Origin of the sequence: Butyrivibrio sp. CB08 (assembly GCF_003625485.1) — a bacterium.
GTDB lineage: Bacteria > Bacillota > Clostridia > Lachnospirales > Lachnospiraceae > Butyrivibrio.
The window spans coordinates 346,029-403,699 of sequence record NZ_RAIR01000001.1; the positions used below are offsets into that span (position 1 = coordinate 346,029).

Genomic DNA, 57,671 nt, shown 5'->3' on the forward strand with positions numbered 1-57,671 from the left:
CCTTTGAAAAAGATGGAAAAATCTTCCAGAGAGAAGTATTTGAAGAGCATTATAATCCATTTCCATATGAACTTATTGAAAAGCAACTAAGAAAAATGGGCTATGGTCCTATAAGGCTTCGATCATTGCCATGCTGTAATCCAGAGCCTGATTTTGAAAAGATTGAATGGTATCACCTAATTGCACGGAAGCAATAATGGAACATAGTAAGAATGTAGGGTGTGTTTAGATTATCTTTAAAAATATAGTGCCACGGGGGTAATTAAGAATGGAAAAATGTAAGAGAAAATCGGTTGATCCAGTATATTCGATGTGCGTTCAGCCTTCTTTCATTATTGGAACGAACAATGAAGACGGATCTTACAATTTTGCACCGATTACTTGGGTTAGTGCCACGCAAGGAGAAGATGAAGGGTATTTCCTTGTTATAAGCATGTTTGGAACAAAAATGACAAAGCTGAATGTAATCAGAACGGGCGTGTTCAGCGCCAATCTTGTAAGCAAAGACATGCTTTCACTTATGGACTATTTTGGCTCAAAGCATGCGAAAGACGGAAAAAAGGATGATATTTCCTATGGTGTCAGTCGAGGAGAAGTTCTTGATGTACCCACACTGGACGCGAGCAGGTGGGTATATGAGTGTGAAGTCGTAAGAAGCGTAGAAACGGGCGATTCAACCACTTTCTTTTGCCGTATTCGAAATATTCAGATGGATGAGAGACTTTCTCCGAAAGATATATTCGATATTGATTTATCAGTGCTTGATCCGGTTATATATTCGGGTAAGTATCACAGCATTGATAAAGTGCTCGGAAGTATCGGTGATTTCTGTAAATCTGATAGAACATAATATCGGAATTTAATGGAGCCTTCGTAAATGACCAGGTATAGTATATTGAAGAAACGGAACTTTATGGTGGTTTCAAAACTGGGTTCATTTTAGTGGCTATCGTTAAAAAGTAAAACTTGCTCAAAGCCAGTATTTATCATGCTTTCGAGCTGTTTTTGCCATGTCGAGACAGTAGTCCTGCTTACTAGGACCGAAGGGACGACGGAAGCAGGCTAACGCTGTCCATGCGATAGCTGTCTGCGACTGGCGAGCACGAAGTGCGATGACAGAGCAGAAACAGCGAACCGCTGAGACGGTATGTTTATTATCCAAACTCAGAAGTGCTACGCAGCATATAGAAATAGAAATTACCACAGAGGAACTTAGGAAGCACTTAAGCATTTTAAGATGATATAGTAGCAGATTTATTTTCCAGAATAATGTACGTTTAAGCTTCGGTGAAAGTGCCGGAGCTTTTTCTTTGAAATAGTGTTGACAAAAAGTATGTAACATATTACATTATTTTATATAGGTAATATGTTACATACTTAAGGAGGCTCACATGAATTACGATGAAGCGATGAATATCAAAAAGGTAACGTTTGGAGATATGCCTCCACAGCCTTTTTTACTTGGACTACTTAGCGCATTTGATAACAGATATCAGGCTGCGGCCGATGCATATTTCAAGGAAATTACCTGGAAACAGTTTTTTGCCATAATCTGTATTAACCTGTGCAAGGAGCCTCCGACACTGAATGAACTGTCAGATATAATGGGCAGTTCACATCAAAATGTAAAGCAGATACTGATGAAGCTTGAGAAAAAGGGCTTTGTGATGGCTGCTCCTGATGAGAAAGACAAGCGAAAGCAGCGCATCTTTGTTACGGAAAAATGCAGGACTTTTTTGGAACAGAATGACAATAACGGTCAACAGAGCCAGTACGTAATCGGCCGTATTTTTGACGGAATCGATGAAAAGAGCTTGCAAACCACCATACGAACTATCATGAAAATGGAAAGGAATTTAAGCGAACTATGAAAACACTGATAATATACACATCACAGACCGGATTTACCAAAAGATATGCCGAGTGGCTTGCGGAGAAAATGAGCGGAGATCTGCTTAATCTCAAAGATGCTCAGAAAAAGAACATGGATTTCTTTGAGAACTACGATGCAATCTGCTACGGAGGTTGGGCAATGGCAGGAAGTCTTGTGAAGGCAAAGTGGTTCCTTGAAAAGGCTACTAACTGGAAGAATAAGCGCCTAGCTGTGTTTTGTGTAGGTGGCAGCCCTAACGATAACCCGGATGTAGATATCTTTCTTCAGAATGTAATTACAGAAGAGCAGAGGAAATACATAAAGGTATTCTACTGCCAGGGCGGGTTTAACTATGAAAAGATGAAGATGCCATCTCGTATTGCTATGAAGATGTTTGTGTCAGCCTTAAAAAACAAGAAGGATGTCACTGAGAAAGAGAAGGTAATGGCTGAGAAGATGGCTTCATCCTATGACATCTCTGATATCAAATACATAGAGCCTATCGTTATGTATCTTGGAGGAAAAGACAATGAAAAAGCTGTTTAAGACATTTCTTATGATAGTAATCATATTTGCATTGGTAATCATCTTTACATTTGCAGTGGTTAGTATTCGGATGACAGGACAGGTAAAGGGTTTTGACAAAACAAATATTGATCTTTCACAGGTTGCCGATGGCGTATATACCGGCCATAGTGAAACGGATCTTGTCAAAGTGGAAGTCCGAGTAACTGTAGCGGAAGGGATGATCAGAGATATTGAAATTCTTAAGCATGAGTGTGGCAAGGGGCGGCCTGCTAATGAGATTGTCAATGATATGATAGAGAAGAATGATATCGAAGTTGATGCGGTTTCCGGTGCAACCATGTCAAGCGAAGTAATCAAAGCCGCGGTCAGGGATGCGTTAAGATCAGATCATTAATCTTTCCAGTAAAGCCGATTATAAGGAGAAAGAGAGATTTATGCCAGGTAGGAGTCTCTTTTTTGTTTATTACAATATAATCAGGATTCCGTGATAGGAGAAACAACATGAAAAAAAGAGTATTAGAAAAGAGCTGGGGCGGACGCGGCGAGCATGGCTTCAGGTACTTTGACTATGAGCGCAAGGGCAAGAACCTTATCATCTACATAACGGTTAAGGACTACGATGACTGGGGAGGTAAGTCTGTCCTGCAGGCTGATAAAGTCAAGCACATGGCCTTCCCCATAGATGGCAGGAAGATCACCAGGGAGTTTGTCTATGAGTGTATCCTTACCGCGGGAAAAGAGCTAAAGGAGGAATATCTTTTACCGGAATCCCCAGATGAACTAAAAATATAAAAAGCTCCAACAGAAAAGAAAGTGCTATAATAAACATCAGTGGCAAAGGCGCCAGATATATGGACGCCTTTGCCTTTTTTATTTCTAGGAGGAAGAAATTATGAAAAACCGCATTATACAGGTAGCTGCGGTAGTACCCAAAATAAAAGTTGGAGATGTGAATTACAACGCAGAGCAGATCATAGCTGCAACCAGAGATCAACGTGACGCAGGACTCATCGTTTTCCCTGAACTATCCATAACAGGCTATACCTGCGCTGACCTCTTCTTAAGTGATCTCCTGCTTGAGAGTGCAGTAAAAGCGCTAACACGCATAGCAAATGAAACCAAAGATAACAACAACACAGCCGTAGTCGGCGTCCCAATCTGTTACGATAACAATATTTACAACTGCGCTGCAGTTCTCTCGCAGGGCCGAGTTGCAGCCCTCATCCCCAAAACCTATATTCCAAATTACTCAGAATTCTACGAGGGTAGGTGGTTTGCTTCGGGCAGGAATATCAAAAACAAAACCATCATTCTTAAAGGCAACGAGATTCCCTTTGGTGTAGACATCATCGCAGAGGACCCCGTTACCGAAGCCCTCCTCGGCGTTGAGATCTGTGAGGATCTGTGGATCCCAGATAAGCCAAGTGCCCACGCCGTGATGGCGGGAGCAAACATCATTGCCAATCTCTCAGCCTCAGATGAGCTCATTGGCAAGCAGGAGTATAGAAGGCAGCTTGTTTCACAGCAGAGCGGCGGATGTTATTGCGGCTATATCTATGTGTCCTCAGGAACTGGGGAGAGCAGCACGGATATGGTCTTTTCAGGCCATGCCCTTATAGCCCAGAGCGGAAGCATATTAAGTGAGTCAATATTCCCGGATTACCCTCACGTATCAACAGCCTTCATTGACATCGCAAAACTCATGCATGACAGAAGGAGACAGAACACCTTCGAAAACGCAGACAGCGAAACATACAGGAAAGTGAACATCTCCATTCCGCCAATAGGCAAAAGAGATCCTGACATAGCAGAACTATCAAACATCCTAAAAACCTATGCCTACCCGGTGGACAGAAATCCCTTTGTCCCATCAGACGACAGCACCAGAAATGAGAGGTGCAAGAGAATCCTGCAGATCCAGGCAAACGGCCTTTCCACAAGAGTTAAGGCAACTGGCATCAGAAACCTTGTTATTGGTATATCCGGAGGACTTGATTCCACCCTTGCTCTTATCGTGTGCCACGAGGCAAAAAAGATTATTCCGGATATCAAGATAATTGCCTACACCATGCCAAATACAGGTAATACATCAGAACTGACCTATAATAACGCCCACCATCTCATGAAGCTCATAGCTGATGAGATCCATGAGGTTCCAATCGGTGAGGGAGTTAAGCACCACTTAACCCAGCTTGACCATTCAGAAGAATACCAGGGCGAAGGTGATGTGACCTACGAGAATGCCCAGGCCAGGATGAGAACCTACATTCTCATGGATGCTGCCAATATGAAAAATGGCCTTGTGGTAGGAACTGGAGACCTCTCAGAGCTTGCCCTTGGCTGGTGCACCTACAACGGAGACCACATGTCCATGTACGCAGTAAATGCCTCAGTACCCAAAACTCTCGTTAAGTTCATTTGCAGCAGCTACGCCCATATGTGTGGAAACGAGGAACTTAAGAATGCCCTTATCTCAATCTGCAACACGCCAATTACGCCTGAGCTTACGCCAAACAGCAACGGCCAGATAGCTCAGATGACTGAGGAGAAGATAGGCAAGTACGACCTCAATGACTTCATGCTTTTCTACACATTGAGGTATGGCTTTGAACCCTCACGAACTGTGGCACTTATGCTAAAAGCCTACCCAGAACTCACTTACGACGCAGCAATAGAAGCTGCAAGAAACTTCTTCAAACGCTTCTTTACCCAGCAGTTTAAGCGTAGCTGCCTGCCAGATGGCCCAAAGGTCGGATCAGTTTCTTTATCCCCAAGAGGAGACTGGCGCATGCCAAGTGATGCCTCAGTGGCCCTATGGCTTGAGGATCTTCAGTGAAAATTTAGCAAAAATATTTATAGAATCTGTCAAAGGCTCATAAATCTTTGTAAAAAAATGACAATTGCCAGACTATTACCTTGTCCGTATACTTGTATACAAACAAAGGCGTTTTGATTCACTTAGTGTTTCAGAGCGCCTTTTCTCTTTTTCATTACTTTTTCATTTCTATAACTCTACAAGATGCAATGAAACAAGGGCGTTTCGGTTTGATACCGGAGCGCCCTTCGTTGCGTCGAAGAAAGGTAAACACCATGGCAATGATAAAACTGGAAAATGTGAATAAGTACTTTGGTGACCTTCACGTTCTTAAGGATGTGAACTTGGAGGTTGAAGAGGGAGAAAAGCTGGTCATTATCGGACCGTCCGGTTCTGGAAAATCCACTACAGTTCGCTGCATGAACTTTTTGGAAACACCAAGCAGTGGGCATGTATATATCGATGGCACAGAGCTTACCCCAAAGAATAAGACCAAAGTGGTAAGGGACCTTACATCAATGGTATTCCAGCAGTTTAACCTTTACCCGCATATGACAGTTCTTAAGAACCTTACACTTGCTCCCATGAAGCTTCATCACAAATCCAAGAAGGAAGCTGAAGAGCTGGCTTATCATTACCTTGACATAGTTGGGCTAAGGGACAAAGCAGATGTTTATCCCACAACTCTTTCAGGTGGACAGCAGCAGAGAATAGCAATTGCCAGGGCTTTATGTACACAGAGCAAGATCATTTTATTCGATGAGCCCACATCAGCTCTTGATCCTGAGACCATTCAGGAAGTACTGGATGTAATGATCAAACTTGCAAAAGAAAATATCACCATGGTTGTAGTAACCCATGAGATGGGATTTGCCAGAGAGGTAGCAGACAGGATCGTCTTCATGGCAGATGGCCAGATAATTGAATCCGGAACGCCGGAGCACTTTTTTACAAATCCTGAGAGTGACAGAGTCAAACAGTTTCTTGGGAAGATCATCAGATAGACGTCACGTACAAACATGGATTTGTACTGGCTATAGATTATCAAGAGGAGGACAAGATTATGAAAAAACGTGTATTAAGCGCAGTGGTAGCGGGGATGATGAGTGTGATGCTCATGGCGTGCGGAAGCACTCCTGAGGTTTCAGAAGCTCCAGAGGCTGCTACAGAAGCGTCTGAGGAACCTGCGGAGGTTGCAGGAGCGGCAAAAGAGGAAGCCAGCTACCCTGAAGATGTGCAGGCAGTTATAGACAGAGGAGTTTTAAGAGTCGGTGTTAAAAATGCAGTTATCGGCTTTGGCTATGAGGATCCACTTACCGGCGAGTACAGTGGTCTTGAGATCGAACTTGCAAAAGCCCTTGCTGACAAGCTTGGAGTAGACATTGAGTTTACTGCAGTTACAGCTGCTACAAGAACAGAGCTGCTTGATTCTGGAGATATTGATTGTGTACTTGCAACCTTCACTATCACAGATGAGAGAAAAGAGAGCTGGGATTTCACAACGCCTTACTATACAGATTATGTAAGCGTCCTTGTTGAGGATTCTACAGGGATCAAGGGCCTTGGCGATCTTGTTGATGCTACAGTTGGAGTTTCATCCGGTTCAACTTCAGCTAAATCACTTGTAAAGGCTATGATCGAAGCTGGTGTTATTAGCGGCGACGGCTTTGATGAGGAGAGTTTTGATCCAGCGACATGGACAGATGGTGTTAAGTTCCAGCAGTACGACGACTATCCAACCATTTCAACTGCCCTCAGCGCAGGAGAAGTTGATGCATTCTGTGTGGATAAGTCAATCCTTGCCATCTACAAGACAGAAGGCAGATCATACATCGATGCAGAGTTTGCACCTCAGGAATATGGTATTGCAACAACCAAGGGATCAGGAATGTCAGCTGTAGCAGAAGAAATTGTTTCAGGTGGTCTTTCTGATGGAACCATTGCAAAACTCATTACTGAGAACGGACTTGACTAATTGATACGGAGGATGGGTGATGTCTGGATTATTTTCACCAAGGGCTTGGAACAAAATATGGATATATAAAGGAACCTTTCTGGTGGGCCTTTTGAATACCATGAAAACAGCGGTTGTAGCTCTTTTGATCGCGCTTACTCTGGGTATCATATTTGGACTTATGGCAACCAGCGGCAAGAAATTATTAAAGGCCATAAGCAGGGTCTACGTTGAGATAATCCAGAACACCCCAATCCTTTTACAGATGTGCTTTTTGTATTATGCTCTGGCTTTTTCGGGACATAGCCCGGGAATCATCGTCACAGGATTTTTAGCCCTTGGCATATATACGGGAGCGTACATGGCAGAGGTCATAAGGACTGGTATTGAATCTGTTCCCAAGGGACAGTTCGAGGCAGCAGCTGCGCAGGGCTTTGGATATGTAGGACAGATGTATTACATCATAATTCCCCAGAGCATCAAGGTCATTCTGCCACCTATGACCAACGTCATTGTAAACATGATAAAAAATACCTCATGCCTCTACATCGTTGGAGGAGCGGATCTTTTGTCACTGACCTACAGCTTTGTCACAGGCGAAAACACCGGTGGATCCTATGCTCCGGCGTATATAGTCTGCGGAATTATATTCTTTCTTATTTGTTTCCCACTTTCTTCCTTTGCATCAATGTGGGAGACCTCTCTGAAAAAGAGAGAACAGAAGGTATTCCAAAATAACGCTCTTAAGGAGGCATGATATGAGTACACTGGGCGCAAGCCTTTCGATGCTGAAAAATCCAGCTATCATAAATTTCATATTTCAGGGAGTGTTATTTACGCTGATCATTTCAGTTGTGGCAGTTCTGTTTAGCATACTGATCGGAACGATCCTGGCGCTGCTTCGTAACTACTGCACCGGAAAAAGAGTCAGGGTATTTAAATACCTTTCGGTGGCATATATTGAGATATTCAGAAATACACCGCTTCTGTTCTGGATCTTTATCTGTCTGGTGTTTTGTCCGGTTCCAGGCTTTGTAGACCAGCCTATGTTTGGACTTTCTTCAGTAAACAATAAGCTCCTGTTCAAGGCAGCAGTTGCGCTGATCCTTTATACATCAGGAGTAATTGCGGAGATCGTAAGGGGAGGACTTAACTCAGTTCCCTCAGGACAGATAGAAGCCGGTCATTCTCAGGGCTTTAGAATGGTTCAGATCATGTGGTACATAGTGCTTCCACAGACCTTTAAGGCTATCGTACCAACTCTTTTAAGTCAGGTCATAACTACCATCAAAGACAGCTCATTCCTGGCCAATGTGGCGATCATTGAGCTCATGGCCAGAACCAAGCAGATTCTTTCTGCAGCCAACAGATATAACGGGACAAACTCTATAAATGTATCAGACGTTTTCGTTTTGTTTGGCGTTGCGGCGCTTATTTACTTCATCATCAATTTTTCTTTATCCATGACAGTAAGGAGTATGCAAAAGGAAGGAGTCTTAAATGGATAAGTATGTAATCACAATTTCAAGGCAGTTCGGAGCTCTTGGCAGAACCATAGCCCAGAACATGTCTGAAACTTTAGGAATAGAGTTTTACGACAGAGACATCGTAGAGCATACAGCTTTGAGGATGGGCCTTCCCATCTCCGAGATCAGCAAGGAAGAGGAGAGGGCAGATGGATTTTGGGCGGAAAAGAGATATCCCCTGGGGATGGGGCCTGTCAGCATGCAGGATGAACTTTTCCAGGTTCAGACAAATATAATTAGGGACTTCGCATCAAAGGAGTCCTGCATAATCGTCGGCAGATGCGCTGATTATTGCCTTAAGGATATGGACAGAGTACTTAACGTTTATGTCTATGCTCCCTTTGAAAAGAGAATTGAAAACTGTACTTCAATTCTTGGAATGGATGAAAAGACAGCCAGGAAGATGGCTTTGGAAGTAGATAAAGCCAGAGACAGCTACAGAAAGAAATATTGCAGGAAGATGTCAGGAAACTTTGAAAACATGGACATATGCATCGATTCCGGACGATTTGGAGCAGATGTGACTGCTGATATTCTCTGCGATATAGCAAGGAGAGTATTTGGATAATTGAAAAAATCTAATGCTATTCACTTTCCCCGCATTGGAATGCGGATAATTAAATCGGCGCTTGGAGTGCTAATCTGCTTTTTGATCTATTTTTTAAGAGGAAAACAAGGGACTCCATTTTACTCTGCACTGGCGGTTTTGTGGTGTATTCAGAATCAGACCAAGAACACGCTTGGTAACGCTCTTCAGCGAACCATAGGAACCTTTATTGGTGCAGTGTATGGACTCATTTATATACTTGTAAAACTGAGCCTCCCCAGTATCGGAGACAGCTTTTTACATTACGCCATAATCTCTTTTACCCTGATCCCAATAATCTACACCACCGTCGTGATCCGTCAGAAGAAGGCGTCATACTTTTCCTGCGTGGTGTTTCTAAGTATAGTGGTCAATCATCTTATGGATGAGAGCCCGTATTTATTCGTTCTAAACAGATCTTTTGACACTCTCATTGGGATATTTGTCGGACTGATCCTTAACTCCATCAGTATTCATGGAAAACTGGATAAAGAGACTTTGTTCGTGGCAAATCTGGACAGATCAATGGACGGCTTTGAAGGGGGACTCACCCCATATAGCCAGGTGTCCATAAAGAATATGCTGGAGGATGGCATCAACTTAACCTTCATGACCATGAGAACTCCCGCGGGGTTCCTTGAAGGTATGACTGACGTAAGACCAAAGCTTCCCATCATCGCCATGAACGGAGCGATCCTATATGATATCGCAGAAAACAGATACCCAATGGTCTACGTGATCTCAGCAAGCCACGCCAGCCAGGTAGAGGAGTTTATCCTTCGAAGAAGCTTCAACGTATTTACCACAGTGATCCTTGAGGATGTGCTTATCATCTACTACAGAAAGCTTAAGAACAGGGCTGAAAAAGATATCTACGAAAGGATGCACAAGTCCCCCTACAGGAATTATCTGAATAAAGAAAGACCCCATGAGCACCCTGTTGTCTACATGATGTGCATCGATGAGACAGAGAAAATAGAAGCTCTGAAAAGAGATATCGAGCAAAGCGAAATTGCCAGCGAACTTAAGCTTATTTCGTATCCGTCAGATGAGTACCAGGGATTTTCATATCTTAAGATATACAGCAAAAATGCGTCGGTCCAGAACATGGTGGACTACCTGAAAAATATGACAGGAACAAACACTCAGATATCACTTAGCGACAACAACAATTCGGGTGCAGACTACTATTTTCCTGAGTGTAACCAGCTGGTTAGAAAAATGCATCACCTGTTTACCTGGGGACAGAATAAGGGAAGGAGGAATGAGTATGGTAACCTACACAGACATATTCAGCAAAAAAGAGCGGGTTGAAGACATGGAATTATACGCAGGAGCAGGAGATGTCAACGAGCAGCTTGCCCGCTACGGTGTAAAGTTCGGAATCTACAAGAACAATGAATTTAAAGAACAGCTCTTTCCATTTGATGTTATTCCAAGGGTGATAGACAGCAAGGAGTTTGATTATCTGGAAAAGGGGCTCAAACAGAGAGTTGTTGCCCTTAATCATTTCATTGATGATATCTACGGCGATAAGCGAATTGTTAAGGATGGTGTGGTTCCTGAGGAATTCATCTACGCTGGCAGCGGATATCTGCCCCAGTGCGAAGGAATCAAGCCCCCAAAGGGAATTTATTCTCATATCTCCGGTATTGACCTTGTTCAGGGCAAGGATGGGAACTGGTATATCCTGGAGGACAACTTAAGGATCCCATCAGGAGCTTCTTATCCCATGATAGCCAGGAAGATTTCAAGGCGAAGCGCTCCGGATCTCTTTACAGGCAAGCATATAGAGGATAACAGAAATTATGCGGATCTTCTGCGCCGTACTATGGATCATGTAAATGTTGGCGGACATACTGTGATCCTAACTCCAGGAAGATATAATGCAGCATATTTTGAACATTCTTACCTTGCTGAGAAAACAGGAGCTCATCTGGTTTCTGGAAGTGAACTCATCGTAGAAAACGACCATCTGTATTTCATTGATTACTCAGGAAGAAAAGAGAAGGTTGGCGCAGTCTACAGGCGTATCTCTGATGAGTACCTTGACCCGATGAACTTTAACAGGGAATCCGTCATCGGTATTCCTCATATCTTTGATATCTACAGAAAAGGAAATGTTGCCCTGATAAATGCCCCGGGAAATGGCGTTGCTGATGACAAAGGAATCTACTACTTTGTTCCAAAGATGATCAGCTATTATCTGGGCGAGGAGCCAATCCTTAGTAATGCCCCAACGTATCTTCCATACTATGAGGAGGATATGAAGTATGTCATGGAGCATTTCGACGACCTTGTGCTTAAAGACGTTGCTGAGGCTGGAGGTTATGGCGTTGTATTTGGAAGCAAAATGACCATGGAAGAAAAGGCCAGATTCAAAGAAATGCTTCAGAAGGAGCCAAGGCGTTTTATAGCTCAGGAGGTTATAGATTTTCTGGATATCGACATCATGGAAAAGGGACAGCTTCTTCCCAGAAAAGCAGACCTTAGAGCTTTTGTACTTATGGCAGATGAACCCATGGTATGGAAAAGCGGACTTACCAGATTTTCCAGAAACCCGGATTCATTCATCGTCAATTCTTCACAGGGAGGAGGTTTCAAGGATACATGGGTATTATCTCAGTAGAAAACACAGACAGACTATATTGGCTTGGCAGATATACGGAGAGAGTTTACTCCACCATCAAGATCTTTGAGTCAAGGTTTGACACAATGATCGATGTTGATGATCTGGAGTATAAGGCATTTTGCAAAAGTCAGGATATCCCAAATGTTTATGAGTCCAAGGAAGACTTTAGCAGGAAGTACTGTTTTTCCCTTGAGGATGAAAACTCCATCTTTTCAAATCTCATGAGAGCCTATGACAATGCCATCGTCCTTAGGGAAGAGATTGGAAGTGATACGCTGTCATACATTCAGCTTGCAGTGTATGCAATGAACCAGGCAGCTATTTCAAAGGCTCCACTTATCGGCCTTCAGAAAGTGACTGACAATCTGGTGGCCTTCTGGGGGATGGCAGATGATGACATCGATGAGTCCCAGATAAGGAACATGATAAAAGTCGGAAAGCTTGTTGAGAGGATCGATCTTTATGCAAGACTCAAGGAACCTCCTGAGAAGATAAGAAGAGAAGCAAGAAGGCTGACTAACAGAATTGACAAGAGCACCATGAGGTACAGTCCCAAAACCATGGCGTATGTAAACTATCTGGTGCAGCTTGATGATGTTCCCTATGACGCACTGATCGATTCTGTTGAAAAACTGGTAGGTGATTCAATGTGAAAACGCTCAAATTTGGGTATCACATGAAGCTGACATTTAGTGGAGCAGTTAACAACCATCGTTTTTCCCTGAAATGTATTCCACACGATACAGATATGCAGCGTATTGAAAAGATGTCGGTATCTGTTTACCCGGATCACATAACAAGTGAAAATACGGATTCCTATGGCAACATCACTCTCTTTGGTTACACCAATGAGTTTCACAACAGCTTTGGCTTTGATGTGACTGGAATTGCCAGAACAGGTCTTTCTGAATATGAAAGCTCCCATGAGATACACAGAGTGGGACTTTATAGATATCAGACCCCTATAACAAGGCCAGGGACCAGTATCTTAGAGTATTACAAACAACTTAAACTCTCAGATTTAAGAGACGCCAAGGAAAAAGCCCTGCACATTATGGATGGACTTAATGGTTCATTTAAATATGGTCAGGGCTATACCAGTATGGAAACCACTGCTGAAGAGGCTTTTGCAGGTGGTACTGGTGTATGTCAGGACTACGCGCATATCATGCTGTCTCTGTGTAGAATGGACAAGATACCCTGCAGATATGTCACAGGGATGATGATGGGTGAAGGCAGATCCCACGCATGGGTGGAAGTATGGCATGACAAAAAGTGGCTTGGCTTTGATCCCACCAATAAAAAGATAGTTGGTGATGAATATATCAAGATCTCAAATGGCAGAGACTATGCGGACTGCCTTGTAAACCAGGGGATCTTTACTGGGAATGTTACCCAGAACCAGGAAATAAACGTAATCGTAGAAGAGGAAACAGATGAGTGAACTGATTGAATCCATAGAGGATGTGGTCCGTATACCACTTCCTGTAGATGAAGAATATGCAATAAAGAGACACAGAATGAGCGCGGGTGATGGCAAAAAGCGCATATGCATTGTCACTGGTATTCATGGAGATGAACTGGAAGGGCAGTATGTAAGCTTTGAGATAGCAAGACGCATAAGACAGTCAGCTAGTGATCTAAGAGGCATCGTTGATATATACCCAGCCATGAACCCCTTTGGAATAGACTCAATAACAAGAGGCATTCCCGCTTTTGATCTTGATATGAACAGGATCTTTCCGGGCAATCTTGAGGGAGACATGAATGAGTTCATGGCATCAAAGATAGTTGAGGAGCTTGAGGGGGCAGATCTTGTAATAGATATCCATGCCAGCAATATCTTTCTTACTGAAATTCCCCAGATAAGGATAAATGAATTACATGCAAAAGAGCTTGTCCCAATAGCCACTAAAGCCAACATGGATCTCATATGGGTCCATGGAGCCAGCACAGTTCTTGAGTCAACCCTTGCCTACTCCCTTAACAGCAGACAGACCAACACTCTGGTGGTTGAGATGGGAGTCGGAATGAGGATTACCCGTTCCTTTGGGCAGCAGCTTTCTGATGGAATCTTTTCCCTTATGAAAGAGCTTGGCATATGGACAGGAGAGAGTAGAGAGGTCAAAAAGCCTATCGTGGCTTATGATGCAGATGGTGAGGATGTCTGTTATCTTAACGCACCATGCTCTGGGATCTACATGAAGGAAAGAGAACATGGCAGCAGGGTAAAAGCTGGCGAGCTGGTAGGGAGGATCATCAACCCACTTAGCGGAGATGTGATGGCAGAAATACTTGCTCCGGAGGATGGACTTCTTTTCACAGTAAGAGAGTACCCTGTGGTAGAGGATGGCTCCCTTATGGGAAGAATACTAAGAGAAAAAGTTTTGACGGAGAACAACTTATGAAAGAGGAACTTATCTATTCCTTCAAAGGTTTATACAGGGATGATTTCAGAGTAAAGGGCTATGAGTTTGGCTCTGGAGAAAAAACAGTATGCGTCATGGGGAGCCTTAGAGGTAATGAGTATCAGCAGATATATGCCTGTAGCCTACTGGTAACTGAGCTTAGAAAGCTTGAAGAAAAGGGGATGATCACAGATGGCCATTCCATAATGGTAGTTCCCTGTGGAAATCCCTATTCAGTTAATATTAAAAAGAGATTCTGGAGTATTGATAATACTGATATTAATCGAATGTTTCCTGGCTACGACAAGGGTGAGACTACCCAGAGAATTGCTGGAGGGATATTTGACAGAATCAAGGATTACAAATATGGAATTCAGTTTGCTTCCTTCTACATGCCTGGACATTTCGTTCCCCAGGTCAGGATGATGAAGACCGGCAATGAGAATATAGAGCTGGCAAAAAAGTTTGGTCTTCCCTTTGTAGTACTTCATAAACCAAGACCCTTTGATACCGCCACTTTAAATTACAACTGGCAGATATGGGAGACTGAAGCCTTTTCAATCTACACATCCAGCACAGAAAAGATTGATAAGATAAGTGCAAGGCTCGGTGTGAATGCGGTTTTATCTTTCCTTGAAAAAGAGAAGATAATCAAATATCAGGGATTTACAGGTTATACAGCCAAAGTGGTTGAGAGTGAGAAGTTTATTAGTGTAAGGGCCAATGAAGCGGGCTTTCTTGAGACCCTGGCCAGGGCAGGGGATAACGTCATTAAGGGGCAGGTCATGGCCAGGGTGACAGATCCCTATACAAATGCAGAGCTCCAGACTATTACAGCAACAGAAGATGCCATTGTGGCATTTGAGTATGACAGTCCAATAGCCTACAAGAATACTGCGCTGTTTAAGCTTATCCCAGGAAGATGGTAATGTGGCAAAACGGACCAAAATCAGTGATGATTGCGGTCCGCTTTTTATTATGTGCAAAAATATGCTTATAATAGATTATAGAAAGGGGAGTTGGTATGCACTTCGTTGACGCCAAGGGAATATTAACTGCACATAACGGAAATGCCGGAATGAATATCTACCGTGGCTGTACCCATGGCTGTATTTACTGCGACAGCAGGAGCAAGTGCTACCAGTTTACTCATCCCTTTGAAGATATTGAAGTCAAGCAGAATGCGCCGCAGCTTCTTGAAGCGGCTCTTAAGTCCAAGAGAAAGAAATGCATGATCGGAACAGGCGCCATGTCGGATCCATACATGCACTGCGAAGAGCAGTTGGGGCTTACCAGAAAATGCCTTGAGATCATATCAAGATATGAGTTTGGTCTGGCTATTCAGACCAAGTCCGACAGGATTTTAAGGGACATCGATCTCCTTGATGAGATAAATAAAAAGGCCAAGTGCGTTGTGGAGATGACACTTACAACCTACGACGATGAGCTTTGCAGCATAATTGAGCCTAATGTCTGTAACACCAAGCGCCGCATAGAAGTCCTTGAGAAGATGCAGGAGAGAGGGATTCCCACAGTAGTCTGGCTCACGCCCCTTCTTCCCTTTATCAACGACACAGTAGAGAATGTGAGCGCAATCCTTAACGAATGCGTGAGAGTTGGTGTTAAGGGTGTTATCTGTTTTGGCATGGGAGTGACGTTGCGTGAAGGTGACAGAGAGTACTACTATGAAGCCCTTGATAAGCATTTTCCTGGGCTTAAGGACAAGTATATCAGGACCTATGGCAACAGCTACGACGTGGCAAGCCCCAGGTCAAAAGAGCTATGGGCTGTATTTAATCGTATCTGCAAAGAGGGCGGGATGCTCCATAGGCCGGATGAGTGTTTTGAATACATGAACGATCTGCCAGAAAAGTATCAGCAGATGAATCTGTTCAATTTGTAGTTGACACCGGGACGCAGTTTTCTGTATAGTTAAAAATGGTTAACCGCTTAATGTAAGATGTTTACTGTTTTTAAGCGATGAGCATACTAGACGGAAAACTGCGTTTTTTGTATGCCTTGGAGAGAATTATGAATCTTAAGATGATAGCAGAGAGGGCCGGAGTCAGCACGGCTACGGTCTCTAACGTAATAAATGGCAATAACCACAAGGTTTCGGAGGAAACAAGACGCAAGGTTAACGAAATCATCAAGGAAACCAATTACAGGCCAAATGCCATGGCCAGGTCACTGGCTAAGAAAGAGAGCAGGATCATTGGCCTTGTGGTTCCATACCTTGGAAAGGACGAGGACTTTTTTACCAATCCTTATAATGCTCATATTATCGCAGCACTGGAGAGGTGCGTCAGAAACGAGGACTACTATCTCATGATGAGATGTGTCCATGATCCAAAAGAGATAATACCACTCCTTTCTTCCTGGAACGTTGATGGAACCTTTTTCCTTGGAATATTTACTGAGGAGGTTAAGGAGATCAAGAAGCTCCTGGATTCTCCTGCAGTGTTTATCGATACCTATTCCCCCACAGAGAACGTGGTTAACGTGGGTATTGAGGACTACAGAGGTGGATACCTGGCAGCCAGATACCTTATTGGCAAGGGACACAAGAACCTGGCTCTGGTAGCACCTGAGTTTAAAGAGGACGGTGTTATCAGGGAGCGCTACAAGGGCTTTACCGATGCCTGCAGGGAAAGTGGAGTTAAGTTTGGAGAGAGCAGCATTTTTTACTGCGAGTCTTCCTACTACAGCGCTGTGGATGTGGGACAGGATATCGGCTTTTCAAACGGCGGATACACCGCGGTATCCTGCATGTCGGACATTGTGGCCTTTGGAGTTATCGAGGGGCTGTCCCAGTGTGGTATAAGGGTGCCCTATGACATCTCAGTTATTGGTTTTGACAATCTGCCCAACTGTGAGTACATGACACCAAAGCTCACATCAATTGCTCAGGACTTTGACATGAAGGCGGAGAAGGCCTCTGAGTATCTCTTCAGAATGATACGGGGAGAGGCAGATCTTACAGCGGATGAAAGGCTTCCAATCCGCGTGGCAGAGCGGCATTCAGTAAGAAATCTGTTAGAGCAGTAATTGCGTTAACCATTTGTTAACCAATATTTTTATACAAAACAGAGAAAAGGCTAAAAGGGGATTGACCATCAATCCCCTTTAATTTATAGTCTTGGTAAAGCGATTAACCAAATTGACGAAACTAATGCATTAGGGGACAAAATCTAAAAACGTTTTCATCATGAAATTTAGGAGGATCAGGTAATGAATTTGAAAAAGTTAAGCGCACTACTTATGACAGCAGTAGTGACCATGTCAGCACTTGTTGGATGCGGAAGCGAAGGCGCTACAGCAGGAGCAGCAACTTCTACAGATGCAGCATCAGCAGCACAGGCTCAGGCTCCAGCAGAGACTCAGGACGTAACACTTAAGATCTGGGTTCCTGAAGAGGAAGTGGATATCACAGATCAGATGGTTCAGAAATTCGATGAAGCTCATGACGAGTTCAACATCACATACGAGATTGCAGTAGTTGGCATTGATGAAGCGCCTCAGGCAGTTGAGACAGATGCAGACACAGCAGCAGATATCTTCTATACACCATCAGGCGGTGTTGCAGATATGGCAGGTAAGGGACTTCTTCTTCCAATCGCCAAGGACTTTGACACAATTGCAGGCGACCTTCCAGAGAGCGCTATCAACGCTGTTACAATCGACGGCCTTACATATGCAGTTCCTTTCTCACCAAATACATTCTTCATGTATTACAACAAGGATCTCTTCACAGAGGATGAGGTTAAGAACCTCGACACCATGATGGCTAAGGATCTTGGTGAGGGCAAGTGGAACTTCTCAACACAGTTCACAAACTCATGGTATGCAGAGATGTTCTTCCTTGGAAACGGATGCACACTTTTTGGAGCAGACGGAAAAGATGAGACAGAGTGCAGCTTCAATAACGCAAACGGACTTGCATCCGGTGAGTACATGATCGATCTTGCTCACAACGACAAGTACCTTGAGAACGCTGACGGTGTCGGCGGAGCTGCTTTCAAGGAAGGCAACCTTGGTGCTATCACAGATGGCGCATGGAGTGCACCTGACTACAAGGCTTCTCTTGGAGACAAGCTTGGAGCAGTAGCTCTTCCAACAGCAACTATCGCAGGTAAGGAAGTTCAGCTTTCAAACTTCGTTGATTTCAAGACTATCACTGTTAAGTCAAACACTGCATATCCTCTCTGTGCACAGCAGCTTGCAGTATACATGGCAAGCCCTGAGAGCTGCCTTACAAGATACACTGAGCAGGGTGATGTACCTGTACTTAAGTCTCTTTCAGAGTCAGATGCCATCAAGGCAGACATCGTATCTGGAGCACTTAACGACCAGGCTGCTCTTGCAACAAACCAGCCAAGCATCCCTAAGATGGGTGATTACTGGGATCCTATGAAGGCTCTCGGAGATGGCATCTACTACGGCGATGTAACAAAAGATAACCTTCAGGCACAGCTTGATGCCCTGGTAGACAGCATCACAGGAACACTTACCAACTGATATCTAAAGGGGCTGCAGTCTAAGCAGCCCCATATTTTCCAAAGGAACTCTTTTTATGAACTCTATAGCAAAAAAACGAAACTTCATCACCATCTTTACCAAAGGGGATATCTTTTCCAAGCTGTCCTACATTGTTCTGGGACTAGCCAATATCAGAAATGGTCAGATCGGAAAAGGGCTTCTCTTTGCACTTATGCAGGCTCTTTACATAACCTTCATGGTTCTTGCTGGGGGCAGGAACCTTGCTAATCTGACAACTCTTGGCGAGAGCCTTCAGCACATGGAATTTAACGAGGCTATCGGAATCTATGAAGTAAAGCCCGGTGACAATTCCATGCTTATCCTTCTCTATGGCGTTGTAGCTGTGGTTATCTCAGTAGCTTTCATAGCGCTGTGGCTCTTTTCCATCCATTCAGGAGAAAATGCAAGAGTCCGCAGAAAGAGTGGTAAACACGTTAACTCCCTTGTAGAGGATATAAGGAGTCTTACCAACGAGAACGTACACATGCTTTTACTGTCCCTTCCAGTACTGGGACTTTCAACCTTTACGGTAATGCCTCTTTTCTACATGATCCTGATGGCGTTTACCAACTACGACCAGGAGCATCAGCCTCCGGGAAACCTCTTTGACTGGGTGGGACTTGAGAACTTTGGCAAGCTCCTTTCAGCGGGAGACAGACTTTCAGCAACCTTCTGGCCAGTTCTTGGATGGACCCTTATCTGGGGCTTTGCAGCTACCTTTACCTGCTACTTTGGCGGAATGGTCCTTGCAATGATCATCAATTCAAAGGGTATAAAGTTCAAGAAATTCTGGCGCACCATCTTCGTCATCACCATGGCGATACCTTCATTTATCACCCTCCGCGTTGTGGCTACAATGCTGGGCGAGAGGGGAATCTTTAACGTACTTCTCCAGCAGTGGGGATTTACCGTTAAGGCCCTTCCATTTCTTTCAAATACCACCTGGGCAAGATTTTCAGTTATCCTTGTTAACTTCTGGATCGGAGTTCCTGTTACCATGCTCATGGTCAGCGGAATCCTTATGAACATCCCGGAGGAACTTTACGAAAGCGCGAAACTTGATGGAGCAGGACCTTTTACCATGTTTAGGAAGATCACTTTCCCTTACATGTGGTTCGTCACAACTCCATATTTAATAGCAAACCTTATTTCCAACTTTAATAACTTTAACACCATCTACTTTATGACTGGTGGTGAGCCCAATACCTTAGAGTATTTTAAGGGCGCTGGAAAAACGGACCTCCTTGTTACGTGGCTTTACAAGCTCACAAAGGACAGCAATGATTACAACTTGGCTGCAACCATTGGAATCATTATCTTTGCTATCTCTGCTGTCTTCACCCTAATTTCTTTCTCCAGATCCGGAGCCATGAAGAACGAGGAGGGATTCCAGTAATGAACAGGAAAACAGTCATAGGTTTAAATTTAGATTATCAGTTAAAGAGCCTCATAGGAGCAGTTATAGGCGTAGTAAGTCTCCTCCTTCCATTTGCAAGGACCGGGGAAAAGAGCTATAGCGCCATCTCGCTTTTTGGAAGGCTCATATCATCAGACGCCTCATCAAAGGCAGTAGTGCTTCTGTACGCAGCAGTAGTACTTACAGTGATATCTCTTTTGCTGGGAGCGCTTAGCGCAGTTAAAACAACAGTACAGGGCATAAAGGCATGGATGGTCATTCAGGCAGTAGCAACAGCAGCCTGGACACTCCTTATGTTCAGCACCAAGTCCATCCTTGAAAAGGCAGGGCTTGCAAATGGGTTCCTTAATAAGGACCTTATGGCGGGCTACTTTATAGGTCTTGTGGCTGCATACTTTACCCTTGTGATGGTCATGAAGATGACCAAGACAAACGTTGGCTACATCGCCCTTACTATCCTTGGGATCATCTGGATGTTCCCGATCCTTTGGATCGTACTTACTGCTTTCAGAGCAGAGCAGGGCTACTATGTTGGATACTTCATCCCTCATGGATTTACATTTGATAACTTCCTAAAGCTCTTTTCCGCAGACGCAGTTCTCCCCTTCAGGAGATGGTGGGTCAACACTTTGATCGTGGCTGCAGCCAGCTGCGTGTGCAACACGCTGATTGTTCTTGGTACCAGCTTTACTCTTAGCAGGACCAGGTTCACAGGAAGAAAGGCCTTTATGAACGTGCTGATGATCATTGGTATGTTCCCTGGCTTTATGTCACTTATTGCGGTTTACAACATCTTAAAGGGCCTTGGACTTAATCAGTCCCTCCTTGCCCTTATCATTGTTGGAGCAGCAGGTGCAGCCATGGGCTATCATGTCAGCAAGGGATTTTTTGATACTATTCCTAAGGCTATAGATGAAGCTGCCATCATCGATGGTGCATCAAGGCTTCAGATCTTTACACACATAACTCTGCCACTGTCCAAGTCAATAATCGTGTATACTGTACTTGGGGCCTTTTTGGGAGCGTGGTCAGACTACATTTTCCCAAGCATGCTCTTTGGCGACAAGCAGAGTTCATACACGGTTGCAGTAGGTCTTTACTGGCTTACAGACTTCAGACGTATCGACACCTATTACACTCAGTTTGCCGCAGGCGCAGTTATTGTTGCAGTGCCTATAGTCATTCTCTTTATCTGGCTTCAGAGGTTCTATGTGGAGGGACTGTCAGGTTCTGTGAAGGGTTAACGAGAGGTTAAGGGCAGTTTGATGAGAGATTTTACACTTAGTATCTATAGTGATGGAACCAGCGCATTTGTCAGTAATACCGCTCCCGGAATTGGCGACAAGATCACAATCTTCGTCAGGTTTTTGCATGACGATGCGGTAAAAGATGTTCTCCTCTGGAGACTGGTTAACGGAGCAGAGGCTTACCTCAATATGGAATACGACAGGACTGAAGGTGGGCTCGACTATTACAAGGTTAATGTGAAGGTTAACGAACCAAGGCTTCAGTACCACTTTGTAATAACCACAGATACGGTGGCATATTTTTACACTCAGGCTGGGGTAACTACGACCCTACCTGATTACAAACACGACTTTGTTATCATGGCTGATTACGTTAAACCTGACTGGGTTGACGGCGCAGTTTTTTACCAGATATTCCCCGAGAGGTTCTGCAATGGCGATGAGAGCATTACTGTACGGACCGGCGAGTACACCTACAGGGGACATACTCCAACGAAGATTTCTGACTGGAACTTGCGGCCCCTTCCTTACGACCAGGGCCATGGCATGGACTTTTTTGGCGGAGACCTTTATGGGGTAAAAGAGAAGATACCGTACCTTAGGGACCTTGGAGTTACAGCGGTTTACTTAAATCCCATATTTGCTTCCTACTCAACCCACAAGTACGACTGCAATGACTACTTCCATGTAGATGAGCACTTTGGGGGAGATGAGGCTCTGGCAGAGTTGTCTGCAGCGCTTCACGAGGCTGGCTTAAAGCTTGTTCTTGATATCTCCATAAACCACACAGGTATTGAGAATAAGTGGACCACTGACCACAGAGAGTTTTACTTCAAAAAGGAAGACGGATCCCTCCTTGGCTGGTGGGACCTTCCAACTCTTCCTGTTCTTGATTACAGAAATGAGGAGCTTAGAGACCTCATATACAGAGACGAAAACAGCGTTTTGAAAAAGTGGCTTAAAGCCCCTTATAACATCGATGGATGGCGCTTTGATGTTGCGGATGTGTTTGCGAAAAACGATGATGTCCAGCTTGCTTCTGAAGTATGGCAGGAAGTCTGCGATGCCATCAGGTCAGTTAAAAAGGACGCCATCATCATCGGCGAGCACTGGGCTGACTGCAGTGAGTATCTACAGGGGGGACTTTGGAATACCCCAATGAACTACTTCGGCTTTGGCAGGATTGTCAGACAGTTTGCAGGACTTCCGGATCTCTTTTTAGAGAGGAGCCCTGAGATAAAGAAGGTTAAATATGAGATGACAGCAAGGGATGTGGTATGCAGGAGCAATGACCACTACACCGTTATTCCTCAGGCTATAGCAGACTGCCAGATGAATCTCTTTGACAGTCACGACGTGCCAAGAGTCCACAACTACAGCGAGATCTCTTTTGACAAATACAGGGGCGTGGTGCTGTCATACCTGTTATATGCGGGAATCCCATGCATTTACTACGGGGATGAGCTTGGAATTGACGGACATACGGAGAATGACTCCGGCTGTAGATTCCCTATGCCCTGGGATAAGACCGGGGAAGAGAGGGATAAGTTCTATCATCTCTATAAGCGCATGGCGGAGCTTCGAAGGAACGTTCCTGCATTTGCAAAGGGCGGGCGTAAGGTTCTTTTAACAGATGGCAAGATCCTTGTGGTAGCAAGGTTTATGAATGATGAGAAGTACATCGGCGTTATATCCATGGAGGATCAGGAAAAAGAGATATCTGTTCCCCTGTGGCAGATCGGCGCTGGCAGAGCGAGCTCAGATGCAGATGAGTTTGGATCAGCATTTAAGGCGACTTCTGCGGATGGATGCTTGAATATTATGGTGCCGGCAAATGGCGCATATATTATAAAAGTTGAGTAAATGGAGAAGGAACATGAGCAAGGTAATAACTGGGGATAAGTACAGGATCACTGTGCTGACAGACAGACTCGTAAGGTTCGAGTACAGTAAGGAGGGCTGCTTTGAGGACAGGCTCTCAAGAACTGTAGTAAACAGGGACTTTGAGGATGTTGAGACTAAGGTAAGTAATGAGGGAGGATGGCTTACCGTTGAGACAGATGAGCTGCTTCTTAAGTATGATGAGAAGCCCTTTTCATCTATCGGACTTTCAATTGAGCTTAAGAATTATGGTACAACATATCACTACAGTTTTGAGTACAACAATTCAGGACAGAACCTGTCTGGCACAGTAAGGACGCTGGATACCATAGACGGCTCTATTCCTCTTGGCCCTGGTATCTTTGGAAAAGAGGGATTCGCAGTACTTTATGATGGCGACAGCCCTGTGTTTGACGAGGAGCTTCAGTGCTTCACAAACAGAGCGGAGAACACCACAGACTTTTATTTCTTTGGATATGGCAAGGACTACTACGGAGGACTTAGGGACTTTTATAAGCTTAGCGGCAAGACTCCACTTATTCCAAGATATGCTCTTGGAAACTGGTGGAGCAGATACTTTAAGTATTCTGAGGAGAGCTACAAGGAAGTAGTTGAGAAGTTCAAAGAGGAGGAGATCCCTCTTTCAGTTGCTGTAATAGATATGGACTGGCACCTCACTGAGGTTGATCCCAAGTACGGAACCGGATGGACCGGCTACACCTGGGATAAGAAGCTCTTTCCTGACTACAAGAGATTCCTTAAGATGCTTAAGGACAACAAGCTTGCTACAACACTTAACCTTCATCCTGCTGATGGAATAAGGGCCTTCGAGGACCAGTACGAGAGGGCTGCAAAGAGGATGGGTATAGATCCTGTAACTGAGGAAGCGGTTGAATTTGATTTTGCAGATGAGAAATTCAGGGACACATATTTCGAAGAACTGATGCATCCATTTGAAGATGACGGCGTGGACTTCTGGTGGATCGACTGGCAGCAGGGCTTTGGCAAAAAGCCAGGAGATGTGGATCCTCTTATTCTTCTTAATCACTATCACTACAAGGACCAGGAAAAGAGAAATAAGAGACCTATGATCTTTTCAAGGTACGCAGGTCCTGGCAGCCACAGGTACCCAATAGGATTTTCCGGAGATACAGTCTGCTCCTGGAAGAGCCTTGCATTCCAGCCTTACTTTACAAGCACATCAAGTAACGTTGGATATGGCTGGTGGAGCCATGATATTGGCGGTCACATGATGGGTGACAAGGACGATGAGAGGCTTATAAGGTGGATTCAGTTTGGCGTATTCTCACCTATTATGAGACTTCACTCAAGCTGCAGCCCATTCCTTAACAAGGAGCCATGGGTAATAGATGAGCCATACCACAGCGCCATGAGGAAGTTCCTGCGCCTTCGTCACAGACTTGTGCCTTACCTCTACACAGAAAATTACAGGGCGTACAAAGAGGATAAGCCTCTTGTAAGACCTATGTACTATGACCATGCAAGCGATGAAGAGTCTTACCGCGTTCCAAATGAGTACGGCTTTGGTGAGAGCCTCTATGTGGGAGCGATTACTGAGCCTTTAGATGATAAGCTCAAGCTCTCAGCTGTTAACATGCTGATCCCTGAAGGAAGATACGTTGACCTTCTTAGCGGAAGAGTATATGTAGGCGGCAAAAAGAGAAAGCTCTACAGGGATATTTACAACATGCCAGTTCTTATGGCAGCAGGAACAATACTTCCTATTGCACCGGACAGTGCTGAGAATGGAACAGATAATCCGACCTGTCTTGAGCTAGTGGTGGCAGCAGGTGCTGATGGAAGCTACACCCTCTACGAGGATGACGGATGTTCCATGGACTTTGAAAAGGGAGCTTTTGCAACAACAACATTTGAGTGCAGCTATGACGAGGCTGGCGGTGCTGTAACAGTAAAAGTTAAACCTGCACAGGGAGACCTTTCGCTGATCCCAGAGAGGAGAGATTATGTTATTACAATCCTCGGAGCTGGTAAAAAGAAGAGCGTAACTCTTGAGAGCGTGGAAACAGGAAAGGGCGCAGAGATCGTGATTTCTGACGTTGTCCTTACTGGCAACGACCACGTATCAGAAGTTTTCGATATCCTTGAGAGAGCTTATATCGAGATCGGAACCAAGGACATGATCTACGATGCAGTTAATGCTAAGACTCCTTCGGAGTTCACCAAGTGGCTTCGTGGAGCTGACGTCTCAGAAGACCTTAAAGACGCCATTTTGGAAGTGTTTGAAGATATGTGATAAATTATTCGCCCAGGAGCTTAATGTTAAGCTTCTGGGCGCTTTTGTGCTATAATTAATCCATAGTTTTTTTAAAAAGGGGAGTTTTATGGAGGAAAAAAGTATGGAAAAGAAAACGGGATTTTTAAGCGCGCTTATTATCGGAGTATGCGTACTTCTTAGCTGTATAGCTCTTGCATTTGGACTTTCTCATTTCAGGTCTGAGTCAAGCCACGTTATCTCTGCAACAGGAAGTGCAAGTGTGGACTTTGATGCAGACATCATTATCTGGAGAGGCTCTTTTAGCGCTGTTGACTACAGCTCACAGGCAGCTTATGCCAAGATCAAGTCAGACGCTGACGAGGTTAAGAAGTATCTTCAGAACAACAATATTACTGAGGATGAGATTGTATTCAGCGCTGTTGATATCAGAAGGACCTACAGGGATGTATATGATGCCAACGGCAACTACGTTGGTTCAGAAGAGGATGGCTACAAGCTCACCCAGAGCGTGACAGTATCTTCAAGAAACATCGAGACAGTTGAGAAGATTTCAAGAGATATCTCAAGCCTTCTTGACAGAGGAGTGGAGCTTGAGTCAGATTACCCTGAGTATTACTACTCAGACCTTGATGCCCTTAAACTTGATCTTATCGACAAGGCATCTCAGAATGCAAAAGAGAGAATAGACATAATTGCCAAGAACTCCGGAGCAAGGCTTGGCAAGCTCAAGAACTCAAGTCTTGGCGTGTTCCAGATAACAGCTCAGAACTCAGGAACAAGCAGCTATTCTTACGACGGAGCTTTTGACACAAGCTCACAGCATAAAACTGCAACAATCACAGTCAAGCTTGAGTACGACCTTAAATAAGAGATAAAGACCTGCAGGGAAGAGGCTATTTACGGCCATTCTTCCTGTGGGTCTTTTTGCGTTTTGGTAAATATATAAAATGCCACTGCTAAAATTGACACATTCGAGGATAAAATTGCACTATATAACACTTTAGGGCGTAAGCAATAATATAACCATCAAAGACATATGTCACAAAAACGGAAAACGGAAAAAGGAGATTGAGTTATGAAAAAAGGTGCATTATTGCTTTTAGCTATGGCTATGTGCCCGGTTATGCTTGCCGGCTGCGGTTCACAGGCTCCAGTTGAAAAGACAAAAGTAACTTTCCAGACCTGGAATCCTGCAGATTCAGGACCAGACAGCCCAATTTACAAGATTATTGATGAGTTCGAAAAAGAAAATCCAGATATCGATGTTGAGTATCAGTACGTTGGTTCAAGCTCACATCAGGATCAGCTTCGTGTAAAGCTGATGGGAGGAGAGGGTCCTGACGTATTCGGAATCAGTGCAGGAGCATCATTCGAAGCATTCCGCGATTTCGAAGAAGATCTTACTCCTTTCTGTAAGCAGACATGGGGAGACAACTATCAGGACAAGTTCCTTGCATCATGTCTCGCCAATGTAAATGATGGCAACGGAAATACATACGGTCTTCCTCTTGGACAGACCTACGCCGGATACCTTTGGGCAGACGTAAACATGATGAAGGAAAACGGCTGTGAGATCCCAACTAACTACAGCGAGATGTTAGAGACATGTAAGACACTTCGCGCAAACGGACAGTTCCCACTTGCTATTGGAGCTATGGATTCATGGCTTAACCTTGACATGTGGATGACAATTGCAGCTGATGTTGACAGAGACGCTCTTTACAATGCGATCGATGGTAAGCAGTCCTTCGAGTCAGAGCCAATCATAGAGTCACTTAAGATCTGGCAGGACAGCTTTAGCAACGGAGTATTCCAGGATAGTGCCATCAGCATGACTCTTTACAACGAAGTTAATGATATGTTCCAGCGTGAAGGAAGCATCCCAATGTTTGCTAATGGTTCATGGGCTATGAACATGTACACATTAAGCGACGAGGAGACAAAGGCTAACTTCAACGGAGAAGGCAAGGATCACGATATCTTCCTTATTGACTGGAACGACGACGGAAAGGTAGCACCAGTTACCGCATCTACAGACGTTATCCTCTGCATGAATCCTGAGTCAAAGGTTAAGGACGCAGCTTTCAAGTGGATGAGCTATCTTGTAACTGCAGGTCAGGATGTTCTTGTTAATCAGTACCTTGAGTACATGCCAACCTTAAGCGATATGGAGCTTCATGTAGAAGGTCTTAGCGAGGATGGACAGAAGAACCTTGAGTACATTGTAGAAAATGGTAAGACAAACGTTGCTGGCGTAAGAGGTATCCAGTACGCTGAGCTTTCAACAGCGGTATGTGATCAGCTTGAGGCTCTTGCCCTTGGTGATGTAACACCTGAAGAGGCAGCTGCCAAGATCCAGCAGGTATCAGAAAGCGTAGCACGCTAAAAACAGAATAGGAGGAATGCAAATGCGTAAAAGGCAAATGCTCAACTACTTTTACGTTGCTCCCATGCTGTTATTATTCGCTGCGTTTATTGTTTACCCGATCATATATAATGTCAGGATCAGTTTTTTTGAATGGAATGGTATCAGCAAGGAAATGAAGCTGGTAGGGTTTCAGAACTATATTGAACTCTTTCAGGATCCGATTCTGATTCGTATTCTTATAAATTTCCTGGTGTTCTCTTTTTCCACGATCATCATTCAGGGAATTCTGGGAATGTTCTTCGCAAGCCTTATGCGAAGCGGTTTAAAGATGTCAGGCCTTTACAGGACTTTGATATATCTGCCAATTGTTGCTACACCTACGATCGTTGGTTCGGTTTTTTCCAAGATCTTAGAGACCAACAAAGGTTACCTAAATGAAATGCTGCGGAGCGCCCACCTTGATTCACTGGCGCTCCCGTGGCTTGCCACACCTGCACTGGCAACCATGTGGGTCATCATAGTAAACATCTGGCAGTGGACCGGATACAGCATGCTTGTTTATTACACAGGAATGCTCAACATCCCCACAGAAGTATACGAAGCTGCGGACATAGATGGCGCAAGCCGTCTCCAGAGGTTCTTTTTCGTAACCTTCCCTATGCTTCGAAGCACTCATTTCACAATCTTTATCATGGGCATGATCGGCTCACTAAAAACCTTCGACATACCTTACGTACTTACAGGAGGCGGCCCTAATCATGCGACGGAGTTCTTCTCCACATACATAAACACCCTTTCCTTTGAAACCTTCAATCAGGGTAAGGCTTCAGCAGTTGTAACGCTTATGCTGGTAATAGCAATGGCAATAACTGCAGTCCAGCTCAGGATCTATTACAAGCAGGAGAAAGGATAAGGTGGCGCCCGTGAGAGTTGAAATGAAACGAAAACAAAAACACAACAAGGATCTGGTGATACATATCCTTTGCATTATTGCCTGCCTCATCTTTATGTATCCCCTGATCGTGATGTTCAGAAAATCATTATCAGTCAACGGATTTAAGAACTACTCAGTAGTATTTAATTCCATGACACTGCACAAGAACTTTTTTAACAGCTGCTTTATTGTAGGAAGCGTTCTGCTGATCGTATTTGTTGTTTTATCTCTTTCAGCATTTGCTTTCTCAAAGCTCGAATTTCCAGGTAAACACATTCTCTACTATGTACTTCTTATGGGGATGATGATGCCAACTGCAGCCCTTGTTTTTCCGGTATTCATGACTGTAAAACAGTTTGGAATGCTGGGAAGCCGTTTTTCAGTAGTTCTTCCTTATGCTGCACTTAGCACGTGTTTCAACCTGATGATGTTGAAAAACTACTTTGATACTTTGCCTGATGCACTAATGGAGGCAACATATATAGATGGTGGGAGCAACTTTAAATCATTTATCTACGTGATGCTACCCCTTGCAAAGCCAGGACTTGCGTTCACACTTATTCAGACTTTCCTTCTGTCCTGGAATGAGCTTCAGCTTGCTATGACATTTATCACAGATAAAGCCAAGCTTCCACTTTCAGTAATACCCATATATTTTTCAGCAAAGACAGGTTCAGCACAATTTCCTGTACAGGTCATTTTTGCGGCCCTTATCATCTGTCTGGCGCCGATCGCGATATTCTACGTATTTGCGTCCAGGTTCATGGTTGAGGGTATGACAGCAGGAGCAGTGAAAGGATAAGACGAGGAACAGATGAGTAGCAAAGGCAGGCGTGAGAGCAAAAGTAAAAAGCTGGTTTTCAGTATCACCATACTATTATGTATCGTTTATTTCTTTGTATTCGTAGCCATAAGCGGAACAAACTATGTACTCAAGATACGAAGTGAAAACCAGAATAACAGAACATACCTTTGCAACACGCTGACGACCCTTGATGACAAGATCAAGGATATCAGCAGGGTCTCACTTATGACCATGGCTGATGACAACGTTCTTGATATCATCTCTACCTACAGGGACATGGATGAAGGTGAAAAGCTTTCAGCTGGTAAGTACTTAAGGAACTTCTACTCATCACTTACGATCATCAGAAATGACATCAGCGGTATTTACATCATGGACAATGAGGATATGATCTTTCATTTCGATGATGCCTCTTCCACACCTAAGAGTAACAATACCGGGATGACCATTCCTGAGCAGATAGCTGCCATGGAGCAGGAGCCAATGCTGCTTGATAACTGCAGGATCATAATCGACAAACAGCCTCACTTCATGCGTTTTAACGGCGAGTATGTATCCAATCCTTACTATTCAGTTTGTCTCTGGATGGTGAGGGACATCTACAGTTTCTCACCTCACGAGAAAATTGGAGAGATCGTTCTGACAGCACCGGTAGACAGACTCAACTACATCTGTTCAAGCACCTTACAATCAGATTATTTCTACCTGCTGTCTACACAGAACGGAAGAGTTATCTGCAGTATGAATCCGGATGAGCTTCTTCTTAGTACCGATGAACTCATTGGGGACAGGCTTCCTAAAAATGGAAGCGGATATGTAAATTACGGCGGCGTAAGCTACTACGCCACCAGCCTTGCGTCTCCCGACAATGGCCTAAGGCTCATTGTTGGAAGAAACGCAAAGAGCATAGTTAAAGATATATTCAGGTTTGTACCAATGTATCTTATAAGCAGCATCATTGCTCTTATCATAGTGATCATTGTTACAAACAATCAGGCAAGGCTAAGAGATGCCCAGATGAGAGAGCAGCGGATGACAATGCTTTATCTAAAGAGTCAGATCAATCCGCATTTTCTCTATAACACCCTTGATACAATACGTATCAGTGCGGAGATGAACAGCGACCTTCAGGTTGCGGATATGCTTATGAAGCTGGTTTCATTCTTCAGGCTTAGCATGAGGTTTAACCAGTCCATCGTAACTATAGAGCACGAGCTTGATCTTATTGAAAACTACCTGGCTCTGATGCACTACAGATATACAGACATTGAGAGCAGCATCGATTGCGAGCCGGACCTACTGGACATTGAACTTCCAAACTTTATCCTGCAGCCGGTTGTAGAAAACAGTATTTTGCATGGCTTAAGAGATAAGGGTTACAGCGGAAAGATCGAGATTTCAGTTCACGAAACAGAGGACGACCACATTGAACTTTCTGTTTCAGACAATGGAATCGGAATGACGGACGAAGCAAGAGAGAGGATCAAAGCTCTTTTGTCAGGAGAAGTCAGTGACAAGGATAAGCACAGCAGCATCGGTCTTCAAAATGTCCAGCACAGGTTAAAGCTCTTTTACGATGAATCCTGTGGCCTTAGCTATAAAGAAAATCCAAGCGGCGGAATTACAGCAATTATCAGGATCCGCAAAGAAATATCCAATACCGGGGAAGGAGCAGAAATACACTAATGCGTAGTCTAAAGGTACTTCTGGCAGATGATGAACATACAATCAGAGAAGGCTTCAAGACACTATTTGACTGGGAAAAGCACGGCTGCACCCTTGTAGGTGAAGCCAGAGATGGAAAAGAGACTTTGGAAAAAATTGAGTCTCTAAGCCCTGACATAGTGATCATTGATATCAGCATGCCTGTATTTACTGGCCTTGAGGTTATAGGGCAGTGCAGGAAAAGAGGTCTTAAAACCGCCTTTGTAATTGTCAGCGGTTACGACGATTTCTCTTACTGCCAGGAAGCGCTTAAGCTCCATGTTGAAGCATATCTTCTTAAGCCCGTTAACTTTGCTGAACTTGATGAGCTGGTGGACAGACTCAAGATCAAGCTTTCGGAAAAAGAGATATTAAAAGATCAGGTATCTTCTGACACAGATAAAAAGCTTATTCATGACATGACAACATTCTTAAATGAACACCTTCATGAGGAGATAAGCCTTAAGATACTTGGCGAAGCTTTTTACCTGACACCTAACTACATAAGTAGGGTGTTCAGAACAGAGCTTGGAGTCAATTACCTCTCATATCTGACTCACCTTCGTATGGAAAAGGCCAAGCAGCTTCTTCTTAATACGGAGATGGGAATTGCAGAAATATCAGAAGCTGTCGGATTTAACGACTACAGAACCTTTACAAAAGTATTCAAGCGATATGAAAATGTTCCTCCCACTCAGTTTAGAAAATACATGAGGACAAGTACATGAACTTAACCGAGGAATGGGAAAGCCTGATTCCGGGCGCGAATATGGCCTGGGACGAGATGTGCTTTCAGCTTGTTAAACATAAAATAACGAAATTATCGATTTGGCCGGATAATAAGAATACACCCCTATGGGATAACACAATTCACCAACAAAAACCCTCATTATTTATTTTCCCCCTCATAAAATATGATCCAAATTTTATACTTATCATCCCGGGGGGTGCATTTTTATTTAAATCAGTTCATGAAGCTTATCCTGTGGCAAAGGCTTTCAGGGAAAAAGGCTTCAATGTAGCGATCCTGAATTACCGTGTAAGACCCTATGACAATGATGCGATAGCAGCAGATGGAATGAGGGCAATGCAGTGCCTTAGGCACTTTGCTAGAGAAGGCGGTATCAGGGATCCCCAGATCATTACAGTTGGCTTTTCGGCCGGAGGTATTCTAACTTCTTTAGTAAACATACAATCTTCCAAGGGTTACCTTGGAATCTACGATGAAATATCCACAGAAAAAATTCTCCCAGACGCAGAAATAATGGTATACGGCGCATTTACGAACACCGGTGTCACAGATCACGAAACCAGTGTTTATAGGAGGCTTTGCGGTTTTTCGAGGGATATTCCATTAACAAATGCATCAGAATCCATACTGCTTAAACTCCCATTAGAGCTGCCGCCATTATTTATGGCCCAAACTGATGACGATGATCCCCTCTTTATTTTGGAGATGGGAAAAGCGTGGCAGGAGAGAGGTATTCCTTTTGAGATGCACTTGTTTCATGGAGGATGCCATGGAGGCGGATTGTATGACGGAAAAGACGGAGCCGAAGAGAATATACACGCTGCTCACTGGTTTGAACTTTGCTGTGAGTGGATAAATGGACTTAAGAAAACAGACTCAGATTAAGGAGGAGTTAACGATGGTATTACAGCACGATGTATATAGAGATAAAGTAAAAGGCTGCTGGATGGGCAAGAATATCGGCGGCGTTCTTGGTGGTCCTTTCGAGGGAAAGAGACAGTTCAACGACGCTACATTTTATGTGCAGGATCTAAGGAATGGCCCTCCAGCCAATGACGACCTTGACCTTCAGATCGCATGGCTTGCAGCTGTTGAGAGATATGGCAGAAACGTTGATGCCTCTATCCTTGGTGAGTATTGGCTCAACTACATCATTCCCAACTGGGTTGAGTATGGTCAGGGAAAAGCAAACCTTCGCGCAGGCCTTGTACCACCCCTTAGCGGAGCAGTAGATAACGACTATAAGAATTCAAACGGATGCTGGATCAGATCTGAGATCTGGGCATGTCTTGCTCCAGGTAATCCAGAGCTTGCAACCAGATACGCCTTTGAGGATGCCATAGTTGACCACGCTTCAGAAGGTATGCTTGCTGAGATCTTTGTTACAGCTCTTCAGTCAGCCGCATTTGTTGAGAGCGATCCATACAAGCTCATCGACATCGCACTTACATATATACCTGAAGACTCAATGGTAGCAAAGTGCGTAAAGAAAGCTCTTGAGTGCAAGGAAAAGAACGTTTCATTTAAGGAAGCTATCGCCCTTATCCACGAGGTATGTCCTGGTTCCTTCGGTGTTCAGTGCAACACTGTTAAGGAGGCCGAGGAAAGAACCAAGGCCATGGGCTTTAAGACCGTGGGCGAAGCTGGAATGGATGCTCCAGAGCACATGGGCTACATCGTTATTGCATGGCTCTACGGCGATGACTTCGAGCAGCGCATGATCCATGCCAACGAGATCGGAGAGGATACTGACTGCACCTGTGCTACACTTGGTGCAATCCTTGGAATCATTCATGGGGCAAAAGAGCTGCCGGCTAAATGGACAGATCCTCTTGGAGATAAGATCGTAACAATGTGTATCGACAAGACGTGGGATGGAATCTGGGTTCCTGCAACCTGCACAGAGCTTGCAGACAGGATCATCAGAGTAGTACCTGGATTCCTTGGAGTAGATATTGTTGACATCCTTGCTCCTGGCGGATACACAATCAAGTGTCAGGAAGATCTTCACTGCAACGGAGAGCTAGGCTACATTCACAGGATCAACCCAACACTTAAGGATCACCACATGTCAGTAAGAGAGCTTTCATCTCTTAGCAGCAATGTAATTAGAAGCTATTATCCTTCATTCGAAGTTCTTGTAGATCTTAAAGAGGAGCCATTCTTTAAGCCAGGACAGGAGAAGAGGATCAAAGTAACAGTTAGAAACTGCTTCGAACAGCGCCGTGAGGAGTGGGCTAGGATTACACTTCACACACCAGATGGAGTAGAGGTTATTGGAGCAAAGGAGTGCATGCTTCCACTTAACAACCTCTGGGGAGCAAAGGCAGAGTGCGAGTTTGCCTTTAACGCTGATATGTTTAGCCGTGGCAAGCTTGAACTTCTTGTGGAGGTTCAGCTTGAGGGAAGACACTCCTACGGAGTTACAAAAGTAGTAATGATGCAAAAAGGAATCTGATCTTTATAAAAAAATAAAAGCCCTGAGGTATAGTACCTCGGGGCTTTTGCATATCATAAAATGAAGTTTTATCTCTCTGAACCCCAGAAGAACAGGCCCAGCATTCCAGGTCCTACATGGGCTCCGGAAAATGGCTCGTGGACGCAGATCCTGATGTTGGCGCTTGGGTTAATGTCTCTTACAAGAGTTGCCAGAGCCTTGGCGTCATCCGGACAGTCGCCGTGAGAAATGAATACGGTGTTACTGTTATCTAATGTATCGATGTGCTTCTCTGCATACTTTTTCGCTATGAAATCAATGGAAGCTTTTCTACCTCTTACCTTGCCGCAGGAGATGATATGTCCTGTGCTGTCACCAAAGAGAATAGGCTTGATGTTCAGCATTGTTCCGATGCTGGCAGCAGCTCCTGAAACTCTTCCTGTCTTTTTAAGGAATCCAAGGTCATCCACTGTAAAGTACTGGCATGCGTGAGGAACAGCTTCGTCAAGGATAGTAGCTGCCTCTCTGCAGCTTGCTCCCTGTGCGCTAAGTGCAGCGGCCTTAATTGCAAGAAGTCCTGATCCAAAACCGCATCCCTTAGAATCAACGATATGAACGAATCTATCAGGGAATTCCTCCATAAGTTCATCAGCAGCAAGATGTGCAGCGTTATAGGTTCCGCTGATACCTGATGCCATGGCGATATAAACTATATCTTCACCCTCTTCAAGAACAGGCCTGAAGTGTGTCATGAAAAGATCTGTATTTAAAAGGCTGGTCTGTGCAGACTTGCCATTACGTAGTCCTTCATAAAATGTGTGGGAATCAAATGTCTCGATATCCCCGGAGTACTCAACCTGTTCTCCGTCCAGTAAATAGCTGCAAGGCAGAAGTCTTATGCCCTCAAGCTTATCTTTGGGAAGATTGGCACTTCCATCTGTAAAAACAACAAAGCTCATGTTACCCCTCCAAAACATCGTAGTGATATTAATATACCATATTTCTTGCAATAATTTCTCATTAAGGAGAAAATAGATTGTGGTTTAATAAGAGCATGGAACGGAGCAATAAACATAAGGTGAATAGTAAAGACAGAATAATTCATGTTGATAATATAAATACTCCTGACCTTTCCATCTATCACGAGTATTCGGAGAATCAGCTCTACCACCTGTATGAACCAGAGCTTGGGATATTTATCGCAGAGAGCCCAAAGGTCATCGGAAGGGCGTTGGATGCCGGGTACGAGCCCATATCTCTTTTGATAGAAGAAAGTCAGATGAACAAGGAAGCAGCAGGTCTTGTAGAGAGGGCGCTTAGAGACTACGAGGTGCCAATCTATGTTGCGGCGGAAGAAATTCTTTTGCAGATAACAGGCTACAACCTGACAAGGGGAGTGCTGTGTGCGATTCGGAGAAAAGAGCTTTTGTCAGTGGCAGATGTGGTCCAGGGAGCAAGGCGCATCGCAGTTCTTGAGAATGTAACCAATCCTACCAACATCGGAGCTATTGTAAGAAGCGCCGTGGCTCTTGGAATGGATGCAGTTCTTTTTAACAAAGGATGCTCAGATCCGCTGTATAGAAGGGCTGCCAGGGTATCCATGGGAACCATATTTCAGGCGCCGTACACTTTTTTACCAGAGAAAAGAGAAATGGAGTGCCTAAGAGAACTTGGCTTTAAGTCAGTAGCCATGGCACTTAGAAACGACACTAAAGATATTGACGACATGGAACTTAGATGTCAGGATAAACTTGCGATCTTTCTTGGGGCAGAAGGAGAGGGTCTTCTTCCTGAGACGATTGCAGCCTGTGACTACTGCGTCAAGATACCCATGTATCACGGGGCGGATTCACTTAATGTGGCGGCAGCCAGTGCTGTTGCCTTTTGGGAGTTATCAAAAACTATTGGGGAATAAAAACTATGGCTAATCTTTCATTACTTGTATTTCCACTTGCGATCTTTGTGCTTGTTTTCTGGGGAGCAAAGATTGCGCCAAAGGGGGAGTTTTCAGCAAAATATCTGGAGAGGGATCAGATGATGACCATGCGTACCTTCGCATGTTTTTCTATCATCCTTCATCACTTAACCCAGAGGATCACCAATTACGGTTCAATAGGTAAGGGACCTATCACTCTTTACAACCATATAGGTTTTCTCTTTACTGCTATATTCTTCTTCAGTTCCGGATATGGTCTTTTGTACAGTTATCTTAATAAGAAAAACTACCTTGATGGTTTTCTTAGAAAGAGACTGTCTGCTGTTCTTGTGCCATTTATCCTGGTGAACATCGTTACGATCTTAGTCAATCGTATCGCCTACAAAAAGGGCGTTCACGACAATTTCCTTCTTACATTAAAACAGGTTCTTGGAATTGAGCTCCTTGATGGAAACGGATGGTTCATCGTTGAGATCATCGTTTTCTATGTGCTTTTTACAGCTCTGTTTTCTATATTCAAAAATAAAGATGTGTCCTTAACACTTCTTATCCTGTGCGTCTTTGCTGTGATAGCCTTCTCGTTCTTCAGGGGTCACGACTACGATGACTACAAGGAGACATACTTTATGGGAGAGTGGTGGTTTAACTCAACCATCACCTTTGTCTATGGACTTTTATATGCCAGGTTCAAAGATAAGATAGAGGCCTTCTTTAAGAAGCACTACAGCGAACTTCTTATCTCATTTTTCTTCCTGACTTTTATCACTACCTATCTTGGAATAGCATTCAACTACATGTTCGGTTACTATCACGAGATGCTTCCAACATACAGGACTGACGCTCTCATCACACTGATCGCCCAGTCCATCAACTGTCTTGTGTTTGTGACGTTCCTGCTTCTTATTAATCTGAAGATCGCAGTTGGAAACGGAGCCCTTGAGTATTTTGGTAAGCTCCAGCTCATGATCTTTTTGGTTCATGGATACTTTGTAAGGATAGTGTTTGACCACACCAAGATTGGACATTTTAAGTGGTACCTTCTGGTGTTTATCTGTTCCTATGCGGTTTCCGCAGTTCTTGGACTACTTTCTTATCTTATAAGAAAGAAGCTAACGGACCTTCTCTGCGCCATAGATATCAAGAAGTTTGGGGGTAAGACAATTACCTATATTCTGGCAGCAGCTCTTGTGGGAGCCATGATCTTTTTTGCCGGAAAGGCCATCGCCATCAGCAGGTACTACGATCAGGAGATGAAGGTCTTAAGGTCCTGCAGCGAAGGAGACGTTGTATACTTTGGACGATTTGACACTAATGGATCCCGCCTAGGAAGGGAGAGACTTGAGTGGATAGTTCTTCAAAATGACGGGAAGAGAGTATGTCTTTTGACAAAACAGGGAATCGCAAGCGGGTACCTGAATCAGAAATACGAGGAAGTTTCTTGGGAGGGCTCTGATCTAAGGCAGAGACTAAACTCTGAGGAGTTCACCAAAATCTTCAACGAGAAAGAACTGGCAAGGATTATAGAGAGAAAGGGAGAGGTGCTTTCTCTTTTATCTGCAGATGAAGCAGCCAGGTATTTCGCAACGGACCACGACAGGGAGCTTTCGATAACAGATATCGCAGAGGCTGGTGGCTGCAACGTAAACGTCCTTAGTAAGGCCAACAACTGGGACAACAAGGGCTACAGATCCTCCTGGTGGTGGCTCAAGGGCGACTTTGGAAAAAAAGCTATCACTTCACCGATAGTTACTGTAGACGGTCAGATAAGCATGACTGAGCGTTATGTCAATAAGCCAGGCGGCGCCATAAGGCCTGTTATCTGGGTTGATATCTCAAATTAAGCCAGTTTGCTGCTTTAACACGTTAGCTTGATTAAAATTAACATGCAATGTATAATGATTCGGTTACTCTATTTATTAAAATATTAAAATTATATTAAATTTTGGAAAGCAGGTTTTTGCATATGAAATGCTCTGAAATGCCCTACACAAGGGTAAATATGGACGATGTAAAAAGCTTTTTTGAAAAGCTCATTGAGGACAGCAAAAACGCCAAGAGCGGAGAAGAACAGTTCGAGCTTCATAAAAAATATTACGAATTTATCGGAGACGTTTACACCAACTTAAAGCTTGGTGTATTCAGACACAATATCGATACAACAGAGGAGTTCTACTCCAAGGAGAACGACTATATCGATGAGATAACTCCTCTTATCAGTAAGTACTCAAACGACTACAATAAGGTTTTGTTTGAGTCACCATTTAGGCCTTATCTTGAGGACAAGATCAGCAAGGTGGCCTTTAAAAACATTGAGCTTCAGAACAATTCTATTGATGAGAAGATCCTTCCTCTTATGCAGGAGGAGAACGCTCTTATCAGTAAGTACGACAAGCTCATTGCTTCAGCTAAGATCCCATTTAATGGAGAAGAGCTCAATATTTCACTTCTTCGTAAATACCTTACTGACAAGGACAGAGACGTTAGAAAGAGAGCATGGAACGCCCTTTCAGAGTACTTCCAGTCAGTTACTTCAGAGATAGATGATATCTACGATCAGCTTGTTAAGAACAGGACCAGGCAGGCTAAAGAGCTTGGTTATGAAACTTACGTTGAGCTTGGCTACAACAGGATGATGAGAAACTCCTACAGAAGAGCCGAGGTTGAGAACTTCAGGAAGCAGATCAGAGAGTCCTTCGTTCCTTTTGTTGTTAAGATTCAGGAACAGCGTAAAAAGCAGATCGAAGTAGATGATCTTAAATACTACGACAACGACATGTTCTTCAAGGAGGGTAACCCTGCTCCAACAGGTACTCCTGAAGAGATCATGAAGGCTGGACAGCAGATGTATTCTGAGCTTTCACCTGAGACCAAGGAGTTCTTTGATTTCATGATCGAGAATGAGCTCTTTGATGTTCTTGGAAGAAAGACCAAGAAGGCTGGCGGATACATGGATTTCCTTCCCAAGTATAAGTCACCTATCATCTTTGCTAACTTCAACGGAACCAGCGGAGACGTTGATGTAATTACCCACGAGTGCGGACATGCATTCCAGGGCTACGTTACAAGAAACGACGAGATAACAGAGCACAACGACATCACCATGGAGACAGCTGAGATCCACTCAATGTCCATGGAGTACTTTACATATGGCTGGATGGACAGATTCTTTGGAGACAGAGCACCTGATTACCTCAAGATGCATCTTCAGGATTCCATCACCTTCATCCCTTACGGATGCATGGTTGATGAGTTCCAGCACATTATTTACGACAATCCTGATATGACACCTGCAGAGCGCAAGAACGTCTGGAAGGAACTTGAAAAGACCTACAGACCATGGCTCGACTTTGACAATGATCCTTTCTTTGGAGAAGGCGGTTACTGGCAGAGACAGGGACATATCTTCTGGAATCCTTTCTACTATATTGATTATGTACTTGCCAGCGTAGTTGCCATGCAGTTCAAGGTATGGATGGATAAGGATTACAAGGATGCCTGGGATCATTACCTTGCCCTTTGCAAACTTTCAGCCAAGGACTTCTATGAAGAGGAACTTGCCCAGGTTGGCTTAAAGAGCCCATTCAAGGACGGCACTATTGACGGCCTTGTTCAAAATATGAGCGAAAAAGTGTTTTAAGGAGGGAAAATATGAAAAACAGAAACAAAGTGTTGTCTGCTCTTCTTGCCGGTGCTCTTGTTCTTTCAACAGCAGCATGTGGCGCACAGGCTCCATCTGACAATCAGCCTGCAGACACACAGACATCTGAGTCAGCTCCAGCAGATACAGCAGAAGCTACTCAGGAAGAACCAGTTGCAGCAGGAAGCGATGCTCCACTTGTAATCGCAGAGGATGATTTCTCTGAGAAATTCAGTGAGTTTTTCTGCGCAAGCGTACCAGATCAGCGTGTAGCTGATATGACCGCTGTATCTCTTTTAGAGAATGACCGTGCAGGTGAGCTCATCTACAACGGTATTGAGGGTGAAACAAAGAGCTACAACGGAACAGATTATACTTATGAAGGAATTTCAGACTGCGTAGTTACAGAAAACGCAGACGGAACAGTTGATTATGACTTCAAGCTTCGTGAGGGTGTTAAGTTCTCAGATGGCGAGGAGCTCACAGCTGATGACGTTATCTTTTCATATTATGTATTCTTAGACCCATCATACGATGGAAGCGGTTCAACATACGCTCTTCCTATCAAGGGACTTGAGGCATACAGAAGCGGTTCAGACACACTCTTTAATCTTCTTCTTAAGGGTGGCGCTGAAAACACAGACTTTACATTCTTTACAGAAGAGCAGCAGAAGCAGTTCTTCGAGAAGGATCTTCCAGACGCTGGTGCTAAGTTTGCTCAGTCAATCGCAGACTACTGCACATCTAAGGGATACCTTGCTGAGAACGAGGCAGTAGCCAAGGACTCTATCGCAAATGGTATGGCTAACTGGGGATTTGCTAAGGACAATGGTGATGGAACAATCACAACAACAGCTACTGGAACAGACTTTGATGTAGCTGGTGGCAAGGCTCCTACAGCTGAGGATTTCTTCAACGAGATGCTCGCAGCTTACGACAATGACGTTGCTACACTTTCTTCAACAGAGAAGGCTGACAACGAAGTCCTTGATTATCTTCCAGATGATTACAGAGTAGCTATTTCTACAGGTGATTCTGTAGATTACGTTGAGGGTATCCAGAAGGTTAACGACTACGAGGTTAAGGTTACTCTTACAGAAGTAGATGCTACAGCTATTTATCAGCTCGCTATCATGGTTCAGCCTATGCACTACTATGGTGATGCAAGCAAGTATGACTATGATGCTCACAAGTTCGGATTTGAGAAGGGCGACCTTTCAAGCGTTCGTGCTAAGACAACAACTCCTATGGGAGCTGGCCCTTACAAGTTCGAGAAGTTTGAGAACAAGATCGTTTATCTTACAGCTAATGAGAACTACTGGAGAGGCGTTCCTGTAACTAAGAACCTTCAGTTCAAGGTTACATCAAATGCCGACAAGGAGAGCGGTGTAGTTCAGGGAACAATCGATATCTCTGATCCATCAGCTTCCAAGTCAGCTCTTGAGCAGATCGCTGGTGAGAACTCAAATGGTGAGCTCTCAGGTGACAAGCTTACAACAGTTCTTACTGACTACAGAGGATATGGTTACATCGGAATGAACTCACAGAACGTTTGCGTTGGTGGTGAGAACGGTTCTGAGGCATCCAAGAACCTCAGAAAGGCAATTGCAACTGTTATCTCTGTATACCGTGATGTTACAATCGACTCTTACTACGGAGAGGCAGCTTCAGTTATCAACTATCCTATCTCTAACACATCATGGGCAGCACCTCAGGCTTCAGATCCTGATTACAAGGTTGCTTTCTCAGTTGATGTTGACGGTAATGACATCTACACAGCTGGCATGTCAGAGGATGAGAAGTACGCTGCAGCTCTTCAGGCAGCACTTGGATACTTCGAGGCAGCTGGCTACACAGTTAAGGATGGTAAGCTTACAGCAGCTCCTTCAGGAGCTAAGATGGGCTACGAGATCATGATCGGCGGTGGCGGATCAGGAGATCACCCTTCATTTGGTATCCTTACAGCAGCTTCAGAAGCACTTAAGACAATTGGTTTTGATCTTACAATCAACGACCTTTCAGACACATCAATCATGTGGAATGCACTTGAGGCTGGTACAGCAGAGCTTTGGTGCGCAGCTTGGCAGACAACTCTTGATCCTGATATGTTCCAGATCTATCACTCAGAGGGTGGTAGCGCTGGTCACTACAGAATCTACTCAGATGACCTTGATAAGCTCGTTCTTGAGGCTAGAACTGTAACAGATCAGGCAGTTCGTAAGGCTCTCTACAAAGAGGCCCTTGACTACGTTGTTGATTTTGCATGCGAGATCCCTGTATATCAGAGACAGGATTGCACAATCTACAGCACAGAGAGAGTAAATGTTGACTCTATCACACCAGATCAGACAACATACTACACATTTATGAATGAGATCCACAAAATAGCTATGAACTGATATTTGCCAGTTATTGGCATAGTTTTGGTGGCGGATCGCAGTGCACGACAGTGCACTGCGATTTGTGCGCCAATGAAATGTATTTTTCTCTTTTACTAGATAAGGAGCACCACAACAATGAAGAAGTTTATCATTAGAAGACTACTAATATCTGTTGTTCTTCTATTCTTTGTATCAATGATCATTTACACAATCATGCGTCTGATGCCAACATCATATGTGGAGACCCAGGCGATGACATTATCACAAAGACCAGGGTCAAAGTCATACCAGGAGTGGGTAGATCAGCTTAACATGCAGTATGGTCTTGATACTGGTATCGTACAGGGATATTTTAAATGGGCTTCTAAGGCTATTAAACTTGATTTTGGCGATTCCTGGTATTTCAACCAGCCAGTTCTTCAGAAATTCGGAAATGTAATCTGGTATTCATTTGCGCTTGGACTTGCTGCATTTGTTATCGAGGTTTTGATTGCTATTCCTGCGGGAATCATTGCAGCCAGAAAACAGTATTCACTTGCAGATTACGCGATCACAGTTATTGCGCTTATTGGTATTTCACTTCCAAGCTTTTTCTTTGCTACGATTTTGAAATATATCTTTTCCATTAAGCTGGGATGGGTTGATCTCTACGGTATTGTAAGCCGTATGCATGAGTCAATGTCCGACACTGGAAAAGTTTTAGATATGGTAAGACACATGATCCTTCCTACACTCACACTTGTTGTAGTTAGTATCGGAAGTCTTATGCGTTATACACGTGCCAACATGCTTGAAGTTCTCAATTCTGATTACATCAGAACTGCAAGAGCTAAGGGCCTTTCTGAGAACCGTGTCATCAATCATCACGCTTTCAGAAATACACTTATCCCTATCGTTACACTGCTTGGCGGATCACTTCCAGGACTCTTTGGTGGAGCTATGATCACAGAGACTCTTTTCCAGATCCCTGGTATCGGATACACCTTCTATCAGTGCGTAACACAGGGTGATATTCCTTTTGTTATGTTCTACATGGTATTTATGGCAGTTCTTATACTGCTTGGTAACCTCATCGCAGATATCACATACGCTCTGGTTGACCCTAGAGTTCGAGTAAATTAAGAAAGGAGGAAGAGCAGATGGAAAACGAAAACATACAGAATGAAGAAATGCATTTGGATGACGCTGCAAGAGTAAGAGTTCTTTCTCCCGGAATGATGGTATTTAAGAGATTTATCAGGAACAAGCTTGCTATTGTAGGTATTGTCATCATCGTATTCATGTTCCTTTTCTCTTTCGTAGGAGGCTTACTTATACCTTACTCACAGAGTCAGGTGTTCTATACAACAGATTCAATCCTTAAGGATTACGCTGGTGCTACAGCTATTGATCAGTACCAGGTTTATCAGGCAGATGGAGCTACGCTTCCATCAGATATTTATTCCAAGACACTTATTGCTTCAGCTACTGGCAAATATGTCTTCGAGACAAGAGATGGTTCACTTCTTGGTCTTGGCAATGTAGGAGATGGCGTTTACAGGATCTTTTCAGTGGAAGAGGTCAATAAGCTTCTTAAGAAGAATGCAGCTTATGACGAAGCTGTAGCAGCTGACAAGAACTTCTTTGAGGATACAGACGGAACTACATATGTATTCCAGGACGAGGGACAGGCTTTCCCTACTGTATATAAGGCTACTGAGATTGGCGTTGCAGCCATGAAGTCCTTTACTCCTTTCAACAAGGACGAGAGCCTTAGCTTTGAGTTTTACCGCGGAGCACTTGTTGCAAGTGCCGATGGAGAGAGCTCTTTTGAGGCAGACGGCAAGAAATACGCTGTTGACGGTGATGTGATCACATTAGATGGAGCAGATGTTGCTCTCGTATCAGACGTAAACTTTAACGCTGCCAACGCAGGCGTATTCATCAGCCCTGATTACAAGGAAACAGCTATGGCAGCAATTGATGCAGGTCAGGATTCTTTCACATTCCCTGATGAGGATGGAACAGAGGTTGAGTACAGGATCGAGAACAAAAACGGTCAGTACACCTTCAGAAGATTTCAGGAGACAAGAGTCATCGATACATACGCAGCACCTTCAGCTCAGCACTGGGTTGGTACTGATGCCAATGGTATGGACCTTCTTGCAAGACTTATGTACGGTGGACGTATTTCACTTCTCATCGGTTTTGTTGTTATCTTCATCGAGGTGTTCATTGGAATGATCATCGGTGGTGTTGCTGGCTTCTTTGGAGGCTGGGTTGATAACCTGCTGATGCGTATAGTTGATATTGTTTACTGTATTCCTACAATGCCTCTTTACCTGATCCTTGGATCTATCATGGACTACTATCAGGCAAGTGCTACAACCCGTATTTACATGCTCTGCGTTATCATGGCTGTTATCGGATGGGTTGGAATTGCCCGTATCGTAAGAGGACAGATCCTCTCACTTCGTGAGCAGGAGTTCATGGTTGCTGCAGAAGCAACTGGTATCAGCACATACAGACGTATCTTTAAGCACCTTATCCCTAACGTAGTACCTCAGCTTATCGTTTTTGCCAGCATGGGACTTGGTGATGTTATCCTTGCCGAGGCTACACTTTCATTCCTTGGACTTGGTATTAAGTATCCTGCAGCTTCATGGGGAAGTATCATAAATGCCGTTAACGATTCATACGTTATGAGCAACTATGTATTTGTATGGCTTCCAGCAGGACTTTTCATTCTGCTTACAGTTCTGGCTTTCAACTTTATCGGTGATGGCCTTCGTGATGCATTTGATCCAAAGATGAAGAGGTGAGTAAAATGGCAAAAAACAGTAATTACATCTCTGCTCGTGAGTCCCGTAAGATCACTAGAGAAAATCGTAAGATCACTGCAGAGATCGAGAAAAAGAGAAATAGAAAACACATTCCTGAGAGTGAGTACATTACTCAGATGAAGGATCCTAATAACTGCGTAGAGTTTGATAATGTTCACACTTACTTCTTCACAGATATCGGAACAGTTAAGGCTGTTGACGGCGTATCCTTCGAAGTTCCAATTGGTAAGACAGTTGGTATCGTTGGAGAGTCAGGATGTGGTAAGTCTGTAACAAGTCTTTCGCTTATGCAGCTTGTTCAGCGCCCGGCTGGTCAGACAGTAGAGGGTGAGATCAGATTTAACACTGGCACAGAAGCTGTTAACGTAGTAAATGCGCCAGCATCATATATGCAGAAGCTCCGTGGTAATTCCATGGGAATGATCTTCCAGGAGCCAATGACATCACTTAACCCTGTATTCAGGATCGGTGATCAGGTTGATGAGGTTATTAAGCTTCACAATCCAGAAATGACAGCAGAGCAGGTTAAGGCCCGCACGATCGAGATGCTTCAGCTTGTTGGTATCGCCAACAAGGAGGGCGTATACAGAATGTATCCTCATGAGCTCTCAGGTGGTATGAGACAGCGTATCATGATCGCTATGGCACTTGCCTGTGACCCTAAGCTTATCATCGCCGATGAGCCTACAACAGCTCTTGATGTTACAATTCAGGCTCAGATCCTTGACCTTTTAAGAGATCTTAAGGACAAGGTAGGAAGCTCTATCATGCTTATCACCCATGACCTTGGTGTTGTTGCTGAGATGGCTGACTATGTTGTTGTTATGTACGCAGGACGTGTAGTTGAAAAAGGTACTGCAAGAGAGATTTTCAAGGACCCAAGACATCCATACACAATCGGTCTTATGAACTCAAAGCCTGTTGTTGGTAAGACAGTAGAAAAGCTCTACAGCATTCCAGGTAACGTACCTAACCCTATTGATATGCCTAACTACTGCTACTTCAAGGATAGATGTGAGATGTGCACAGCTAAGTGCAATGGCGCATATCCTTCAGTTTACAAGGTGTCACCTACCCATGAAGTAAGCTGCTATAGATGCGAGGAAGGAGGAGTGCAGTAATGAGCACAGAGAATATGAATACAAATGCTCAGGAAAATGTTAGCTCCTCTGAGAACATTCTTGAGGTCAGAAACTTAAAGAAGTATTTCCCAATTAAGGGAGGCTTCTTTGGCGGAGTAACCGGACAGGTTAAGGCGGTTGACGATGTTTCTTTCTCTATCAAGAGAGGAACAACAATGGGCCTTGTTGGAGAGTCAGGATGTGGTAAGTCTACAACCGGAAGAACAATCCTTCGTCTTCTTGAAAAGACAGAGGGTGACATTATCTTCGACGGTAAGGATGTTAGCACACTTGATAAGAAGGGCCTTAGAGATCTTCGTACCAAGATGCAGATCATCTTCCAGGATCCTTATTCATCTCTTTCACCAAGACTTCCTATCGGAGAGATCATTGGTGAGGCTGTAAGAGAGCATGGTCTTGTTCCGGACAACGAGTATGATGATTACATCTCTAAGATCATGAAGGAGTGCGGTCTTCAGGAGTACCACAAGGACAGATATCCTCACGAGTTCTCCGGCGGACAGAGACAGAGGATCTGTATTGCAAGAGCCCTTGCTCTTAAGCCAGAGTTCGTTGTATGTGATGAGCCTGTTTCAGCTCTTGACGTTTCAATCCAGGCGCAGATCATCAACCTCCTTAAGCAGCTCCAGGAGGACAGAGGACTTACATACCTGTTTATCTCTCATGACCTTTCAGTTGTTGAGCACATCTCAGATACCATCGGTGTTATGTACCTTGGTAATCTGGTAGAGACAGGAAACACAGAGGACATCTTTGCTAAGCCTCTTCACCCTTATACACAGGCTCTTTTCTCAGCTATTCCTATGCCTGACCCGGATATCAAGAAGGACAGGATCCTTCTTCAGGGTGATATTCCATCTCCAGCCAACCCACCTGCAGGATGCAAGTTCCATACCAGGTGTTCAAAGTGCATGGAGAAGTGTAAAACGATAGTTCCTCAGCCTAAGGATATGGGCAATGGTCACGTTGTTTGCTGTCACCTCTATGATGAAGAGTAAATTTAACTTTAATAAATGATTAAATATGTTAAAAAGGCGAGTAAAATCGCCTTTTTTTCATGGCAAAATTGGGGGCTATATGTTAGAATAACTTTAGGCGAAAACTATTTTTGAAAAACTAGTTTCATCAAGTTTTAAATGTAAAGGGAGATTGCTTTATGGCGAAGACAATGGCTGAATGGAAAATCGGCGATCCCATGATCAATGAAAGGGATTACTGGCCAGATCCTAATTACAAGGCAGAGGATCCGGAAAAAGAAAAGCTCGTGTTAGAGCTTGCCACACTTATCACTGACCGTATGGTCAAGAAACTTACAAAGAAGGTCAACAACCAGGACCCAGAGTACTGGATGCTTGATCATATACTTAACAAGGAACAGGTTAAGTTTTGCTTAAACTTTAAGAAGACACGTGTTCCTTACTCTATTCCTGAACTTGCCAAGATGAACAACATGTCTGAGGAAGAGACAACCAAGATGGTTGAGGACCTTAGATGGATCGGTATCATCGAGCAGAACAGGGCTAAGACTCCTGACAAGCACCTTCAGTACGAGCTTCCTATTTTCGTACCAGGAAGTGCTGAGTTCATGATGATGCAGGACAAGCTCACAGATGCACATCCAGAGCTTGCTACATTCTTTAACCTTATGACACAGCTTCCTCTTCAGGGCGTAACTGAGATGGTTCCTCCAGGAGGCGCTGGTGTTGGTATGCACGTTATTCCTGTTGAGAAGGCTATCTCAATGGAGAATCAGTCAGTTCCAGTTGAGCACCTTTCACGCTGGATCGACATGTATGATAAATATGGCATCTCAGAGTGCTCCTGCCGTAAGCAGCAGGCTATGAGAGGCGAGGGTAGTGGAGAAATCCGCGGTGACTACTGTATCGGTATGGGCGACATGGCTGAGTACATGGACGACCGTGGAATCGGACACTATGTTTCAAAAGAAGAAGTTTATGAGATCTTAGAGAGAGCTGAGCGTCACGGCTATGTTCACCAGATCACCAACATCGATGGTGAGGGCAAAATCGTTGCTATCTGTAACTGTGCTCCTGGTGTATGTAACGCTCTTCGTACATCACAGCTCTTTAACACACCTAATATGTCAGCTTCCGCATACAGAGCACACGTTGAGAAAGAGAAGTGTGTTGCCTGTGGTAAGTGCGTAGAGGTTTGCCCTGTTGGAGCAGCCAAGCTCGGACAGAAGCTTTGCAAGAAGAACGGCAGTGAAGTTAAGTATCCTAAGACAGAGCTTCCTGATAACAAGAAGTGGGGACCACACAAGTGGAACTACAACTATCGTGATGATGCCAAGATCAACTGCTACGAGACAGGTACAGCACCTTGTAAGACAGCATGTCCTGTACACCTTTCAGTTCAGGGTTACATCAAGATGGCTGCTGAAGGCAGATATGAAGATGCCCTCAAGCTCATCAAGCAGGACAACCCATTCCCAATGATCTGCGGCGCTGTCTGCAACAGAAGATGTGAGGATGCCTGCACAAGAGGTACCATCGATCAGCCTCTTGCCATCGACGAGATCAAGAAGTTCATCGCTTCTCTGGATCTTAAGAAAGAGAACAGATACGTTCCACTTTGCGAGAAACACGACGGCGGAATGTGGAGCGACGACTATAAGGTAGCTGTTATTGGTGGAGGTCCTGCAGGACTTTCAGCTGCATACTTCCTTAGAGAGAACGGTTATCCTGTAACTGTATTCGAGAAAGAGAAGCGTGCAGGCGGAATGCTTATGAATGGTATTCCAAGCTACAGACTTGAAAAAGATATCATTGACGCTGAGATCGACGTTATCCGTCAGATGGGCGTTGAGTTTAAGTGCGGCGTCGAGGTTGGTAAGGATATTACAATCCAGCAGCTTAGAGATGAGGGCTACAAGGCATTCTTCATTGCTATCGGTATGCAGGGCGGAAGACTTGCAGGAGTTCCAGGCGAGGATGCTGAGGGCGTTCAGACTGGTGTTGACTTCCTTCGCAACATCAACCAGGATCATTCCATTAAGCTTAATGGCGACACAGTTGTAATCGGTGGTGGTAACGTTGCTATCGACGTTGCAAGAACTGCTGTAAGAGCAGGTGCTTCCAAGGTTACAATGCTCTGCCTTGAGAGTGAAAAAGAGATGCCAGCAGCCAAGGACGAAGTTGAAGAGGCTGTAGAAGAGGGCATCGAGGTTAAGAACGGCTGGGGACCTAAGGAAGTTGTTGTAGAAAATGGTCACGTTAAGGCTGTTATCTTCAAGAGATGCGTATCTGTATTTGATTCAGAGCACAGATTTGCTCCTACATATGACGAGAACGATACAATCGAGATCCCATGTGAGAACCTCCTTCTTTCAATTGGACAGTCAGTTCAGTGGGGAGACCTTCTTAAGGGAACCAAGGTTGAGATCAACAGAAATGGTACAGCCAAGGCTGACGCTCTCACAAGACAGACAGCTGAGCCTGATATCTTTGTTGGCGGTGATGTATTTACTGGCGCAAGATTTGCTATCGATGCTATCGCAGGCGGAAGAGAAGGCTTTGTATCAATCAACCGTTTCGTTCACCCAGGTAACAGACTTGATCTTGCAAGAGACAGAAGAGAGTTTATCGAGCTTGACAAGGACGACATCAAGGTTGAGAGCTTCGACAACGCTCAGAGACAGATTCCTGGTAAGAAGGCTGGAGTTGCCAAGGATACATTTGATGATCTTAGACTTACTCTTACAGAGGAGCAGGTTAAGACAGAGGCAGCAAGATGTCTTGGATGCGGTGCTACAACAGTAGACGAGAACCGCTGTATCGGATGCGGACTTTGCACAACCAAGTGTGAATTTGACGCTATCCACCTTACACGTGATATGCCTGAGGCAAGCACAATGTACAGGTCTGAAGACAAGCTTAAGGCTGTTGGACCTTATGCAATAAAGAGAGCTGGTAAGATCCTTATCAACAAGATCACTGGCGACAAATAATATATTAAGCAATAATAAAGGGAGTTGGAAAAAGATTTTCCAACTCCCTTTTTAAATGTTCATTATTTAATTTTCAGTGCTGGCGGTAGCAGCAGAAGCATCAATTTCTGTGCTGGCTTCAGTAGCTGTTGTATCTGTATCAGTGGCTGGAGCGCCAGTACCTGCTATGGAACTGTCATAGCTCTGAACGCCTGTTACATACCAGCTTCCAGTCTCTTCATTCTTGTTAAGAGTAAGGGCCAGCATATATGTGATAGGTTCTGCTGCATCAATTTCCTCTTCATAGATATCAAGAGCAATTACGATAAGGTCGTTACATGCCTTCTCGATTGCAGCCTGAGCGCCCTGCTCATTGGTTATCTGTAAGAGTTCTTCTTCATGTTCAACGTTGTAGGCTTCAGAAGCCTTGCTGAATTTGGTCTGAACAGAGTTGTTGGTAACTACATCATAAGGGAAACTGTTTGTCATTGTGACATAAGCAGTAGCAGCAGTTCCGTCTTCATTCATGGCAATATCTGTCACTTCATAACTCTCAACCAGAGAAGAATACAGAGAATAGAATTCATCAAGCTTGGCCTCTGTCTCTGACTCAAGATTAGGATTGCCAAGACTTGTTATAAGAGCGTCTTTCATAGAAGCTGCATCAAAGAGCTGAACAAAGCTTCCGCTTGCAACTTCATCAGAAGAATATTCATTTATTTTATCTGTTGATCCTGTTTTAATAGCCTCAATAAAGCCCTCAGCAGCTTCCTTAACAGGACCCTTGTCCTTGGACTGACAGCCAGTAAGCGTAGACACTGCCATTAATACCGCAACAAAAGTTGCAGAAATGCGTTTTGCACTTAACATATTAAAAAATCTCCTTACCAGATATAGAATAAGTGGCCTATGCCACAATTATTACAATTTTTGTAACACAATGGATAGTATAGCATAATCGCGGTATTTCTCCAAGAACTATCGCAATAGTGATAATATTATAGTCTTTTAATAATTAATGCTAATTTTAAGTGATAGAATATATTTATCACTATCAATACAGATTGTCACAAGGAGGTAGATAATGCTTGTTCTTTTTAATGAAGGTGTTTTGAAGGATGTAAGTTCAGTAGAAGTTCAGCCTCTGGACTTTGGTGATGGCAAGATCAGTGGAACTCAGATCAACTTTGTTTTGACTAACGGAGATGAGCTTAAGTATATTTACAGCCAGAATGTGCCGATTGAGGAATCTGGCCAGAGAGCAATTGATTTTGTAAGAAGTCTGTACAATGATGGAAAAGCAGATTTTACTCACGAGCCAGTCGAGCAGCTTTGATGTCGGAACTAATAATTTTGTATATAAAAAGGTCCTATGCCATTCATGCATAGGACCTTTAATATTGCTGTTCTTCCATTAGAATTCTCCATTTTTTATGAATCAGCGTTTTCCAAGACGCCCCTGGTTTTTAAGTTCAATAAGAAGATCAAAAACAACCCCCAATGGTAGTCCAGTAATGTGAGCTACTTTTTCAGGGTCTGGATAGTATTCATTCTCACAGTCGTGGAGAATGCAGTCAATTACTTCCATTCTTACATCGCATGTAGCTGTCATACCGTATATTCCTCCTTTCCCAAATTGTACAAATATTTCATAGCAGAATATATCTACTACCAAATATTATAACGGATTTATTTGTATAAATATAACCCTTTTGTACGAAATTTTAGAAAAATTTTCTAAAAATCTGCTTGGGACTGGGCTTTTTCATGGAGGTCTATAAGAGTATTGGCCTGTGAGAATACATCTCCGAGAATTGTCTTAAATTCACTAAACTTAGCTTCTGCTTCATCAGCGGTCTTAAAGCTCTGCTCAAGAAGGGATGCAGCCTTGCTGTTGGCAGATGAAAGGGAGTTTATACTGTCCTTGATCTCAGAGGAAGAGGACATGATGGACTCCATTTCCTGGTGAGCGCTGTTGTAGTGGGAGAGTACTTCAGTAACCTTGGTTTCAAGACCAAGAAGATTGTAGCCCACTTTATCAAGCATTTCGCTCTGCTTGGAGATTGCATCTGAAGCTGTATCTGTGCTGTTTATTATATCCTGGACACTTGCTCCAAAGGCGGAGATAATGTCAGATATCTTGGCAGCTGCGGCGCTGTTCTTTTCTCCGTAGCTTCTTACGTCATTGGCTACAGCTACAAGACCTGAGCCTGTGCTTCCTGCCTTGGAGGCCTCTATGCTGGCATGGAGTGCGATAAGCTCAGCCTGCTTGGCCATGGCACCAAAGGCGTCGATAAGCTTTTTAACGCTCTCAACCTTTATCATAAGAGCCTTGGCTTTTTGGGCTGCGGTATCACTCTTTTCAGAAACCAGTCTGTAGCTGTCCTTGACATCAGTGACAACATTAAGGCTCTGCTTAACTGACCTCTGGATATCAGCTGATGCGGACTCGAGATCCTCTTTTGCTACGGTAACAGCGGACTCTTTGTCACTTACAACCTGAATCCTTCTGGTCTGTACGTTGATGACATTGGTGTTGGATTCGATGCTGCCTGATGCGTCATTTAAAATAAACTTCTGGGAATCCATAAGAGTAGACAGGTCATAGAGCTTATCCTTGGACTGGTCGATAAGGACTGAAATATTTTCAGCCACGTCAGCCATATCACTTCCTGCTTTCAGAGTCTTTTCAGCACCTGCGCTGACATAGTAGTTATTTTCGCTTCTGAAGTCAGTAAGGCTCTTTACTGCATAGATACAGGCTATGAAAGAAAGTGTAAGGATAATGATTCCGGAAATGTGAGAGATATCAAGGCTTCCCAAAACGATAAGATCCTTGATGCAGCTTGTGATAAAGGCGATGCCCATAACGATCATCTCATATTTGCAGATCCTTAGATCAAGGTAGATAACACTGCAAAGAAGGATGGGAAGAGCAAAGGCAAAAGCTGCCTGATTGTCAGACATGATGACGAGAATGGCATAAAAGACAGCGGCAGAGCCCATTATCTGCAGGGAGCCCTTGGCGCTGGTTGGATGCTTGAAGCTTCCGTTTATTGCTATGAGGCCGAGAATGAGAGCAGAGATGATGATCGATAACTTGGAAGGTGTAAATCCCTTGGTTATCACATCGGCTATAGTAAGGACCACAGCGCAGGCTATGGTCACGATCACAATATAAAAGCAATTTGTATTGGCTTTTTTCAGCTGCTCAACATTCATATGTTTTCCCCAAAAGGTTCCGTGACTTTAGTCACGGAACCTCCAAATATATGATCTGTTATAATGTGTCGTTTCTCTTGATGTACTGAGGCGACCCGGCGTCTCCTCTGATGTTCTTGGCGTGTATGATGTGGGCCCATTTATCTACGATGGCGTTCTCGATGTGTACGCCTTCCTCGATCACAGCGTAGGCCATGATGATGGAGTTCTTGATAACAGCTCCCTTCTTGATCACAACGCTACGACCAATGATAGAGTTGTCTACTGTTCCCTCGATTGAACAGCCATTACTTACAAAGGAATCTGTAACCTTGGCACTGTCGTAGTACTGAGTAGGGCAGGAGTCTGTGGTCCTTGTGTAGATTGGCCAGTCTGCCTTGAACAGGTCGCTTGCTATATCGTAGTTGATAAGCTCCATTGAAGAGTGGAAGTAATCCTCAAGGCTTGTAAGGGATGCAAAATATCCCTTGTGCTGATAAGCTCTTACGTCCATCTGCTTGCACATGATGTTGATGATGTCAGCGAGAGTGTACATTGAGGACATCCATGTAGCGTCCTGAATGAGCTCTACAAATACTTCCTTCTTCATTACGTAAGTGTCCATGAGAATGTTCTTGGTGTTTGCTGTTCCAAGGTTCTTGTCGATGGACTGAACACCCTTCTGTTTGTTAAGGGTGATGGTGTGACAGTTCTTGAAATACTCTCTTGCATTGTCTACGCGGTGGTAGAGGAGAGTAATGTCAGCGCCACTTGAGATGTGAGCATCAAGAAGCTGCTTGTAATCCTGCTTGTAAACCATGTAGCTTGGAGCGATGATTACGTAGTCCTGATGCATACGCTGGATGATATCCAGGTTCTCATTGTATGCGTTGATATCGTTGTTATAAATGGAGCGGGAAGAGGAGTTCTCGGAAAAGAGAAGCTGGATCTTACCACGCTTACTGTTGATGTTGTAGTGCCTTCCGGATCCTACGTGCTCGGCGATAGACCTTGGACGTGTGCGGACATAAACGTGAATACGGTTGATACCGGAATTGCTCATGTTTGAAATAGGGAAGTCGATAACACGGAATCTTCCAAGGAATGAAAAAGCACCGATTGGACGATAGTCGTGAAGTCCCTCAACATGTATGGTATTGTCTGCGGAGGAAATAATTCCGAATGCGCTAGCTGCCATTATTTTGTTCCTCCTTTCACGTTCTTAGCTACCAGTTCGATATTCTCACTGGTCTTGGATCCGATCTTGACCTTCTTGCCAATGCGTACATTCTCAGCTACAAGAGCTCTTGTAACTATAGCGCCATCTTCAACAACTGCGCCTGGCATAAGGACTGAATCTATAACCTTGGCACCCTTGCCAACTACAGCTCCGGTAAAGAGAACTGAATTGGTTACGGTTCCTTCTACCCGGACACCCTGAGTAATGTATGCGCGCTTTATCTTGGCATCCTTACCTATGTACTGAGGAAGAGTAGAAACGTCTTCTGTATAGATAAGCCATGAAGAGTCATTCAGATTAAGAGAGTTCTTAGGATCAAGGAGGTCCATATTTGACTCCCAGAGAGAATCAATGGTTCCAACATCCTTCCAGTAGCCCTTGAACTCATAAGCAAAGAGTCCTCTGTGGTCATTCAGCATCTTAGGAATAATGTCTTTTCCAAAGTCATGGTCAGAATTAGGATTATTCATATCCTCAATAAGGAGTTTTCTAAGTGGCTTCCAGCTAAAGATATAGATACCCATTGATGCCAGGTTGCTCTTTGGCTTTTTAGGCTTTTCTTCAAATTCAACGATACGGCCCTTGCCGTCTGTATTCATAATTCCAAAGCGGCTTGCTTCTTTCATGGGAACGCCGCGGACAGCAATAGTAGCGTCAGCGTTCATCTGCTTGTGATAGTCAAGCATCTTGGAATAATTCATTTTGTAGATGTGATCTCCGGAAAGAATAAGGATGTACTCCGGATCGTAGTTATCGATAAAGTCGATATTCTGAGAGATGGCATCAGCAGTGCCACGATAGACATCAAGCCCCTCATCGGCTTTTTCGCGAGGTGTGAGTACATAAACTCCACTGTCCTTGGAGTCAAGGCCCCAACGACCATCCTGTGCGACATAAGAATTGAGCAGTACGGATTCGTACTGTGTAAGAACACCGACAACGTCGATGCCACTGTTTGCGCAGTTACTCAGTGGAAAGTCTATGATTCGATATTTTCCACCAAAATAGACTGCTGGTTTAGCAACCTTGGTGGTCAGGTCTTTAAGCCTGCTTCCACGGCCGCCAGCCAGAATCATAGCCAACATTTCATTCTGAGCCATATGGTGATCCCCCCTGATATGATGTTTGTAGAAATACCTTACTATCTATGATATAATGTGCAAGGACTTTTATCAAGCACGAAAGGAGCGCGCTATCAGTGCTTTCAGTGATTATTCCTGCTTACAACGAAGAGCAGATGATACCCAAAACTGTTTCAGTTATAGACGGAATTTTGTGTGAAGCTCATATTGATCATGAGCTTTTATTTGTAAATGACGGTTCCAAGGACAGTACCTGGGAGAAAATAGAAGAGGCAGCCAGCACTAGCAGAAGTGTTAAGGGCGTTAGTTTTTCAAGGAACTTTGGAAAAGAGTCAGCGATCTTCGCGGGTCTATCCAAGGCTTCTGGGGACTGCTGTGTTGTAATTGACTGTGACCTTCAGCATCCACCGGAAAAGATCGTAGAGATGTACAGGCTTTGGGAACAGGGCTTTGAGATCATCGAGGGAGTTAAGAGCAGCAGAGGAAAAGAGAGTGGACTGCACAAGTTCGCTGCCAAGAGCTTCTACGAGATCATGTCCAACGCCGTTGGCTTTGATATGTCCAGAGCTTCAGATTTTAAGCTCCTTGACAGAAAGGCTATTAACGTTCTCCTTAACATGAACGAAAAGAATGCCTTCTTCAGAGCTCTTTCCTCATGGATAGGATTTAAGTCCACCGAGGTTGAATACGATGTAAGAGAAAGAGAAGTTGGCACTTCCAAGTGGAGCACCAGATCTCTTATCAAATATGCAGTTACCAACATCACATCCTTTACTTCAGCGCCTATGCAGCTTGTGACACTTCTTGGAGTTATAGTGTTCATCGTAGGTCTTGCCACAAGTATCGAGGCGATCGTGAGGTTCTTCCAGGGAACTGCTCAGCCAGGTTTTACTACAGTTATTATCCTGCAGTGCTTTACCGGATCATTCATTATGTTCGGGCTTGGCGTTATAGGTTTTTACATCTCCAAGATATATGAAGAGGTAAAGGGAAGACCTAAGTTTATCATCGACAAAACCGTGTGATCTTCAGCTATTTTCTGCTGGAATCCCGTTGTCGGAATTTAATAAGATTTTTATTGGTTAAATCAATATTTAGAGGTACAATATAGATAAGTGGGAGTTTGTCTTTGCACTAGTTGAAAGGAGAAATTTATGCTTGCTACGTTGATACCTCTTTTTGATGACAAAATGTCAGTGTGCGCATATTCAATATTTGCGCGCAAAGAAAATCTCTTTTTAAACCCAGAGCGCATGGGTGGTCAAAGATTTGACGGAGCTGCAACAGTTTACGAACTCGATGTTGTCAGCATGATGGGTGTGTCCATGCTCACCGGCGGCAAGGAAGTCTTTGTACCGATCAATCAGTTCTCGCTTTTCGCAGAAATATCCCTTCAGTGCACTGTACCTGCAAACAAGGTAGTGCTTCTTTTGGATAACTCAATACAACCCGACGAAATGGCTGTTAAGAGGGTAAGAGAGCTTAAGGACCAGGGCTACAAGATAGCCATCAGAAAGCTCCCCATCAGCAGCTTCGAACCATACAAGGAGATCATTGCAAAGTGTGATTACATTCTTCTTGACCACACCAAGATCGATATCTCCAAGGCCAAGATCTAT

General features: G+C 44.0%; 51 protein-coding genes (2 of these 51 cut by a window edge). 45 read left to right on the forward strand and 6 right to left on the reverse strand.

Annotation, left to right across the window (positions count from 1 at the left end):
- From D6855_RS01580 to D6855_RS01740, 33 genes are all read left to right on the forward strand, one after another.
- Positions 1-197 carry the end of a class I SAM-dependent methyltransferase gene (locus D6855_RS01580; protein WP_120737353.1) on the forward strand. 562 nt of this gene lie to the left of the window's left edge, so the window shows 197 of its 759 coding nt (coding positions 563-759); its start codon lies off the left edge, out of view; the stop codon is at positions 195-197.
- A 71-nt stretch (positions 198-268) separates the two neighbouring features.
- Positions 269-850 (forward strand): flavin reductase family protein, encoded by a 582-nt coding sequence (locus D6855_RS01585; RefSeq protein WP_120737355.1) that lies wholly within the window; start codon positions 269-271, stop codon positions 848-850.
- A 541-nt stretch (positions 851-1,391) separates the two neighbouring features.
- On the forward strand, positions 1,392-1,871 hold the full coding sequence (locus D6855_RS01590; protein ID WP_120737357.1) for a MarR family winged helix-turn-helix transcriptional regulator: 480 nt from the start codon (positions 1,392-1,394) through the stop codon (positions 1,869-1,871).
- Entirely contained in the window at positions 1,868-2,419 is a 552-nt protein-coding gene (locus D6855_RS01595; RefSeq protein ID WP_120737359.1) for a flavodoxin domain-containing protein, read from the forward strand. The genes D6855_RS01590 and D6855_RS01595 overlap by 4 nt, the downstream gene beginning before the upstream one ends.
- The gene (locus D6855_RS01600; protein ID WP_120737361.1) at positions 2,403-2,795 is read left to right on the forward strand and encodes an FMN-binding protein; all 393 of its coding nucleotides are present in this window, start codon (positions 2,403-2,405) and stop codon (positions 2,793-2,795) included. The genes D6855_RS01595 and D6855_RS01600 overlap by 17 nt, the downstream gene beginning before the upstream one ends.
- Before the next feature lie 107 nt (positions 2,796-2,902).
- Positions 2,903-3,193, forward strand: a complete 291-nt coding sequence (locus D6855_RS01605; RefSeq protein WP_120737363.1) for a hypothetical protein — start codon at positions 2,903-2,905, stop codon at positions 3,191-3,193.
- A 100-nt stretch (positions 3,194-3,293) separates the two neighbouring features.
- Positions 3,294-5,237 carry an NAD(+) synthase gene (locus D6855_RS01610; RefSeq protein ID WP_120737365.1) on the forward strand — a complete coding sequence of 648 codons (1,944 nt, stop codon included), beginning with the start codon at positions 3,294-3,296 and terminating at the stop codon, positions 5,235-5,237.
- 260 nt (positions 5,238-5,497) lie between these two features.
- Positions 5,498-6,220, forward strand: coding sequence for an amino acid ABC transporter ATP-binding protein (locus D6855_RS01615; RefSeq protein WP_199712392.1), 723 nt, complete (start codon positions 5,498-5,500; stop codon positions 6,218-6,220).
- Between the two features lie 59 nt (positions 6,221-6,279).
- On the forward strand, positions 6,280-7,191 hold the full coding sequence (locus D6855_RS01620) for a transporter substrate-binding domain-containing protein (protein WP_120737369.1): 912 nt from the start codon (positions 6,280-6,282) through the stop codon (positions 7,189-7,191).
- 19 nt (positions 7,192-7,210) lie between these two features.
- Positions 7,211-7,927, forward strand: a complete 717-nt coding sequence (locus D6855_RS01625; protein ID WP_120737371.1) for an amino acid ABC transporter permease — start codon at positions 7,211-7,213, stop codon at positions 7,925-7,927.
- Position 7,928: 1 nt separating this feature from the next.
- Positions 7,929-8,678, forward strand: coding sequence for an amino acid ABC transporter permease (locus D6855_RS01630; protein ID WP_120737373.1), 750 nt, complete (start codon positions 7,929-7,931; stop codon positions 8,676-8,678).
- On the forward strand, positions 8,671-9,264 hold the full coding sequence (locus D6855_RS01635; protein WP_120737375.1) for a cytidylate kinase-like family protein: 594 nt from the start codon (positions 8,671-8,673) through the stop codon (positions 9,262-9,264). Before D6855_RS01630 ends, D6855_RS01635 begins: the two co-directional genes overlap by 8 nt.
- Before the next feature lie 39 nt (positions 9,265-9,303).
- Positions 9,304-10,596 (forward strand): FUSC family protein, encoded by a 1,293-nt coding sequence (locus D6855_RS01640; RefSeq protein ID WP_147368111.1) that lies wholly within the window; start codon positions 9,304-9,306, stop codon positions 10,594-10,596.
- Positions 10,553-11,911 carry a circularly permuted type 2 ATP-grasp protein gene (locus tag D6855_RS01645; protein WP_330546794.1) on the forward strand — a complete coding sequence of 453 codons (1,359 nt, stop codon included), beginning with the start codon at positions 10,553-10,555 and terminating at the stop codon, positions 11,909-11,911. Before D6855_RS01640 ends, D6855_RS01645 begins: the two co-directional genes overlap by 44 nt.
- Positions 11,893-12,567 (forward strand): alpha-E domain-containing protein, encoded by a 675-nt coding sequence (locus D6855_RS01650; protein ID WP_120737379.1) that lies wholly within the window; start codon positions 11,893-11,895, stop codon positions 12,565-12,567. Before D6855_RS01645 ends, D6855_RS01650 begins: the two co-directional genes overlap by 19 nt.
- Positions 12,568-12,590: 23 nt before the next feature.
- Positions 12,591-13,358 carry a transglutaminase-like domain-containing protein gene (locus D6855_RS01655; RefSeq protein ID WP_120737381.1) on the forward strand — a complete coding sequence of 256 codons (768 nt, stop codon included), beginning with the start codon at positions 12,591-12,593 and terminating at the stop codon, positions 13,356-13,358.
- A complete protein-coding gene (locus tag D6855_RS01660; RefSeq protein ID WP_120737383.1) occupies positions 13,351-14,322 on the forward strand; it encodes a M14 family metallopeptidase in 972 nt (323 codons plus the stop codon). The genes D6855_RS01655 and D6855_RS01660 overlap by 8 nt, the downstream gene beginning before the upstream one ends.
- A complete protein-coding gene (locus tag D6855_RS01665) occupies positions 14,319-15,251 on the forward strand; it encodes a M14 family metallopeptidase (protein WP_120737385.1) in 933 nt (310 codons plus the stop codon). The genes D6855_RS01660 and D6855_RS01665 overlap by 4 nt, the downstream gene beginning before the upstream one ends.
- 95 nt (positions 15,252-15,346) lie before the next feature.
- Entirely contained in the window at positions 15,347-16,225 is an 879-nt protein-coding gene (locus D6855_RS01670) for an SPL family radical SAM protein (protein WP_120737387.1), read from the forward strand.
- 128 nt (positions 16,226-16,353) lie between these two features.
- Positions 16,354-17,370, forward strand: coding sequence for a LacI family DNA-binding transcriptional regulator (locus tag D6855_RS01675; protein ID WP_158589439.1), 1,017 nt, complete (start codon positions 16,354-16,356; stop codon positions 17,368-17,370).
- 183 nt (positions 17,371-17,553) lie between these two features.
- Positions 17,554-18,840 carry an extracellular solute-binding protein gene (locus D6855_RS01680; protein WP_120737391.1) on the forward strand — a complete coding sequence of 429 codons (1,287 nt, stop codon included), beginning with the start codon at positions 17,554-17,556 and terminating at the stop codon, positions 18,838-18,840.
- Positions 18,841-18,895: 55 nt separating this feature from the next.
- Positions 18,896-20,257, forward strand: coding sequence for a carbohydrate ABC transporter permease (locus tag D6855_RS01685; RefSeq protein WP_120737393.1), 1,362 nt, complete (start codon positions 18,896-18,898; stop codon positions 20,255-20,257).
- Positions 20,257-21,522 (forward strand): sugar ABC transporter permease, encoded by a 1,266-nt coding sequence (locus tag D6855_RS01690; protein ID WP_120737395.1) that lies wholly within the window; start codon positions 20,257-20,259, stop codon positions 21,520-21,522. Before D6855_RS01685 ends, D6855_RS01690 begins: the two co-directional genes overlap by 1 nt.
- 21 nt (positions 21,523-21,543) lie before the next feature.
- Complete coding sequence (locus D6855_RS01695) at positions 21,544-23,388, forward strand: alpha amylase N-terminal ig-like domain-containing protein (protein ID WP_120737397.1); 1,845 nt, start codon at positions 21,544-21,546, stop codon at positions 23,386-23,388.
- A 13-nt stretch (positions 23,389-23,401) separates the two neighbouring features.
- Positions 23,402-25,681, forward strand: coding sequence for a glycoside hydrolase family 31 protein (locus D6855_RS01700; RefSeq protein ID WP_120737399.1), 2,280 nt, complete (start codon positions 23,402-23,404; stop codon positions 25,679-25,681).
- 103 nt (positions 25,682-25,784) lie between these two features.
- Entirely contained in the window at positions 25,785-26,531 is a 747-nt protein-coding gene (locus D6855_RS01705) for an SIMPL domain-containing protein (protein ID WP_243111758.1), read from the forward strand.
- 207 nt (positions 26,532-26,738) lie between these two features.
- The gene (locus D6855_RS01710; RefSeq protein ID WP_120737403.1) at positions 26,739-28,049 is read left to right on the forward strand and encodes an ABC transporter substrate-binding protein; all 1,311 of its coding nucleotides are present in this window, start codon (positions 26,739-26,741) and stop codon (positions 28,047-28,049) included.
- 22 nt (positions 28,050-28,071) lie between these two features.
- Positions 28,072-28,944 carry a carbohydrate ABC transporter permease gene (locus D6855_RS01715; RefSeq protein WP_120737405.1) on the forward strand — a complete coding sequence of 291 codons (873 nt, stop codon included), beginning with the start codon at positions 28,072-28,074 and terminating at the stop codon, positions 28,942-28,944.
- A 22-nt stretch (positions 28,945-28,966) separates the two neighbouring features.
- The gene (locus D6855_RS01720) at positions 28,967-29,767 is read left to right on the forward strand and encodes a carbohydrate ABC transporter permease (RefSeq protein ID WP_120737408.1); all 801 of its coding nucleotides are present in this window, start codon (positions 28,967-28,969) and stop codon (positions 29,765-29,767) included.
- 12 nt (positions 29,768-29,779) lie between these two features.
- On the forward strand, positions 29,780-31,456 hold the full coding sequence (locus tag D6855_RS01725; RefSeq protein ID WP_120737410.1) for a cache domain-containing sensor histidine kinase: 1,677 nt from the start codon (positions 29,780-29,782) through the stop codon (positions 31,454-31,456).
- Positions 31,456-32,202, forward strand: a complete 747-nt coding sequence (locus D6855_RS01730) for a response regulator transcription factor (protein WP_120737412.1) — start codon at positions 31,456-31,458, stop codon at positions 32,200-32,202. Before D6855_RS01725 ends, D6855_RS01730 begins: the two co-directional genes overlap by 1 nt.
- Positions 32,199-33,110: an alpha/beta hydrolase gene (locus D6855_RS01735; RefSeq protein ID WP_120737414.1), complete on the forward strand. Its 912-nt coding sequence runs from the start codon at positions 32,199-32,201 to the stop codon at positions 33,108-33,110. The genes D6855_RS01730 and D6855_RS01735 overlap by 4 nt, the downstream gene beginning before the upstream one ends.
- Positions 33,111-33,123: 13 nt before the next feature.
- Positions 33,124-34,683, forward strand: coding sequence for an ADP-ribosylglycohydrolase family protein (locus tag D6855_RS01740; RefSeq protein ID WP_120737416.1), 1,560 nt, complete (start codon positions 33,124-33,126; stop codon positions 34,681-34,683).
- Between the two features lie 68 nt (positions 34,684-34,751).
- Here the strand turns inward: D6855_RS01740 and D6855_RS01745 are convergent, their stop codons facing one another.
- A complete protein-coding gene (locus tag D6855_RS01745; RefSeq protein ID WP_158589440.1) occupies positions 34,752-35,621 on the reverse strand; it encodes a DegV family protein in 870 nt (289 codons plus the stop codon).
- Positions 35,622-35,716: 95 nt separating this feature from the next.
- On the opposite strand from D6855_RS01745, the gene D6855_RS01750 reads away from it, so the two are divergent.
- The 9 genes from D6855_RS01750 to D6855_RS01790 all read left to right on the forward strand — a co-directional run bounded on the left by D6855_RS01750 (position 35,717) and on the right by D6855_RS01790 (position 50,550).
- Complete coding sequence (locus D6855_RS01750) at positions 35,717-36,577, forward strand: TrmH family RNA methyltransferase (RefSeq protein WP_120738119.1); 861 nt, start codon at positions 35,717-35,719, stop codon at positions 36,575-36,577.
- Positions 36,578-36,582: 5 nt separating this feature from the next.
- Positions 36,583-38,439, forward strand: coding sequence for an acyltransferase family protein (locus D6855_RS01755; RefSeq protein WP_120737420.1), 1,857 nt, complete (start codon positions 36,583-36,585; stop codon positions 38,437-38,439).
- A gap of 122 nt (positions 38,440-38,561) precedes the next feature.
- Positions 38,562-40,235 (forward strand): M3 family oligoendopeptidase, encoded by a 1,674-nt coding sequence (locus D6855_RS01760; protein WP_120737422.1) that lies wholly within the window; start codon positions 38,562-38,564, stop codon positions 40,233-40,235.
- Between the two features lie 11 nt (positions 40,236-40,246).
- Positions 40,247-42,634: an ABC transporter substrate-binding protein gene (locus D6855_RS01765; protein ID WP_120737424.1), complete on the forward strand. Its 2,388-nt coding sequence runs from the start codon at positions 40,247-40,249 to the stop codon at positions 42,632-42,634.
- Positions 42,635-42,751: 117 nt separating this feature from the next.
- Positions 42,752-43,738, forward strand: coding sequence for an ABC transporter permease (locus D6855_RS01770; protein WP_120737426.1), 987 nt, complete (start codon positions 42,752-42,754; stop codon positions 43,736-43,738).
- Positions 43,739-43,755: 17 nt separating this feature from the next.
- On the forward strand, positions 43,756-45,417 hold the full coding sequence (locus D6855_RS01775; protein ID WP_243111760.1) for an ABC transporter permease: 1,662 nt from the start codon (positions 43,756-43,758) through the stop codon (positions 45,415-45,417).
- Positions 45,418-45,422: 5 nt separating this feature from the next.
- A complete protein-coding gene (locus tag D6855_RS01780; RefSeq protein WP_120737427.1) occupies positions 45,423-46,559 on the forward strand; it encodes an ABC transporter ATP-binding protein in 1,137 nt (378 codons plus the stop codon).
- On the forward strand, positions 46,559-47,578 hold the full coding sequence (locus D6855_RS01785; protein ID WP_120737429.1) for an ABC transporter ATP-binding protein: 1,020 nt from the start codon (positions 46,559-46,561) through the stop codon (positions 47,576-47,578). The genes D6855_RS01780 and D6855_RS01785 overlap by 1 nt, the downstream gene beginning before the upstream one ends.
- Before the next feature lie 197 nt (positions 47,579-47,775).
- Positions 47,776-50,550, forward strand: a complete 2,775-nt coding sequence (locus tag D6855_RS01790; RefSeq protein WP_120738123.1) for an FAD-dependent oxidoreductase — start codon at positions 47,776-47,778, stop codon at positions 50,548-50,550.
- 66 nt (positions 50,551-50,616) lie between these two features.
- Here D6855_RS01790 and D6855_RS01795 read toward each other — a convergent pair whose 3' ends face one another.
- A complete protein-coding gene (locus tag D6855_RS01795) occupies positions 50,617-51,399 on the reverse strand; it encodes a hypothetical protein (protein WP_120737431.1) in 783 nt (260 codons plus the stop codon).
- Between the two features lie 214 nt (positions 51,400-51,613).
- Between D6855_RS01795 and D6855_RS01800 the strand changes: the two genes are divergently transcribed.
- A complete protein-coding gene (locus tag D6855_RS01800) occupies positions 51,614-51,865 on the forward strand; it encodes a hypothetical protein (protein WP_120737433.1) in 252 nt (83 codons plus the stop codon).
- 102 nt (positions 51,866-51,967) lie between these two features.
- Here D6855_RS01800 and D6855_RS16650 read toward each other — a convergent pair whose 3' ends face one another.
- The 4 genes from D6855_RS16650 to D6855_RS01815 form a co-directional block, all read right to left on the reverse strand.
- Positions 51,968-52,141, reverse strand: coding sequence for a hypothetical protein (locus D6855_RS16650; protein WP_158589441.1), 174 nt, complete (start codon positions 52,139-52,141; stop codon positions 51,968-51,970).
- 125 nt (positions 52,142-52,266) lie between these two features.
- Positions 52,267-53,751 (reverse strand): methyl-accepting chemotaxis protein, encoded by a 1,485-nt coding sequence (locus D6855_RS01805; protein WP_120737435.1) that lies wholly within the window; start codon positions 53,749-53,751, stop codon positions 52,267-52,269.
- Between the two features lie 58 nt (positions 53,752-53,809).
- Positions 53,810-54,928: a glucose-1-phosphate adenylyltransferase subunit GlgD gene (gene glgD, locus D6855_RS01810; protein WP_120737437.1), complete on the reverse strand. Its 1,119-nt coding sequence runs from the start codon at positions 54,926-54,928 to the stop codon at positions 53,810-53,812.
- The gene (locus D6855_RS01815) at positions 54,928-56,070 is read right to left on the reverse strand and encodes a glucose-1-phosphate adenylyltransferase (protein WP_120737439.1); all 1,143 of its coding nucleotides are present in this window, start codon (positions 56,068-56,070) and stop codon (positions 54,928-54,930) included. Before D6855_RS01815 ends, glgD begins: the two co-directional genes overlap by 1 nt.
- 98 nt (positions 56,071-56,168) lie before the next feature.
- Between D6855_RS01815 and D6855_RS01820 the strand changes: the two genes are divergently transcribed.
- A complete protein-coding gene (locus D6855_RS01820; protein ID WP_256372296.1) occupies positions 56,169-57,077 on the forward strand; it encodes a glycosyltransferase family 2 protein in 909 nt (302 codons plus the stop codon).
- A gap of 129 nt (positions 57,078-57,206) precedes the next feature.
- Positions 57,207-57,671, forward strand: the 5' portion of a protein-coding gene (locus D6855_RS01825; protein WP_120737441.1) for an EAL and HDOD domain-containing protein. Its footprint extends 759 nt past the window's final position; the window shows 465 of its 1,224 coding nt (coding positions 1-465); the start codon lies at positions 57,207-57,209; the stop codon falls past the right edge of the window.

Coding starts and splice junctions, on each gene's coding strand:
- D6855_RS01585 (WP_120737355.1), top strand. CDS start 269: ATGGAAAAATGTAAGAGAAAATCGGTTGATCCAGTATATTCGATGTGC.
- D6855_RS01590 (WP_120737357.1), top strand. CDS start 1,392: ATGAATTACGATGAAGCGATGAATATCAAAAAGGTAACGTTTGGAGAT.
- D6855_RS01595 (WP_120737359.1), top strand. CDS start 1,868: ATGAAAACACTGATAATATACACATCACAGACCGGATTTACCAAAAGA.
- D6855_RS01600 (WP_120737361.1), top strand. CDS start 2,403: ATGAAAAAGCTGTTTAAGACATTTCTTATGATAGTAATCATATTTGCA.
- D6855_RS01605 (WP_120737363.1), top strand. CDS start 2,903: ATGAAAAAAAGAGTATTAGAAAAGAGCTGGGGCGGACGCGGCGAGCAT.
- D6855_RS01610 (WP_120737365.1), top strand. CDS start 3,294: ATGAAAAACCGCATTATACAGGTAGCTGCGGTAGTACCCAAAATAAAA.
- D6855_RS01615 (WP_199712392.1), top strand. CDS start 5,498: ATGATAAAACTGGAAAATGTGAATAAGTACTTTGGTGACCTTCACGTT.
- D6855_RS01620 (WP_120737369.1), top strand. CDS start 6,280: ATGAAAAAACGTGTATTAAGCGCAGTGGTAGCGGGGATGATGAGTGTG.
- D6855_RS01625 (WP_120737371.1), top strand. CDS start 7,211: ATGTCTGGATTATTTTCACCAAGGGCTTGGAACAAAATATGGATATAT.
- D6855_RS01630 (WP_120737373.1), top strand. CDS start 7,929: ATGAGTACACTGGGCGCAAGCCTTTCGATGCTGAAAAATCCAGCTATC.
- D6855_RS01635 (WP_120737375.1), top strand. CDS start 8,671: ATGGATAAGTATGTAATCACAATTTCAAGGCAGTTCGGAGCTCTTGGC.
- D6855_RS01640 (WP_147368111.1), top strand. CDS start 9,304: ATGCGGATAATTAAATCGGCGCTTGGAGTGCTAATCTGCTTTTTGATC.
- D6855_RS01645 (WP_330546794.1), top strand. CDS start 10,553: ATGGTAACCTACACAGACATATTCAGCAAAAAAGAGCGGGTTGAAGAC.
- D6855_RS01650 (WP_120737379.1), top strand. CDS start 11,893: ATGGGTATTATCTCAGTAGAAAACACAGACAGACTATATTGGCTTGGC.
- D6855_RS01655 (WP_120737381.1), top strand. CDS start 12,591: ATGAAGCTGACATTTAGTGGAGCAGTTAACAACCATCGTTTTTCCCTG.
- D6855_RS01660 (WP_120737383.1), top strand. CDS start 13,351: ATGAGTGAACTGATTGAATCCATAGAGGATGTGGTCCGTATACCACTT.
- D6855_RS01665 (WP_120737385.1), top strand. CDS start 14,319: ATGAAAGAGGAACTTATCTATTCCTTCAAAGGTTTATACAGGGATGAT.
- D6855_RS01670 (WP_120737387.1), top strand. CDS start 15,347: ATGCACTTCGTTGACGCCAAGGGAATATTAACTGCACATAACGGAAAT.
- D6855_RS01675 (WP_158589439.1), top strand. CDS start 16,354: ATGAATCTTAAGATGATAGCAGAGAGGGCCGGAGTCAGCACGGCTACG.
- D6855_RS01680 (WP_120737391.1), top strand. CDS start 17,554: ATGAATTTGAAAAAGTTAAGCGCACTACTTATGACAGCAGTAGTGACC.
- D6855_RS01685 (WP_120737393.1), top strand. CDS start 18,896: ATGAACTCTATAGCAAAAAAACGAAACTTCATCACCATCTTTACCAAA.
- D6855_RS01690 (WP_120737395.1), top strand. CDS start 20,257: ATGAACAGGAAAACAGTCATAGGTTTAAATTTAGATTATCAGTTAAAG.
- D6855_RS01695 (WP_120737397.1), top strand. CDS start 21,544: ATGAGAGATTTTACACTTAGTATCTATAGTGATGGAACCAGCGCATTT.
- D6855_RS01700 (WP_120737399.1), top strand. CDS start 23,402: ATGAGCAAGGTAATAACTGGGGATAAGTACAGGATCACTGTGCTGACA.
- D6855_RS01705 (WP_243111758.1), top strand. CDS start 25,785: ATGGAAAAGAAAACGGGATTTTTAAGCGCGCTTATTATCGGAGTATGC.
- D6855_RS01710 (WP_120737403.1), top strand. CDS start 26,739: ATGAAAAAAGGTGCATTATTGCTTTTAGCTATGGCTATGTGCCCGGTT.
- D6855_RS01715 (WP_120737405.1), top strand. CDS start 28,072: ATGCGTAAAAGGCAAATGCTCAACTACTTTTACGTTGCTCCCATGCTG.
- D6855_RS01720 (WP_120737408.1), top strand. CDS start 28,967: ATGAAACGAAAACAAAAACACAACAAGGATCTGGTGATACATATCCTT.
- D6855_RS01725 (WP_120737410.1), top strand. CDS start 29,780: ATGAGTAGCAAAGGCAGGCGTGAGAGCAAAAGTAAAAAGCTGGTTTTC.
- D6855_RS01730 (WP_120737412.1), top strand. CDS start 31,456: ATGCGTAGTCTAAAGGTACTTCTGGCAGATGATGAACATACAATCAGA.
- D6855_RS01735 (WP_120737414.1), top strand. CDS start 32,199: ATGAACTTAACCGAGGAATGGGAAAGCCTGATTCCGGGCGCGAATATG.
- D6855_RS01740 (WP_120737416.1), top strand. CDS start 33,124: ATGGTATTACAGCACGATGTATATAGAGATAAAGTAAAAGGCTGCTGG.
- D6855_RS01745 (WP_158589440.1), bottom strand. CDS start 35,621: ATGAGCTTTGTTGTTTTTACAGATGGAAGTGCCAATCTTCCCAAAGAT.
- D6855_RS01750 (WP_120738119.1), top strand. CDS start 35,717: ATGGAACGGAGCAATAAACATAAGGTGAATAGTAAAGACAGAATAATT.
- D6855_RS01755 (WP_120737420.1), top strand. CDS start 36,583: ATGGCTAATCTTTCATTACTTGTATTTCCACTTGCGATCTTTGTGCTT.
- D6855_RS01760 (WP_120737422.1), top strand. CDS start 38,562: ATGAAATGCTCTGAAATGCCCTACACAAGGGTAAATATGGACGATGTA.
- D6855_RS01765 (WP_120737424.1), top strand. CDS start 40,247: ATGAAAAACAGAAACAAAGTGTTGTCTGCTCTTCTTGCCGGTGCTCTT.
- D6855_RS01770 (WP_120737426.1), top strand. CDS start 42,752: ATGAAGAAGTTTATCATTAGAAGACTACTAATATCTGTTGTTCTTCTA.
- D6855_RS01775 (WP_243111760.1), top strand. CDS start 43,756: ATGGAAAACGAAAACATACAGAATGAAGAAATGCATTTGGATGACGCT.
- D6855_RS01780 (WP_120737427.1), top strand. CDS start 45,423: ATGGCAAAAAACAGTAATTACATCTCTGCTCGTGAGTCCCGTAAGATC.
- D6855_RS01785 (WP_120737429.1), top strand. CDS start 46,559: ATGAGCACAGAGAATATGAATACAAATGCTCAGGAAAATGTTAGCTCC.
- D6855_RS01790 (WP_120738123.1), top strand. CDS start 47,776: ATGATCAATGAAAGGGATTACTGGCCAGATCCTAATTACAAGGCAGAG.
- D6855_RS01795 (WP_120737431.1), bottom strand. CDS start 51,399: ATGTTAAGTGCAAAACGCATTTCTGCAACTTTTGTTGCGGTATTAATG.
- D6855_RS01800 (WP_120737433.1), top strand. CDS start 51,614: ATGCTTGTTCTTTTTAATGAAGGTGTTTTGAAGGATGTAAGTTCAGTA.
- D6855_RS16650 (WP_158589441.1), bottom strand. CDS start 52,141: ATGACAGCTACATGCGATGTAAGAATGGAAGTAATTGACTGCATTCTC.
- D6855_RS01805 (WP_120737435.1), bottom strand. CDS start 53,751: ATGAATGTTGAGCAGCTGAAAAAAGCCAATACAAATTGCTTTTATATT.
- glgD (WP_120737437.1), bottom strand. CDS start 54,928: ATGGCAGCTAGCGCATTCGGAATTATTTCCTCCGCAGACAATACCATA.
- D6855_RS01815 (WP_120737439.1), bottom strand. CDS start 56,070: ATGGCTCAGAATGAAATGTTGGCTATGATTCTGGCTGGCGGCCGTGGA.